The following is a 57671-nucleotide window of genomic DNA, read 5'->3' as shown; positions in this document are numbered from 1 at the left end:
AGCACCGCCCACAGTCCGGCGAATTCGAGGCCGACACTGCGCATCGCACCCCAGCTTATGCCGCCGAGCACCACGCCTAGCAGCGTCTTCAACGCGAGATAAGCGCCGATGCGCCGGTTGATGTCGGTGACGACGTTTTTGATGCGCTCGGCGTTGCTCGAATTCGCGGCCATGTTCGTCAGCTTTTCGCTGAACGTGCGCTGCTCGATGAGCAGAAAGCTGGCGTACAGAACCACGACAAAGATATTGACGATCATCGACGACAGCGAAGCCAGCATGCTTGCGACGAGCGCCTGAACGTTGAACTGGGCAAGTATGTCGCGCCGCAGCGAATCCCAGGTGGGCTCGGTCTCCACATGCAGCAGAATGGCGACTTTCTGAATCAGCGCGAGAACGGATTCCTGATAGCGCGGCGCCAGCGCGATGAGGCCGTCGTAGTTCGCGACGAGCATGTCGACAGCGAGAAATATTCCGGCAGCGATCACGAATACGGACAGCGCATAACGCAACTGCGTCGGCATTCGCGCTCCAACGACAGGAATGCGCTCCAGCAATCGGGTGAAACCGACGATCACATAGACCGCGATGACGCCGAGCACGATAGGAACGAAAACGGTACGCCCAATGTAGAGCACCCAGCCGACAATCAACAGCAGTACGACAACGCATACGGACGCCTGCAATCTGTCGCTCATCTATCCATGCTCCATTGATCTGCGAACTGCTCGCTGTCGAGTATTGCCGCATGAACGAAGCAAGCGGCGGCCAAACCGTCTTTTCCTGTCCGTTGCCCAAGCTGCCGTACTGTTACCTTACACGTGGTGCCGACAGCAGATATGGCTGAAATCGCATCCGCGCTAATGCTCGCATGTATTTGGGGTAGCGCGGCAAGAAATCGCGCGTGTCCAAACCTGCCGCACGATACGCGCACCATAGCGCATCGATGTGTCGATTGGCGGGCAGACGCCCTGCCCCGGCAACGCCATGCAACTTCCCGATCACGCTCTTCCAACGACTCCGCTAATCCTTTACCTTCGCCGCCACTTGAGCAATCCGGTCCCGCACCACACCGATCGCCTGCTTCAGCGCATAAACGTCCTGAAAATAACGATGTGGAATCCGTATCTGGCTCGCATGCGCATCGATGTTCTCGATTTCGTCGCGCCATGTCGCGATCTGGGCGCGAGTCGGCTGCGTGTTTTTCCAGGTTTCATCTTCCAGCGATTTGATTTCCCTATACCAGACCACCAGCCGCTTCTTTATCCGCGCTTCCACCATGCGCGGCAGTGCCTGCAGCAAGCCGATCAACAGCGCCATGAAGGGCAGCAGAATCAGAAAGCGTCGTTCGATGAGGCTCGCCAGCCAGAACGGAAGGTAGCGCTGCAGAAATGGCCGGCCGGATTTGAAGTAGCGCGCGCTTTCGTCCGAAATGGGGAATTCCTCGGTGCGAAGATTGGGGAACGTGCCAAGCGGCGTGAAGTAATCTTCGCCGCCGTGGACCGTTTTGGCCGCGTCCAGCAGCAGATAAACAAGCGCCGGGTGCAAGGTGTCCCTGGAGACGAGCAGCGCCGTGGCAGCCAGCAAAGTGACATCGTTCCGCGGCAGATCGTTGACGATACTCGTCGAGGCGCGCGGATAAATGATCTTCGAGAGCGACGGGAATTTCTGCACCAGGGCCTCGGCCTGCGCGAAACTCATCAGCTTCAGATCGCTGTTCAATAGCTTCTTTTGTATCGCGGCGTCGGGGCGGCCAATAAAAAACGCGGCGTCCAGCTCGCCACTTTCGAGGCGTTGATATGCGTTGGGCGCATCCAGCTCCAGCAGCGTGCTGTTGTCGCGGGTGACACCGCTATAGCCGAGCAACACGAGCGAAACGTTGAACAAGCCGCTACCGGGAACGCCTATGCCGATTTTCTTGCCGCGCAATGGGGCCAGCCGGTTGATGACGGTGTCGCCGCGATAGAACACCCAGATCGGTTCGTATGAGACGGCGGCGATAGTCTGAAGGTTATCGGTTTCCTTGGGGCTGATCGTGCCCGACTGGATGAAGCCCACTTCGTATTCGCTGTCCGGATTCGTCAGCCGCTGATAATTTTGAACCGAGCCGGAAGAACTGCGGATCTCGAGCTTGATACCCGCACGCTTCAGGATCGGCGCGTAGCGTTCCGCAAAGCCCCGATAGATGCCGTTGTCGGCACCGGTCGTGATGACGATCGTGCGCTGAAGCGCGGGCCTGAGCGCCGTCACCAGCGCCCAGCCAAGCACGGCCACCAGCACGATCGCCCAGATGATGAGAAACCGCCGGCGGGCCCGCGTCATCGGGGTTCTCTGAATACGATGAAGCGCTGGGTCGTGTTTGGGCATCGTTAGCCTTCTCTCATCAACCTTGCTCGAGCGGAATGCGGTCCTCGCACGCGTTCGCGTGGCAGCGCCCCGGCCAGCTGACAATCCTCTTGAACCGAGCGATATTTGTCATCTGGTGCGCGGGCTCTTTGCGTTGCTAACAGAGCTGAAAGCAAGCCGGATGGCGCGCCGCTCGAACCCCTTGCCCACATCCCGCATTCGAGTTTGTTGCCGTCGCTCAACTCTTCGGCTTCTCCGGCCTCACGATACCAGATTGTTTTATTGCAACACCGCGTCAGCGGGTGAAGATTGGCTTGCAATGCCGGTTCGCATAGTCACGCAGATCGCACGCGTGAGCGACGTATCAATGGTGATGTACTCCGCAGGTGATGTACGCCGCCACGACGGCCAATGCATCGCCGATGCCGATGATGGCCGATCGCGTTTGCTCGCGATGCGAGCCGTCTGAGGGATGCTGGTTGACTGCCTATTTCATGGCCGCACAGTGCATCAACGGATGCGACACCAACGGTGAACTGTGTTGTCGACTGACTGACTCGTACCGCTCCGCTTCCGGCCAATGACGCTGAGTCGAAGGTCTCTCACCTATCTCAAATAGCAAACTTACTTATACGTCATCCTATAACAAAAATCTCTTTGAGAAAAAGAGGTGAAATCGTCTCACTCCCACAGTCATCCCAATTTATGCCGTTTATCCATAACTTTACAGTTCTATAACAATTCGAATTTCCACTCTCCGGGTAAATACCGCGTGTACGGAAAGGCGTCTCTCCAATAGAATTTATACGTCATCGTATAACTAAACATGGAGACAAGCATGGGCAGCCTTCCGCTAAATGGCGCGTGCGCGCACGACCAGTCTCCGCATTCATCCACACCCGCTCGCATCAAGTTGGACGCGTTTCCCACAAGGCGACCATTGCGCCGACTCGTCCATCGTTGCGCCACGGCGAAGCCCAAGCTGATCAACCGATAGATCTCACGCGACGCTCGACGCGCGAGGTCTGACACGAACGCATTAGAAAGCCCATCCGGTCCAACCGGCACCACAGCAGCCAGAACGACCCGTACGCCCAAGTCGCTGCCCGCCTTCGCGACAGCCTCATATGCCGGACTGATCAAACAGAAAAACAAAACACTGCCCCCCGGGACTGAATCGACCAAGCGTCCAGATAGCTAGTATTTCTTTAAAATAAGGATGGTCCATGCTTTATAGATTTGGCGTTATACCCTGCCTTGTCATCACCCTTGCGGTGTCACTGACTGCCTGCGGTAGTGGTGACAACTCGCCCTCCGCTTCGAACAGCGACAACAACGCCACCTCGTCGGCTGCGCATCCCGCTCCGTTCAAGGTCGGCGTGGCGACGAGCGACGCCGCGCTGCCTCCGGCGCCGCAACTGCCCACCGATGCCCAGGTCTGCAGCACGCTCGAAGCAAGCAACTCGCTGGTGCGTCAGCCGAGCGGCGCACTCGGACCCGAGGCCGATAACGGCACGACGTCGGCCATTCTGAATCCGGACCAGGCGCGCATTCAGGCGGCGCTCGACGCGTGCGGCGCCGCGGTGGACGCCCAGGTCGGCGCAGCCATCTCGGCAGCGGACGCCGCCGCGGCGGCGGCGCAGAAGGCTGCGGCGAAGCCGAACATCAACATTGCCGGCGCGTCGGCCCAGCAATTGGCTGCGCCGCAATACCGCGCGTCGCAGTTCGCCGTGCGTCTGGTCGTGTCGAGCACCGGCGCAGGCAACTCGTTCATCACCGGGCCGCTCACGCTGCCGTCCGGCGTCACACTGTGGATCGACACCGGCGTCACGGTCTACGCGACGCGCGACGTCATGGCCTATGCGCCCAACCCGGCAGGGCCCTATTGCGCCAACACCGCTGTCAGTTCGACCAAGGCAGGGAGTTCCGGCAACTGCCTGCCGCTGATCGGCGGCAGCTACCTCGTCAATTCGGCAGTGGTCGGCGGCGGCAGCATCGACAGCCGGGCGGCGTCGGAAATCGTCAGCTCGAATAGCCTCTATCCGCTGATGCGCGTCGACCTGAGCTGCACGAACACCTACACGGCTTATGCGCAAGGCTTGCAAGCTACGACCGGCACGCCTTGCGACAACGGCGGCAACTTCGTCAACACGTCGGCCTCGTCGCGTCATATGACATGGTGGGATCTCGCCTGGCTCGGCAACATGATCGAGAACGGCACGACCGGCGTCGGCTCGCAGTCGAACTTCCGCATGATGGTCTTCAACTACGCGAAGAACCTGACGCTGTTCGGCATCACGATGAACAACAGCGCCAACTTCCACGTCGTGCCGAGCGGTGTCGATGGACTCACGGTCTGGAACGTCAAGGTGCAGACGCCGTCGCTGTCCGCGTCCGCCAACCCGGCGGGCAACGGCAATCCGAACTATCTGGGCATGGTGCCCACGATCGACACGGCCAAGAACACCGATGCCTTCGATCCGGGTTCGGCGTCCAAGGCCGCTGTTCAGGCGCTGACAATCGGTAGCACGAAGACCTCGACGGCCGGCAAGATCTCGTTCGACGGCTACCTGAAGAATACCGTCTTCGCGTATAACTACATCAGCACCGGCGACGACGACATCGCCATCAAGGGCTCCGCCAATCCGAGCCCGGCCGGCTCGGGCCTGTTCGGCATCGACGGCAATCGCGACGTCGCGACTGACCGCAAATACGGTTTCGTGATTGCTCACAACCATATTTATGCGGGCCACGGCGTCTCGGTCGGCAGCGAAACCAATGCCGGCGTCACGAACATCCAGGTCTACGACAATTCGTTCGACGGCTCGGAACAGGCGCTGCGCATCAAGTCCGACTGGGCGCGCGGCGGCATCGTGACGAACATCAACTACAACGACATCTGCATCCGCGACAGCGGGCAGGCGCTGCTGTTCACGCCGTACTACAGCACCAAGGCGCTGCCGAATCCCACCTCGCCGCTTTATCCGGACTTCCACGACATTACGCTGTCGAATGTGCATATCATCGGCACGACGTCGGCGATCTTCGAGGGCTTCCAGGCGAACACGGGCGGCATCGCGCATGCGGCGCTCCCGCTCGGCATGACGCTCACCAACGTGCTGGCCGATTCGCCGAGCAACGTGGCGGTCACCGCGTCGGATGCGAACCTGACGCTGAACAACGTCAACCTGCCGATCTTCCCGTCGAACGCAAACCGGGTCGTGCTGACCGGTGCCGCCTCGCAATCGCTGAGCACGGCGAAGGCGGTGGATTGCAGCAGCGCGTACGTCGATTTCCCGGGCATCGGGGATTCGTCGCCGTCCGGTCAGACCTGGGCGGGCTCGCAGTAAGCGGTGACGATCGATAGCGTGCCGCGATAAAAGCGCGGCACGCGTGCCACCCGACTCCATCCAGCGGCCCGTCGAGCCTGCTCGAACGGGCCGTCTTTATTTCACGTCATTCGCTCGTCGAATCGGCCGGCACCTCGGTCCCGCTGCCGTCCTCGTCACCGCGCCCCGGCCGTTGGACGGCTCTCACCTTCCCGCTGGCACCGCCTCCGCAGAAGAAGCGATCCGCGCCATCGGACTCGAGGCCCGACACGCTCATGCCGGCCGGCATCTCGACGCTTTCCAGCACCTGTCCCGTGCGAGGATCGATGCGCCTCAACTCGCTGGCGTCGTCTTCCCAGGTGCCATGCCACAGCTCGCCGTCGACCCACGTGACGCCGGTGACGAAGCGGTTGGATTCGATCGTGCGCAGCACCGCGCCGGTTTCGGGATCGACCTGATAAATCTTCCGCTCCGGATATTGACCCACCCACAGCGTCCCTTCCGCCCAGGTGAGCCCCGAGTCGCCACCGCCGCCTGGCGCCGGGATCGTCGCGAGCACTTGACCTGTCTGCGGATCGATCTTGCGGATGTGGCCGCCGGCGATCTGAAACAGGTGCGTGCCGTCGAAGGCCGTGCCCGCATCGGCGGCGACGTCGATCGAGCGCAGCGGCTTGCCACTGGCCGGATCGAACGCTTTCAGGCTGTCGCCGACGCCAATCCATACCTGCTGGCCGTCATACGTCACCCCATGTACTTTATCGACACCCGGAAAGGGTCCATATTCACGAATGATTCTGGCCGCTGAGCGATTCATGTCGCCATCCTAATCATTGAGTAGTGGAGGGGGGAGTAACAAAGCCGTCGCGAATCCCGGCATGGGCGGGGTTATCCAGCGGCGCGCCCGGCCACGCCCGAACGATTGCACCTTGCCCGCGGCCGCCAGCGAATCAAGTGCCCGTTGCACGGTGCGCTGGCTCGCGCCGAGCACCAACGCGAGCGAGGAACTCGACCACGACTCGCCGTCGGCGAGAAACGCGAGCACCTGCGCATGCTCGCCTTCGACGGGCCGCGCCAGCACGGCGACCTCGCCGGCGCGGCGCGGCGTCAGTGCGAAGCCGCGCTTCGTCGCGCTCACGCCGGCCAGCGTGCCGAGCGCCGCGCGAAGCCGCCCGATTTCGACTCGCAGCCGCGCGCGATGCGACTCGTCGGCGCGCTTGGCCCGGAACGCACGCGCGACGAGCACGTCCCTCGGCACGTCGTCGGGCCACGCTTCTCCCAGCGCGCGAGCGAGCGCGAACAGCACCGGACGGCTCGCAAGCGAAACCACCGTGCCCGCGTCGCGCACGACGTGACGGCACGCATCCACGACAAGCGCCTTCGACGCCAGCAACGCCTCGACTTCGTCGAGCAGCAGGAGGCGCTCGCCGCCACGCACAAGCAGACGTGCGGCCGGCGTGCTCAGCACGAGCGACGCGCTTTCGACCTCCGCCGTCAGCGCCGGGATGCCCGCATCGCGCGCGGCGCGTCCCGCTCTCGCGAGCGCGCTGCGCGCGGTCCTGGTGCGCAGGCGACGCAGCGCGACACCCGCGACGACCAGTTCGTGAGCGGCTCTCAAGGCGGGCGGCAACAACGTGGGGGTGAATCCGTCGAGCGCCTGTTCGGCCGCTTCGAGGCGCCCGAACAAAAGCAGGCGCCGGACTTCAAGATAGCGCGCATGCGCGGCGTTCATGCGGTCGCCGTGCGCGTCGAGCGTCGCTCTCGCGGCATCGAGTGTCTTCGTGGGCCAAGCCAGATCGCGCGAGGCGAGCGCGATCTCGGCCTCGGCGACGACACATCTCGCGCGGGCCACCGCGTCGCCGGGACTGAAGGCGCGCGCCGCGCTGCGCACGAGCGCCTTCGCTCGAACGAAATCGCCGAGCTGCGCCATCGCGATGCCGCGAAGCGCGAGCGCCGGCGCGTCGTCGCGCAGCGCGACGCGGTCGAGCGCGCCGAGCGGATCACCCGCTGCGAGCGCACGCGCGGCCGCCGTGATCGGCGAGTCCATCGGGTCACCCAAATCCCGCCACACTTGTCACTCCCCCCTGGTCGAGGCCCGGTACTAATCTAGCACGACCAACAACCCGTACACGACGCCGTACCGGCAACCGGCCGGGCGACGCGGGACGACCTTCGGAGGCAAGCATGATGACGACACAACATCTGACCGGAACACGCGAGCAATGGCTGGCTGCGCGGCGCGAGCTGCTCGCGGCGGAAAAGGAATTCACCCGGCGCAGCGACGAGCTGGCGCGGCAGCGTCAGGCATTGCCGTGGGTTCGCGTCGACAAAACCTACCGCTTCGAAACCGATGAAGGCAGTGCGTCGCTCGCCGAGCTCTTCAGAGGACGCTCGCAACTGCTCGTCTATCACTTCATGTTCGGGCCTGACTATACGGCGGGATGCCCGTCGTGCTCGGCGCTCGCGGATGGCTTCGACGGTTTCGCGGTCCATCTGGCGAATCACGACGTGATGCTGATGGCAGTGTCGCGTGCCCCGCTCGCGAAACTGCAGGCGTACAAGCAGCGGATGGGGTGGACCTTTCCGTGGGCGTCCTCGTCGGGCGGCGACTTCAACTTCGACTTCAACGTGTCCTTCACGGAGGAGCAGCAGCGCACGGGCGACATCGACTACAACTTCGAGCGCGGCGGCCACGCCATGGACGCGACGCCGGCGCCGCAGCCCGTCGTCGAATTCGCGGCGATGTCCGGCACCGATCCGGCCACCTACTCGCGCGACCGGCCAGGCATGAGCGCGTTCGTGATCGAGGACGGCGTGGTCTATCACACCTATTCCACCTATGCGCGAGGCGTGGACGGGCTGTGGGGCATGTATCAGTGGCTGGACCGCGCGCCCAAAGGACGCAACGAGTCAGGCATCTGGTGGCGCCGCCACGACGAGTACAACCGGCGATGAGCAAACTCGCGAATGCCGTTCGCGCAGCGCCGCACCCGGCGTTCGCGCGGCGCGGCGTTTCCCACGCGGTGTTCGTTGGCACCTGCGCGCTGTGCTTCGCGGCGAGCGCGGCGGCGACGATCATCGGCAGCGCGTCGATGGCGGCGATGGGCGGCACGCCGATGCCCGGCGGCTGGACGATGTCGACGCTCTGGACGCGCATGTGCGGACAGACGTGGGCCGAGGTCGCGGCATCGTTCATCGGCATGTGGAGCGTGATGATGGTGGCGATGATGCTGCCGTCGCTCGTGCCCATGTTGTGGCGTTACCGCGAGGCGGTCGGCGGGGCAAGGCAAGCGCGCGCCGGATGGCTGACTGTGCTGGTCGCCGTCGGATACTTCGTCGTGTGGACGGCGTTCGGCTTCGTCGTCTTTGCGCTCGGCGCCGCGTCGGCGGCGCTCGCAATGCGGGTGCCGGCGCTGGCGCGTGCCGTTCCGGGCGCGATCGGCATGGTGGTGCTGATCGCGGGCGCGCTGCAGTTCACCGGGTGGAAGGCGCGTCAGCTCGAATGCTGCCGAAACGCGCCTGGGCGTTGCCGCAAGTTGCCTGCCGATGCCCGCACTGCCTGGCGGCACGGACTGCGCCTCGGTCTTCACTGCGGTTGCTGTTGCGCCGGCTTGACCGCGATCCTGCTCGTGGCCGGCGTGATGGACCTGCGCGCGATGGCTGTCGTGACAACCGCGATTACCGGCGAACGTCTGCTTCCGGGTGGCAAACGCGTCGCGCAAGCTATCGGCACCGTCGTTGTCGGCGCGGGGATGGTGCTGATCGCGCAGGCTGCCGGGCGTGGGTGACGCCTGCGTCGGAGCGGCCGGATTTTCAGCGTGAGGAACCGTGCGTCAGTGATAGCCAAGCAGAAATGCACCTGCCACCAGCAGCGCCACGATCACACCTGCATAGGCCGCATGCACGTAGCGCAGCTGCCGCTTATAGCGCGACGAATAGAACGGAGCGAACTCCTTCATGCGTTGGCCGACAACACTGATCGGGTTGTCGAGAAACTGCTCGTACTTCGCGCGATTGCGCGTAAATATGAGGCGCTGCGATTCCTCGACCTTGCCCAACGTCACCAGCTCGGTTGACCGTGAATTCTTCTTCACGCGATACAGGTAAAGCGGCGCATCGACGAATCGCACCTTCGATTGCGGACTCAGAAGCCGCACATAGAATTCCCAGTCCTCGAAACCGTGGATCATTTCCGACGAATACCCGCCGATACGGGAAAACCCTTCACGCCGGTACATGGTCGTGTTGACGATCATGTTCTGCCAAAGCAGCTTCTCATAGCTGTACTCGGGCAAGCGCCAGATCTTGTTCGACTCCCCGATGCGCTTCGTCTTGCAGTGGACAAGATCGGTATCGGGATGCGCGGCAAAGCATTCGGCGGACAGCTTCAGAAAATCGGGGTGTATCTTGTCGTCGCCGTCAAGGGGGACGAAGAGCGCTCCCGTTGCCTGCGAGAAGCCGAAGTTGCGCGCGGCGGCGACCCCGGCGTTCGCCCTTGTAAACGGCAGGAACCGGCGGTCCCTACTTGCGTACTGTTGAATGATGCCCTCGGACCCGTCAGTGGATCCGTCATTCACGATGATGCATTCCCAGTCGCTGTACGACTGGCGCAACACCGACTCCAGGGTCTCCCCGATGAATTCTTCCTGGTTGAAACACGGAACAACGATGGATATTTTTGTCATGGCCGATTTGTCACTTTCAATTGCCATCGCTTTCGCCCGGCATTCCAAACGCCGGGAATTTTAACGTATCCGGCATGGCTGCCACCGTTCGACGCATTGACGAAAGGGAATCGCGCCGACAGTTGCCCCGAGCAGCGAAGGCCGGAGGCCGCCGCGGTCCGGTCCGACACCGCCCGTCGTCCGTTCACGAAGGGCTTGCCGAACTCACGGACCATGGCGGCTTTCATCGTCCTGTTGATGGGAACCGCCGCACGAGGCCGGGGTACGCGGGCGTCGAAACCGGTTCAGCCTGGCGCGCACCGGCTGTGCCGCTTTCCGCGAGGATGCCGGCGATCGGGTCATCGGCTTGATTCGCAGCCGCTTCCCTTATAAATTCGGAGCTGGGAGTCGAACGAACCGCACCCCAAGCAGCCCTGGAAAACGTTTTGCATTTCGAAGGATCCAATACCGCTCAAGGAGGCCGAACTCATCGACGTGGCGCTCGGAAGCAGAATGACCTGCCCTCAACCTGTTCCATCACGCTTATCCAAGAGAGGTTCCTTCGATGCTGCGACGTGTCCTGGCTTCGAGCCGCTACATCATGATCGTTCCCGTCATCGGGACGTTTCTGGGTTCCGTGGCGTTACTCCTGTATGAGACGATGGTCCTGTTCTGGAGCGGCGTCACCGCGCTGCGGGTCGGCTCGCTGACGGCCAAGTCGGTCAAGATTTTCGCGGTGGGGATAGTCGAGGCAGTCGATGTGTTTCTGATCGCGATCGCGGTCTACATCATCAGCATCGGGCTCTATTCGCTATTCATCGACGACAAGCTGCCGTTGCCGAAGTGGCTGGAAGTCACCAATCTCGAAGACCTGAAAGGGAATCTGGTCAGCGTCGTCATTGCGGTGCTCGCCGTGCTGTTTCTGCGCGAGGCCGTCGCCTGGGACGGTACGCGCGACATCGCCGCTTTTGGTGTTGCACTGGCGATGGTGATTGCCGCGCTCACCTTCTTTCTGATGAAGAACAACGTTCGGCGGAAATGAGCGCCAGGCCGGCGCCGCCGAGGCGGCGCAGCGGATTGACCCCGCTTCAGCGGACGGCCGGCAAGGTTTTCGCCACCAGCAGTTCCTCCGCGTTGTTCGGCGGGCGCAGACCGTCTGTTCTATGCGCGAAGTAGCGCCGGGTGAGATCGGCCGCCGACACGTGCTGCGCTTCTCCAAAGCCTGTTTCGTGGGCCAGCGTCAGCATCTGCGCCGGCGTGAAGAAGCTCACGAACGGCGTGCCGCTTGCGCGCGCGCCCTTCTCCGCCATCTCGAGCCCGGGACGTACCTCGGGGTCCGCCATCTCCAACGGCAGCAGGAACGTCATCGCGAACGTCGATCCCGGCGCGAGCGCTGCGACCTCGCGCAGCGCGGCCGCGTTCGCCTCTTTGCTGAGATACATACTGACGCCCGTGGAGACCACGATGGCCGGCTTGCTTTCATCGAAGCCGGCCGTCACGAGCCGCTCGCGCCAGGCTTCGCCCGCTTCGAAATCGACCGGCACGAAACGCAGCCAGTCCGGCACGCCGAAACCCAGTTCGATCAAACGCTGACGCTTCCATGCCTGCGGACCGCGTTGATCGACCTCGAACACCCGAAGGCCCGACGCGATTTCCGGCCTGCGTTGCGCGAAGCTGTCGAGGCCGGCGCCGAGTATCACATACTGAGTGAGCCCGAGCGCGGCCTGCTCGACGACGAGGTCCTCGATAAAGCGCGCACGCGCCACGATCGAGGCGCGGAAGGCTCGCGTGAACTGCGGGTCCATGTCGCCGCGCTTGCGCCAGTCCTCGTTCGGGGCCAGCAACTGGAGGCCGATTCTGTCTTCGAGCACGTGCGGCGACGCATCGGCCTCGACGTGCAGCGCGCGCCACAAGGCGACGCGTGCCGCCGTGCTGTCTGGTGCTGTGTCCTGCTTGTCGGTCATGACATTCAATCCTGGTTCCGCGTCCTGATCTTTGCACCGTGCCCGCGTGGGGCAAAGCAGTGAGGAGCAAGAATATCACTGACATTCGACAGGCACGCACCCGGGTGCGAACCATTCCACACCCGGGCACGCGACGTCACTACAACGCCTAGCTGCCCTGCAAGCGGATATCACGCGACGAAGCGCCCACATACACCGTGCCGCCCGGCACATACCGCCAGCCATTGCGCGAGGTGTCCCACACGCTCTGCATGCGCGGCGTGACCGTGATGCGCACACGGCGCGTTTCGCCCGGGTTCATGCCGATCTTCTCCCAGCCGACGAGACGCCGTGGCGGCTCGCCGCTGTACGGCACGCCGAGATACACCTGCGGCACTTCGGCGCCCGCCACGCGGCCATCGTTACGCACGGTGAACGACACGTCGAGCGCGCCGTCGGGCCGATGCGCAACGGACAATCCCGAGTAGGCGAAATGCGTGTACGACAGCCCGTACCCGAACTCGAACATCGGCGCGATGTTCTTCGCGTCATACCAACGGTAGCCCATGTTCAGCTGTTCCGAGTAGACCGGGTCCGTCTCGAACGCGCCGTTTTGCCCCCACGTCGGCGTGTCCTGATCGCGCAGCGGGAACGTGACCGGCAGCTTGCCCGAAGGATTGACCTTGCCGAACAGCACGTTCGCGATCGCCTTGCCGCCGCCTTCGCCCGGAAACCAGGCTTCGACGATCGCGGCCACGCGATCCTTCCACGGCATCAGCACCGGGTTGCCGCTTTCCACCACGACGATCGTGCGGGGATTGGCGCGCGCAACCGCATCGACGAGCGCATCCTGGTTCGACGGATTCGCGAGGCTCAGGCTTTGCAGATCGCCGAAGTCTTCACCCGCCGGCTGCGCGACGACCACGATCGCCACATCCGAGCGGCTCGCAAGCGCCGCCGCCTGATCGATCTCCTGTTGCGTGTAGGTGCGGAACGGCGTCTGCTGATCGCTGTTGCCGGCGAAGCTCACTTGCGCCGTCGGCGCAAGCGAGCGGATCGCTGCGACGATCGGTGTATCCAGCTTGAGCCACGGGTTGGTCCACCAGCTACACCCGCTCGACGTGCCGAACGTCAGGCCGCCGCAACCGGCGAACGAGCCCGTGACCGGATCACGCGTGTTGCCCGAGCCGCCACCGGTCAGCACCGCTGCGTCGGCATGACCGCCGATCACCGCAATGCGGCTGAGCGAGCCCGCGGAGAGCGGCAACTGGTTGTTGTCGTTCTTCAGCAGCACCATCGACTGTTCGGCGGCCGCCTGGACGAAAACGTTTGCGCGAGCGAAGTCGATAGAGTGGCTCTTCGCCGGATCGTCCATCACGCCGGTGCGAATCATCACGTACAGCTTGCGCTTCACCATGTCATCGAGACGCGCGGTCGACACCGAGCCGTTCGCGATCGCCTGCTTCACCGCCGTCGGCGTCAGGTAGACGGTCGAGCCGACGTCCTCTTCCTCGTCGAGGCCCGCGTTGATCGCATTCGCCGTGCTGTGCGCCGCGCCCCAGTCCGACTGCACCTGGCCTTCGAAGTGCCAGTCGTTCTTGAGCACGTCGTTGAGCAGATGCGAGTTCTCGCACGCATAGTCGCCGTTCAGACGGTTGTAGCTGCACATCACGCTGCCCGGCTGGGCGCGCCTCGCGGCGATTTCGAACGGCAACAGATAGAGTTCGCGCAGCGTGCGCTCGTCGATCTGACTATTGCCGCCGCCGCGGCCGTGCTCCTGCTCGTTGCCCGCGTAGTGCTTGATCGTCGCGATGACCTTCTGGCTTTGCGTGCCGTCAGTGCGTTCGGCGAGCATCTCGCCGGCGAGCACCGGGTCTTCGCCGAGATATTCGAACAGCCGGCCGCCGCGCGGTTCGCGCGCGAGGTTGGTGCCGCCGCCGAGCCCCATGCCGAAGCCTTGCGCGCGCAGTTCGATCGCGATCTGTTTGCCGAACTCGGAAGACAGACGGCGATCCCAGCTTGCCGCGAGCGCGATCGTCGCGGGAAAGGTGGTGCTGGCCTGCGTCGTGCTGCCGGAGCCCGTGGCGGAGTCGACCATGTTCAGATCAGGAATGCCGAGGCGCGGCACGCCCTGAATGTAGCCCGCGCCGCCTCCCGGCACAGCGGACATGGCGTACTGCGAGTGAATAAACTGCAGCTTTTCGTCGAGCGTCATTTTGCCGACGAGGGAATCGGCGCGGCGATGCGCAACCGCCGATTCGAACGCGTTCAGAACCGCCGAGGTGGGGCTGAAATCGAGTGGAAAATCGGGCACGCCGGCGCGCGCAGCGACGCACACGGTCGCCGCTAACGCGACGACCGGCCATAGTCTTTTTTGCATGTCTGTCTCTCCGAGATCCAGCTTGGATGGGGCGATGCGAAAGTAGAGCGCGTCGAATGGGTTCAATGCGGACGCGAGCGCCGGCAACGCAGGGTGGCTGCGAGGACGTGTACCTGCCAGCAGAAGAATCGGGCCAGCCGGATTGGCTGTTAGCGATGCTCCGTGTGAGGTAATGTAAGAATGTAGTCTGACTACAGCATCGGTATTTATACCAATAAAGTGCGCTTTTATGCTGAATAGCTTCTGCTAATTAAACGCGATAGGCCATTCGGATTGTTTAATGCATGAATTGCACTGCATTCAGCAGATGGCCTGCTGAAATGCCGTTGCGCGCTCAACGATTGAACGCGGATTGCAGAGTCTTTTTGACGAATTTCCGCTCCATTTTTTATCGAATTTGTGCGGATGCAATATGCACCTGAATAAGCTATTTGTAATATATGGCGATGCGCCATTGGCAAGTTGAAGCGAAGCTTTTCGTCATCGTCATTGCTCGCCATTTCACCACTAGAACCGGTAGCCGACGCCGGCCAGAATCACGTCCGTATCGCGGCTGTAGCGCGTCATCACGCGATTCCAGGTGACGCGTGCCGACCAGTGCCGCGCGATGCGATACGAAGCCGACATCGACACGAGTCCCGACAGGATCCCATCGCCCGTGTCTCTGTTGCCGTTCGAATCGCCGTGGTGAATTGCTGCGTAAGCACCCACGCCGATGCCGAGCGAAAAATGGTCGTTGAGAAACGCGCGCGTGAGCCAGAGTTGGGCCGTCGCGCCATCGCGTCGCGCGGACAGCCCGCTGCCTTCGTGCAGATAGCCAAGCGTCGCGTCGAGGTAGTTCGTCAGGCCGCGCCGGTATTCGATCGCCTGCGCCGCCGCGGTCTGCGAATCGAGGCTGTTCAGAATCGTCGCGCCGGCCATCAACGTGATTTCGTTGTTCGTGACTTTGTGCGAACGCGGCAGCGCGAAGTCGCGTGGGCCCGGGGTGTCGGGTGAGTCGAGTTGATAACCGACGCCGAGCATAATCGCGGTGGTCGACGAGCCGTGGGTCACCTGTACGTGATTGAGTTGCAGATTCGCTGTCCAGCGGTGCGACGAATACCAGGTGGCGCGCGCGCTGTAGACGACGCCCCAGCCGTGCGTATTCGAATAGCCCGCGCCCTGCTCGGCGGCCTCGGTATCGAAGTAACGATACGGACCGACGCCCAGCGCCAGGACGATGCGCTGCTCCATCAGCGGAAGTCTGCCCCATACCTGGGCAACGGGGCCGTCGCGGTGATGACCGGGAACGTGTCCTTCGTTGAGCCAGGTGATGCTGCCGGCGAAGTAACGGCCGAACCCCTCCGTGTAGTCGATCGCCCACGCATACGTGTGATCGTGTTCGCCGGTCAACGGGCCGGCGTACAGCGTAAACTCCTGGGCCACTGCCCGGCTGGCGCTCACGCAAAACGTCACAGCCGCAATCAGAAGAGCACAGGTAGTCTTCATCGTCGCCTTGCTGTCCAGTGGTATCGAAAAACGCGCCGCCTGACGACCGGCGATTCTGGTCGTATCTGTTTGACATGATTGCATGAATTTGCGCAAAACCACGGCCAGAAAAATCACCGCGCGCTGCGCTCGACGCAGCCTGCGAAGCCGTTCATGGCCTGAACTTCACTCAATGCGAAGTCGACACCCTCGTGGTACCTTGCCGGCACCAGGCACAGCTGAATTTATTCCAATACGTCGGATGTGAGTCGCTCATTTAGAATTGGTGATTGCAGGGTATTGAGTAGCTGGCAAATATCCGTCATGAGGAGCTTGCGGCGTGATCAGATGCGCCATTTAATCCAATTTGCATAATCGGCGGATTTTTTTACCATCCTTTACAGCGCTTCGCGCATGTATGACTCATCGTCGTCAAATTCTGAATTCACTCATTTGCCGTGACATTGGCGGCGGCGTCGTTCAGAATCCACATTCACACGACAGTCATAGCCGTGGCGTAATGCCTGATTTGCGCAGTACAAATACATGTCCGGTTGTTTCAGCCGGCGCATGTGAACGGGGAGCGATCGTTGGGAGAAGAGCCGCTCTGGAAATTGCTGATAGATTCCTGGCTCCACACAGATGAGTACTACCGGAATAGCGCCTTGGGGCATGCGCAAGCTGGCGGCAGTGCGCCCGTTTCTGACTCAGGCATTCATCCCTGCCGCGCGCAATCTGCAATACATGCGCCGCAGGATGCGTCCCTTTGCGCTGATTGCGATCATCGGCTTCCCGCTCTATTTCTACGTCTGGCATACGCTCTTTCCGCAGCCCTACGAAAACCTGCCGCTGCGGCTCGTGGGCTCGGCGCTGTTTATTCCCATACTGTTTTCGGAGCGCTGGCCGGCGCCGGTCAAGAAATTCTTGCCGTACTACTGGTACGCGACGATCTTCTATTCGCTGCCGTTCTTCTTTACGTTCATGCTGTTGAAAAACAACGGCTCCAATGTATGGATAGAAAGCGCGTTGATTGCCGCATTTGTCATGGTGCTGCTGCTGGACTGGTTGATGCTGCTGCTCAATTTCGTGGTCGGCATCGGGGTCGCGTATCTCGCCTACTGGCTGACGACTGACCCCGTCGTCCTTCATACGACCTACCCCGCGCATCTGGCGATTTTCTCGTTCGCGGTCGCGATCGGCGTGGTGGCGAACTACGACATGGACAGGATCAGGATCGAACAGGAGCGCGCGATGCTCGCCACCGCGAGCAGCATCGCCCACGAGCTGCGCACGCCGCTGCTCGCGATTCGCGCTGGCGCGTCGGGGCTTGGCCGTTATCTTCCGTCGCTGCTCGAGACCTATTCGATCGCGCAACGGAGCGAACTGCCGGTTCCGAAAATCCGCCTCGTGCATCTTCAGTCGATGGACGGCGTGCTCTCGCGCATCGAGCAGGAGGCCATCCATTCGAATGCGATCATCGACATGCTGCTCGCGAACGCGCGCTTCACGGGCGGCTACGCGCATGGCGCAACCGGTTGCTCGATCGCGCAGTCGGTCAGAAGCGCGCTGGAGCGCTATCCGTTTCGGGAAGGCGAACGGGACCGCGTGCTCACCGACCTTGCCACGGACTTCACGTTCCACGGCTCGGACATGCTGATGGTCCACGTGCTGTTCAATCTGCTGAAAAACGCATTGCGCGGCATGGCCAGTGTGGACAGTGCACTGATCTCGATCCGGCTCGTGTCCGGGCCGCGGAACAACCAGTTGCTGTTCCGTGACACCGGCGCCGGCATCGCACCCGATGTGCTGCCGCACATCTTTACCCGCTTCTATACATCGTCGGCAGGGATCGACGACGCCTCGATCGGTACCGGCATCGGTCTCGCTTTCTGCCGCGACGTGATGCGCGGGGTGGGCGGCGCCATTGACTGCAAGTCTGTCGAAGGGATGTTTACCGAATTCGCCTTGACCTTTCCCCGGCCATAACGATGCACACGATCAAACCATTCTATTTTCCGACGACCGTCACGTTCGTCGACGACAGCCCGACCTTCCTGTCGAATCTGTGCCTTCAGCTCGACCCGCAACTGGCTTTCCGTCTCTTCAGCTCTCCCGGGGAAGCGCTCGATTTCGTGAACAGCCGCCCGCGCCCGGGGCCGTCGGACGAACCGATTTTCGCGCCGTTTCGTGACCGCACCGACGAAGACGTCGCTCACCAGGTGATCGCGCTGAGTGTCAATACGGTCCGCAAGCAGGTGCACAACGCGCAGCGATTTCTGGCGACGTCGGTCGTGGTCGTCGACTACGACATGCCCGGCATGAACGGTCTGGAGTTTTGCCGCCGCATGACCGATCCCGCCGTGCGCAAGATCATGCTGACCGGCAAAGCCGACGAACACATCGCAGTGCAGAGCTTCAACGAAGGCATCATTCACCGCTTCATCAGCAAGCAGGATGCGGCGGCGGTGCCGGCGCTCAATCGCGCGGTGCGCGACCTGCAGAACGCCTATTTCGACGACGTGTGCCAGTCGATCCTCGATACGCTGGCCGTGTCGGAATATGCGTTCCTGCGGGACGAAGCGCTGGCCGCGCGAGTGGCCGAGATCTCCAACGCGCTCGGCGTCGTCGAACACTATCTCTCGTACTGCCCGGGCGGGCTGCTGATGCTCGACAGCGCGGGCAAGTCGTATCTGCTGATCGTCCATACGGACGAGACGCTGCGGGGCCTGCGTGAAATTGCCGTCGAACAGGACGCGCCTGCGGAGTTTCTCAAGGAACTCGACAGTCGGCGCAGCCTGCCTTACTTCTGGCAAACCGAGGGACATTACCCCACGGACTGCACGGCATGGGCACGCTACATGCACCCGGCGACGCAGCTCAGCGGCCGGCAGAATTACGTGTACTCGGTCATTCCTAACCCGCCGGGGCTGGACCTGAGCCAGGTGCTCAGCTACGACCATTACCTCGACCGGCTCGACCGCGAAAAGTAAAAGACATGGAGCCCGGCAAACCGGGCTCCATGCCGCGCGCCTATCAGGCTGTCACAGCGGTGTTTTCGTCCATGGTCTCGCGCTTGCGCCGGCGCGACGACAGCTCATCCCCAAGGCGCCGCGAGGACGCCCACTTGTCGAGTTCGACCTCGCTGCGGATGTCGCGGCACACACTCGCGATCTTCTCGACCTGCATATCGCTCAGCCCCGCGTGAATCGACAGGCGGATCAGCGCGCGATTGCGCGCCGTCGCAGGCGCACAGAACACCGAGCCGAAAATGCCACGCGACTCCAACGCGTCACGCAACACGACCGTGCGCTGTTCCGTGCCCGCTTCGAGGGCGATGATCTGACTTTGGCTGCCGTTCAGGTTGTAGCCGAGTTCGGTCAAACGCTGCCTCAGCCATGCGGCGCTCGCAGCGAGGCGTGCGCGCCGCCGGTCCGCGGCTTCGATCACCGACAACGTCGCGTCGAGCCCGCTGATTTCATGCGGCAACAGCGTGGAACTGAAGATGGCGGGATTCGATTCGAACTTGAAGTACTCCTGGAAATCGACCGGACAGGTGATGAAGCCGGCTCTGCCCGCGAACGCCTTCGCCAGACTCGCGGTGCGAAACGCCACCCGAGACTCCAGCCCGAGTTCGGCCACGAGTCCCGCGCCGCGCGGACCGTGCGTGCCGAGCGAATGCGATTCGTCGACGACGAACACACACGCGTACCGCTCGCAGACGTCCGCGATCTCGACGAGCCGGCAGACGCCGCCGGTCGTGCTGTACACCGAGTCGACCAGCACGACGCCCTGTCCATAACGCCCGATCTGCTGCTCCAGATGCGCAACGTCGTTATGCCGGAACGCGACCGGCACCGCACCCGCGCTGCGAATGCCTTCCCACAATGACATGTGCGCCATCATGTCGATGTAGACCGGCGTTTGCGCCGACGCGATCGACTGAAGCAGCCCGGTATTGGCCGCATAGCCCGATTGACACAACACGCCCGCCTCCGCGCGCATGAACGTTGCGAGCCGGCTTTCGAATCGAAGCTGGGGGCAATCGCCGTGCAGGAAAATACCCGACATCAGCAGGCCATTGCCGTTCTCACGCAGCGTAGCGGCCATGCTGTCGATGATGTCCGGATGCCGGGCAATCGCGAGATAGTCGTTGCTCGACAGATGCAATGCGTCGGGCCCGGCGATACGGCCGCGCATGATATGTCCGCCGCCCCAGGTTTCCTGCACCCGCTCGCGGTAATACCGCTCGACGCGCGAAGTGACGAAGGCCGGCAACACCGGTCGGTTATGCCGCTGTGTCGTGCGATCAAGAACACTTTTCATTTTTTGGCTCCATAGGATTAGCTGCCGTAGCGGACAGCGGGTCCATAGTGAGCCCGTCATTTATGACGTGTGCGGAAAGTCAGGCAAGTTATGCGTTATGGGTTGATCACGCTAGAAATTGAGCGTTCGCTTCCTGCTCTTTGGCGGGAAGGCAGGATCCAGATGGTCGGGTTCACCGGAAAGAACTCTCGTCAGGCATGTGCGGCAGAGGCCCTGATCAGAAGACGTGATGCTCTCCATGCCATTCGCCGCCAATGCCTGGACGACAGTGCGATCGGCGGGAGCTTTGATCGTCACGCCGATGCTGGGATGCGATGCTGATGCGGGCCTTTGCGCCACCGTGCATCGCGGTGCGCAAAGGCCGTGTTGCCTGGCGCTACTGTTTCACCGTCCCCGTTCGCGCCGGCGACGACGCACTATTCGGCGACAGCGCATTCGCACGCTTATCCATCAGCGTTCCGGGCGGGTTGGTGGGGGCGCCTTGCGCGGCCGGTGCATCGATCGCCTGTCCCGCCTGCCCAGGCTGGGTTTCCTTCGTTTGCGCGCCGCTGTTTGCCGGCGCTTTCCCGGCTTGTTGCGCGTAGGCTGCGCCGCTCATGCAAAGCACCAGCGCGGCGCAAGCAACTTTCAAGGTATCCATGGCTGTCTCCCGGTTTCACGGCACTTGCCGTTTTCCCATCAGTGAGCATCTTGCGTGCCGCAAGGAAATGAAGGCTGATAAAAAGCATACGAATGGCGAGAGGTTCCGGTCGGTTCAGAATCGAAGCCGACGATGACGCGATAGACACCCACCTGAACCAAAACTCACGCACCTAACGTTTCCCCCAGGCCCCTTCCCCGCGACCAGCGGATAGAATTTGTCTCACTGTGATCACACATCACAGCAATGCAATCAACGGAGTCGAGCTTGGCAACCCGTCCCACTTCCCCATCCGTGCTCCCGCTCGAAGTAGTCGCGCACGAAACGATGGCAGGCAAGGTCTATCAGCAACTGCGCGAGGCGATCATGAGCGGCCGGTTCGCGCCGGGTCTGCCGTTGAGTCTGCGTTCCGTCGCCGAAGCCGTGGGGTCCTCCACGATGCCGGTGCGCGCCGCGCTCACCCGGCTCCAGACGGAAGGCGCGCTCGTCGACGGGCCGGGCCGGGCGCTCATGGTTCCGCCGATCACCCTCGAACTCGTCGAGGAGTTGCGCGACGTGCGCATCGCGCTGGAGGGCTGCGTGGCGCAGCGCGCCGCCACCCGCATGTCCGACGCTCATCTCAAGGCCGTTCAGGATATTTACGAGGTCATGAACGGGCACGCGGAAGCCGGCGAAGTCGCGGACTATCTGCGCAGCAACTTTGCCTTCCACAGCGGAATCTACCGGCACGGCGCGAGCGAAATCACGCTCGCCACCATCCAGAGCTTGTGGATTCGCATTGGACCGTTCCTCAACGTCGTCGCGCCGGACATCCCGCACATGCGGCGCTCGATGGAAGCGCATCGGCAGATCGTCGACGCGCTTTGCCGCCGCGATGGCGAAGCCGCTCGGGCGGGCATTGCGCGCGATATCGGCGACGCGGCGCAGAGTCTGATCGATCGCTTGCAGATGCGCGAAGACGTCGGCGGGAAGCAGGCGAACCGTTAACCAACACGCATGAATCCAGAGGGACTCATGCGCAATTGATTCGATTAGTACAACTATTTCTATCCATTCCTGAGTGCTGACACGCGTCAGCACGTCAGTCTGTCAACGGAGCGAGAAGACATGAGTATTGTGAAAATGCTGCAACCGCCGCCGGGTTTGCGCGTACTGGTCACGGGCGGCGGTGGTGGGATCGGCCTCACGATCGCGCGGGCCTTCACCGAAGTCGGCGCAAAAGTGCACGTCTGCGACGCGAGCGAACGCGTGCTCGAAGCGATGCGCGCCGACAGGAACAACGAAAGCATCTCGGCCACGCTCGCCGATGTCGCCGATGAAAGCGCGGTTGCCCGTGTGTTCGAGGACGTCCAGTCCCGGCTCGGCGGTCTCGACGTGCTGATCAACAATGCAGGCATCGCCGGACCGACCGGCGGCATCGATGAAATCGACGCCGCGCAATGGGAACAGACGGTCGCGATCAACCTGAACGCGCAGTTCTATTTCGCGCGACGTGCAGTACCGCTGCTGCGCGAATCGCCTCACGGTGGCTCGATCATCGCCATGTCGTCAGTAGCCGGGCGATTGGGCTATGCGTATCGCGCGCCCTATTCCGCGACGAAGTGGGCCGTGATCGGCATGACCAAAAGCCTCGCGATCGAACTCGGGCCCGCCGGCATTCGCGTGAACGCCATTCAGCCCGGCATCGTGCGCGGCCCCCGCATGGAAGGGGTGATTGCCGCGCGGGCGCAGCAACTCGGTCTGAGCTATGCGGAGATGGAAGCGAAGTACCTCGAAAAGATCTCGCTGCGCCGCATGACCACTCAGGAGGAAATCGCGGCGACCGCGCTATTCCTGTGCGCGCCGGGCGGCAGTGGCATTTCCGGCCAGGCGATCTCCGTGTGCGGCAACGTCGAAGTGCTCTGACGCTTCGCTCTTTTCTTCCTCAGCGTGGACTCCGATTCTCATGGCCTCAACCCGTAAAGTCATCATTACCTGCGCGCCGACGGGCGCGATCCATACACCGTCGATGTCGCCCTACCTCCCGGTCACACCGCAGCAGATAGCCGACGCCGCGCTGGCGGCAGCAGCAGAAGGCGCGGCAATCCTCCATCTGCATGCCCGTGATCCCGCCGATGGACGGCCCACGCAGGACCCGGCGGTGTTTTCCGAATTCCTGCCGCAGATCAAGGCGCAGACCGACTCCGTCATCAACCTCACCAGCGGCGGCAGCCCGCATATGACGGTGGCGGAGCGCCTGCGCCCCGCGCATCACTTCCAGCCCGAGATCGCCTCGCTCAACATGGGCTCGATGAATTTCGGCCTGTATCCTATGCTCGAACGCTTCAAGGAACTGAAGCACGACTGGGAACGGCAGCATCTCGAAGCGAGCCGCGACCTCGTCTTCAAGAATACGTTCGCGGACATCGAGTACATCCTGACGTCATGCGGCGCCAATGGAACACGCTTCGAGTTCGAGTGCTACGACATCTCGCATCTGTACAACCTCGCCCACTTCGTCGAGCGCAATCTCGCCAAGCCGCCGTTCTTCATTCAAAGCGTGTTCGGCTTGCTCGGCGGCATCGGTGCTCATCCGGAGGACCTGATGCACATGCGGCGCACCGCCGACCGTCTGTTCGGCAACGACTATGTCTGGTCGATCCTCGGAGCCGGGCGCAACCAGATTCCGCTCGCAACCATGGGTCTGACGCAGGGTTCGAACGTCCGTGTCGGCCTCGAGGATTCGCTCTGGATTGGACCAGGCAAACTCGCGGAATCGAGCGCCGCGCAGGTTCGGCAGATCAGAAAAGTGATCGAAGGACTGTCTCTCGACATCGCCACGCCGGCCGAAGCGCGCGCGATGCTAGGTCTCAAGGGCAAGGACAACGTGCGTTTCTAATCACTGCCCACGCAAGCCTTCCGGCACGGAATCGGAAGGAGATGGCAGGGGCAGTCGAAGGGCATCTGGCCGCGCGTGCCACGCCCTTCGTCTCCACGCATACACGCGCGAAGCGGGTCGCTGTCCGTTGCCGGGGCGCAGTTGCTGCGCCGAACCGGGCACCGTGATCTCCGACGTTCCACCTACCCAGATCTGGGGATTCACATGTCAACGCATCGATCAACGAAGCCGCAAGCCGGTCAGCTTGCGCAATCCGCACTTACACGGCTCCTGATCCGCAAGCTGATGCCGTTACTCGTCGTTGTCTACGTCATCAGCTTTCTCGATCGAACGAATATCGCGTTGGCCCGACACACCATGAGCATCGACCTCGGGCTGTCCGCGGCCGCTTATGGACTCGGCGCGGGACTGTTCTTTCTCACCTACGCATTGCTGGAAATACCGAGCAACCTGGTGATGAACAAGGTGGGCGCGCGGCTATGGATCACGCGCATCATGGTGACGTGGGGGGTGTGATCGATCGGCATGGCCTTCGTGCGCGGCGAGACGTCGTTCTACGTGATGCGGCTGTTGCTGGGCGCCGCTGAAGCAGGGCTCTTCCCCGGTGTCATGCTCTACCTGACGTATTGGTTCACCCGCGAAGAACGGGCGCTTGCAACAGGCTATTTCCTGATCGGCGTATGCGTCGCGAACATTGTCGGCGGGCCGCTCGGCGGTGCGCTTCTTGAACTCGACGGCATGCTCGGTTTGCGCGGCTGGCAGTGGCTTTTCGTGATCGAAGGGTTGCCGGCGGTGCTGCTCGCGGTCGTGGTCTGGAAGATGCTGCCCGACAAGCCACTGCAAGCATCGTGGCTGTCGCCGGCGCAAGCCGCGGAAATCGAGGCGCGCCTCGCCGCCGAACGCGATGCGCAGGCAGGAGACGGACGTGCCAGCCATTCCCTGCGCCATGCACTGGGCGATCCGCAAGTCTGGCTCGCCATCCTCGTGTACTTCTGCCACCAACTCACCATCTACACGACCATCTTCTTTCTGCCGGGCGTGATCGGCGCGTCGGGACATTTCTCGCCGCTGGTGGTGGGGACGTTGTCGGCGACACCGTGGATCGCCGCCGCCATCGGCGCGGCGGCGCTGCCGCGCTTCGCCAGCACGTCGGCACGCAGCCGGCTCTTGCTGGTCGGCGGGCTGGTTGTGATGGCGCTCGGGCTGTTGATCGCCGCGCACTCGCGGCCGGCGATCGGCCTGCTTGGAATGTGCCTCGCCGCGTTCATGTTCTTCGTGGTGCAGTCGATCATTTTCACGTTCCCGTCCTCGCGGCTCAGCGGCGCCGCCTTGGCCGGCGGTCTCGCGCTGGTCAATTCGTGTGGTCTGCTAGGGGGATTCGTCGGGCCGACGGTCATGGGCCTGATCGAACAGTCGACGGGCAGCGCGACCAACGGTCTCATCGTTCTGGCGGTTGCGCTGATTATCGCCGCGGTGTGCAGTCTTCGCTTGCGGCATGGTGACGAAGACCGTCGCGCGCGTGCTGTGTATTGCCGGGATGCGGAAAAAGCGGTGTGAGGCCGATCATGATCCGGTTGCATCGAAGCGTCTTTCGACGAAGATCGCTGGCGGCGGCCTCAGTGGCGAGCACACAACGGATTGCCCGCGTCAGCAGACACGATTGAGTTATCGGGTTTATACTAAGCCCGTCTCCTCCATGTCTCCTCTGATATGGATTCAGCCCGCCTCCGCGCGGGCTTTTTCTTATCCGACACAGCAAGCACAACGATGACAGGAAGAATCGCCGACGGTGAGGCGCGCGAACGTCTCATTATCTGGATTCGCCGCCGCATGAGCGAGTTCGGCATCACGTTCGAGGCGCTCGCCGAATCCATCCAGCACGATCTCGACAATCCGCCGATCTACCGTGACGCCAAGGGCAACGACTGGAACGGACTCGGCGACATGCCGGACTGGCTCCGGGCGGCAAAAAATGCAGGCGTCGACCCGGCTTTCTTCAGGATCGAGTCGAAGCCTGAGCCCACGCTGAAACATTCCAGCGCGCAGTATGTGCAAGCTGATCTCTTCGAGTAACGGCGCCGTACCGATCAATCGCCCGAGCGGGGGTCGTTGAGGATAGAGCTCGTGTCGCCCAATTGACGAGCTACTTGCCTGCGCGATGCGCGAGCGCAATCGCATCCAGCCCCGCCAGCACGAAGCGCACAAAGTCATCGACAAGCGCTTTCTTGTCTTTGGCGACTGCGGGCAGCAAGGCCGTCTGCATCTGCTTCGGCGCAATCATCATCGCGATGCACGGCAGCACCGTGAACATCAACGCCCGTTGCACGGCAGGCTCTTTGGGGTTCAATTGAAGCACCTCGCCGATGAGTCCCAGCAAAAGCGCAGCCTTGGGCCGCACCGCTTTCTCGATGAGCGCAGGAATCGCCGGCGACGGCGAGAGCACCTCGCGCAGCATCAGCATGAATCCCCACGGCGCCGCCGCGTTGACCGACAGGCCGACGAAGTGCGAGATAACCGCGCGAAGCTTGTCCTTCGGATCGCTAACGCCCTCGGTTAGCGCCTTCAACTCGTCGAGCCCGACAACCTGCCGGTGCGCTTCCACCAGCGCCGCCTCGTAAAGCGCCTCGCGGCTGCCGAAGTGGTAATGCACCGATGCCATCGGCGTACCTGCGCGTTCGCAGATCTCCTTGCTCGTGGCATCCGCGAAGCCGCGCGCGGCAAATACCTGTCCGGCTGTGTCGAGCAGATGTTGGCGCGTGGCCGCGCCGTCGGGACGCGTAGCCCGCTGTTTGCGCGTCGAGCCGGTTTTTGTCGAGGATGTGGGCATGAAGAATCGGTGATTCGGGAAATAGTTTGAATTCAAATTCAAATTCACATATCATCGATTCTACTTCATCGGAAGCGGCCTTGCGTCGGGTTTGACCCGCATGCGGGCCTGCTTCGGCAGCGAACAGCGCGCACCGCGCCGCCGCTTTGGGTAGCCACGAGTCAGCCAGACGAACGCCGTATCGCGCTATCAATGATATGGATTACTTACTGAACACGCGTGTCCGACCAGGCGCGTTTTTGCGGATGAACCCATGCTTACCTCGCTAACGAACCTTGTGCTGCCGGTTCCCGGGCGCTTCGTGACGATGTTCGCCATGCTCCTGGGCGTCACGCTCACAGCCTGCTCCCATTCCGACAACAGCGCATACCAGGGCTATGTCGAGGGCGAATTCGTCTATCTCGGCTCGTCGCAGGCAGGAAGACTGACGCAATTATCAGCGGCACGCGGGCAATATGTGAAAGCGGATACGCAGCTGTTCACTCTCGAAGCGATCGACGAAACCGCCGCGCTTCGACAGGCCGAACAGCAACTCACGGCGACGCGCGCGCAACTGGCGGACATCGAGACTGGCAAACGCGTGCCGGAGGTCAACGTCAATCGCGCGCAGCTTGCCCAGGCAGTCGCCAATGCGCGCAAGGCATCCTTGCAACTCACGCGCGACAAGGCGCAGTTCGCGGCAGGCGGCATTGCCAAAGCGCAGCTCGACGATTCGCAAGCCGCCGCCGACGCCACAGCCGCACAGGTGCGCGAGCTGACGAATCAGGTCGAAGTGGCGCGCCTGCCCGGGCGTTCGCAACAGATCGCGGCGCTCCAGGCGCAGGTGGCAGCCGCCGAAGCAGTCGTCGCGCAGGCGCAATGGAAGCTGGACCAGAAGCGCGTCAGCGCCCCTGCGGAGGGGCTGATTTACGACACGATTTATCGAACGGGAGAATGGGTGCCGGCGGGAAGTCCCGTCGTGCAGATGCTGCCGCCGCAAAACATCAAGGTGCGCTTCTTCGTGCCGGAGAGCCTCGTCGGTCGACTGGCGAACGGCCGCAACGTGGCGATCCATTGCGACGGTTGCGCAGCCGACGTGTCCGCGAAAATCACCTACATCTCGAACGAGGCGGAATACACGCCGCCCGTCATCTACAGCAACGAAACCCGCGAGAAGCTCGTGTTCATGGTCGAAGCGCATCCGTCCGTCGCGGACGCGAACAGGCTGCATCCGGGCCAGCCGGTGACGGTGGTGCTGCAATGAACGGCGAGACCCCCGAGCACGTCATCGACGTTCAGCATCTGAACAAACGTTTCGGCGACAAGCACGTCGTCAACGACGTGTCGTTGCAGGTCGCACGAGGCGAAATCTTCGGCTTTCTCGGCCCCAACGGCAGCGGCAAAACCACGTCGATCCGATTGATGTGCGGACTGCTGACGCCGGATTCCGGCACCGGCACCTGCCTCGGTTACGACATCCTGCGCGAGAGCCAAGCCATCAAGCGTAACGTCGGGTACATGACGCAGCGCTTTTCGTATTGGGAAGATCTGACCATCCGCGAAAATCTCGACTTCGTCGCACGGGTCTATCAGATGAAGAACCGCCGTCAGGCGGTCGACCGCTCGCTCGAATCGCTCGGACTGCAAAGCCGTGCCAATCAATTGACAGGTTCATTGTCCGGCGGCTGGAAGCAGCGGCTCGCGCTCGCCGCGTGCATGCTGCACGAACCGAAGCTGCTATTGCTCGACGAACCGACCGCCGGCGTCGATCCCACCGCGCGGCGCGATTTCTGGGAAGAACTGCACCGGCTGGCCGCGCGCGGCATTTCGGTGCTGGTCAGCACGCACTACATGGATGAAGCCGAACGCTGTCACAAGCTTGCGTACATCGCCTACGGCAAGTTGCTCGCGCAAGGCACATCGAACGAAGTCATCGAGTCACAGCATCTATCGACGTGGAGCATTCACGGTGAACACCTGAGCGCTCTGTCCGAACAGCTTCGCACGACGCCCGGCGTCGACCAGACCGTTGTCTTCGGCTCCGCGCTGCATGTCAGCGGCAGCGACCATGCCGCACTCGAACAGGCGGTCAGGCAAGCGACAGCGGGCACCACACTGCGTATCGAGCCGATCGGCACGGGACTCGAAGACGTCTTCATCTACCTGATGAGTCACGCGAAAGACAATTTCGGAGCGCCATCATGAGCAGACGAACCGTGTTTTCGTTGAGCCGCTGGTGGAGCATCGTGCTCAAGGAGTTTTTGCAACTTCGGCGCGATCGGATCACGTTCGCGATGATCATCGGTTTGCCGATCATTCAGCTCTCGCTATTCGGCTTCGCCATCAATACGAATCCACGGCATCTACCCACCGCCGTCGTTATTCACGATCAAAGCGAGTTCTCCCGCAGCTTCGTTGCTGCAATGACCAACTCGGCGTATTTCAACGTGATCGAAACCCTGCCGGATGAAGAAGCCGGGCGGCGCGCGCTCGCGCAAGGCCGCGTGCAATTCGTTCTCAACGTCCCGGTCGATTTCTCCACGAAATTGCTGCGCGGCGAGCATCCGTCGTTGCTGATCGAAGCCGACGCAACCGATCCGACCGCGACCAGCACCGCCGTCGCCGCGCTGCCGGGTCTGATCCAACCCGTCGCCGACAAGGACATCACCGGCCCGCTCGCGCACCTGAACGGCGGACCGGGCGCATTCGGCGTGCAGGTTCATAACCTGTACAACCCCGAGGGCATTACGCAGTACAACGTGGTCCCCGGCTTGATGGGCGTGATCCTGACGATGACGCTCGTCATGATGACGGGCCTCGCGATCACACGCGAACGCGAACGCGGCACGATGGAAAACCTGCTCGCGACACCAGTCCTTCCGATCGAAGTGATGACCGGCAAGATCGTGCCTTACATTGCAATCGGGCTGATTCAAGCGTCGATCATTCTTGCGGCGACGCGCTTCGTCTTCAACGTGCCGTTCGTCGGCAGCCCGGTGGCGATCTATCTTGCCGCGTTGCTCTTCATCGCGGCCAACCTCACCGTCGGCATCACGCTGTCCTCGCTCGCACAGAACCAGTTGCAAGCGATGCAACTGACTTTCTTCTATTTCCTGCCGAACATCCTGTTGTCGGGGTTCATGTTCCCGTTTGCCGGCATGCCGCGCTGGGCGCAGTTCATTGGCAATCTGCTGCCGCTGACCTACTTCAACCGCCTGATCCGCGGCATTCTGCTCAAAGGCAATGGCTGGGCGGACCTATGGCCGTCGGTGTGGCCGATGGTGCTCTTTACGGCAATCGTCATGGCGATTGCGCTGCGCTTCTACCGGCGCACGCTCGATTAGAAGGACAAGGCGATGAAATCACTCGTTATGATGGGCGTGCTCATGCTATGCGGCTGCGCAGTCGGCCCGGACTTTCAGAGCCCGCCCGCGCCCGACACGCAAGCCTATACGCGCGATGGCCTGCCGCAACGCGCCGCATCGGCCGACAGCACGGCCGCATTTACGCAGACCTTGCGCATCGGCGACAGTGCGATGCCGATGTGGTGGCGGCAGTTTCATTCGGATGCGCTGGACCGTCTGGTTGACGAGGCGTTGCGCCAAAGCCCAACGCTGGCGCAGGCTCGTGCAAAGCTGATCGAAGCCCGCGAAAACTACAACGCGCAGGCGGGTTCGACCCAATTTCCCAGCGTAGACGCGACAATTTCCGCTTCGCGCCAGAAGGTCGACCCTGCCGCGTTCGGCGTGCCCAATGTGAATAGTCCCGGGCCGTTCTCGCTGTTCAACGCTTCGGTGAGTGTGTCGTATGTGTTCGATGTGTTCGGCGCCAATCGTCGGGCGCTCGAGGCGAGCCTCGCCCAAGTCGATTACGAGTCGTTCGAACTCGACGCGGCGCGGCTATCCATTGCGGGCAATGTCGTGTCGGCGGCGATCCGGCGCGCGTCGTTGCAGCAGCAGATCGAATTGACACAAGATCTCGAACACGCGCAGGCCCGGCAACTCACGATCATCGAGGCACGCTTTGCCGCCGGCGGCGTGGCCCAACTCGACGTGCACAGCCAGCGCACCCTGCTCGCGCAGACGCGCGCATCGTTGCCGCCGCTCACCACGCAGCTTGCGCAAACCGATCATCAACTCGCGATTCTGCTGGGCGCCACACCGTCGAAAACGGATTTCAGCGACATCACGCTCGATGCGCTTCATCTGCCCAACGACCTGCCCGTCACGCTGCCTTCGACACTCGCACGCGAGCGGCCCGACATTCGCGCGTCCGAAGCGTTGTTGCATCAGGCCAGTGCGAATGTCGGCGTCGCGACGGCCAACCTTTATCCGCAGTTTTCGTTATCGGCGGGATTCGGCTCGCAGCGCACGAACATCGGCGACGTCATCAATGGTTTGAACATCTGGAACATCGGGCTCAATCTGACGCAGCCTCTTTTCCGTGGCGGCGAATTGCATGCGAAGAAGCGCGCAGCACAGGCCGCCTACGAGGCCGCCCTGGCCGGCTATCAGCAAACTGTCTTGCAAGCGCTGCAACAGGTCGCCGATTCGTTGACAGCACTGCGCGACGACGCGCACGAATTGCAGGCCCGCGACGACGCCTGGCAACACGCACAGGCGAGCGTCTCGATTGCGAGCCGGCAATATGCAGCGGGGGGCATTAGCCAGACGGCGTTGCTCGACGCGCAACGCCAGGCCTTGCAGACTGCGATCGACCGGACGCGGGCGCAGGCCGATCAATTCGCCGATTCGGCGGCGCTATTTCAGGCGCTTGGCAGCGGCGTGCCGATAACGACGCAGGTGAGTGAGCAATGAGCCGGCCTGCGCATCTTAGTGGCCTGAGATCGACACGTCCGGTCCAGATCTACGAAAACTGACAAAAGCGCAGCCGGTTACCAGACGGGTCGGTGACTTGTATCTGCCGTCCCCAACCGACTTCCTCGATCCCAGGCCTTGCATACGAATACTGCTTGCCTTGCAGTTCCCGATGCAACGACTCGATGTCATCGACCGGCAGGAATATGGCTGATCCCGGCGTACTGTCGCCGTGATGCTCGCTCAGATGCACGATGACAGAGTCACGCCTGATCTGCGCATACAGCGGCAAATCGTCGGCAAACCGATGCTCCCAGTCGAGTTCGAAGCCAAGGTAGGTCAGATAGAACGCGTATGTCCTCTCGATGGAGAACATGCGCAAGATCGGTATGGCGTTCAGAAGCGTCATTGGCTTGCTCCGCAGTCGTCGAGTCGAAACCGCACTTCAACGGGTTACCCGCTTCCTGTCAACCATTTGGCCCTGGTGTCGAGCGCCGCATGGCGCGGCATGCTATCTCCTGACCACCGTCTTCACGCGCACCTCGCTCTTTCTGCATTCGGCACAAAGACCGAACACCACCAGTTGCCGTTCCGACACGTCGAACTCGAAGTTGTCCGCCACCGCCTTCTGCCGTGCCTCGATCTCGGCATCGAAAAACTCGTGAATGCAGCCGCAGGCCGTACACACCAGGTGATCGTGCTGCTTGCCGTCGTTCCGTTCGTAAACCAGACGGCCGTCGCCGAATGCAACGCTCGACAGCAATTTCGCGTCGACCAGCAAACCGAGCGCCCGGTACAGGGTGCCCAGACTCAAATTGCGCATGTCCTCGTTCAACCGCTTGTAAAGCTGCTCCGCGCTGAAGTGTTCGTGGGCATGCTGCTGAAAGAACTCCAGCACCAGCACACGTGGGAACGTGGGCCGCAAGCCGGCCTGTTCCAGAATTCGCTGAATGTTCATGGATGTAATGGCAGCGCAAGACGGGCAACCCGGAAGCGCCTGGGTCGTCTGTCAATGCGAGGAAGTGGTTGGTAAGTCTGTCGTCCCGCGTGGCAGGGCGATCTGCAAGTTGCCAAACTATGTGAGCCGCTTCCTTAAGACAACCTTAAGTGGGGGGTCGAATCACAACGAATCAGCGCATTGCACCCGGCAACGCAATGACGACCAACGACCTCTCGCCAGCCTTTCGACGCCACTAGCGGATGCGCAGCCGTTCGAGCCAGACAATGGACATTGCAGCGCGGGGGGCATGAAGAGGCTACCGATGACCGAGTATTTTGTGTCTTACTGCGACCCTGAAACCAAAACCGTCAAGACCGGATTTGTCGACGCCCGTATTTTCAAAGGCGTGAGGATGAATCTGGCGGCCGAACACGAAGTCGGAGAAAGTACCCCGATAGACGACGAGTTCGCACGGCGTTTGGGAGCCCCGCGCTGCCGTGGTTTGCAACGCAGTATCCAGAGGTTCGCGTCTCGCTTCAGATCACCGATGGGAAAGGGAACAGCGTCAATCTCTGAGGCCTTGTCTGACTACACAGTGTCTACTTGACGAGCCCACTCTACTGGCTGGTCCGCGAGATGCTCGCGTGGCCTCGACGGCGTCAAGGGATGTGACTGCGGATGGTACGGGTGGTGCGGTGAATTGGTATGAACGCGTACATACCCCGCACACGGCATGATGGAGCGAGAGATGGCCTGCATCGAGGCCGTTATGCAGAATCAATCGCGAGTTGCACCACCGCACGTAACTCCACACTTGGCGCGGCGGCACAATCATCTCCGGGATCATGCTTCTTCAAACAACCCGGCACTCATCCACCTAAAGCCTAATGATGCGGAAACTCCGAACGCGGTGTCGGCGTCGCCTTCACCTTCGTGTATTGGAACACGGGCAGCGCCTTGATCGCCGCCTTCGTGGCGCCGGCCAGCACTAGCTTGCCATCCGTATAGTCCAGCTGTTCGACCGGAATGGCGACGTCATGATGCGATACGCCGAGGAACTGATTCGCCGCGACGATAGCAAACGAAACGGACCGGTCGGGTGCGACGATAATGTCGTGGATAACGCCGACTTTTTCGCCATTCTCGTTGTACACCGCCTTGTTGAGCACCGACTTCTTGACGCTCCACCCAAGGATAAGATCCGTCGACTCCGTGACGCTGACACCGAGAGGCTGCGTGCCCGCAACTTGCGCGTACGAATACGAAGAGATCATGCCCAACGAGGCGGACATCATCGCTAATGCGGCGATCTTTGATTTCATGAAGTCCTCATAAAATATTGTTCGTCTAATCGATGGCGGAAGTAAAGCGTCTTTATTAAAGTCCACAAAAATCGAAAAGTAAAGAATCAAACTCCTTGAACAGCATGAGATGTCATCTGTAGTTGACGCACGTGATGGAATAGTCGAATTCAGCCATCGCCGATGAAAACGAAGAAGATCGTCTTTCTAATAAGGAATGCGGTGCGATTCCGAACAATATCTCCCTCGGCGTGTGCACGCCGGCGCCAATATGGTGAACAGATGCACGCTTTGGCGCTCTGCGAGAGAACCCAGCACAAAAAGTGGAAGACGTTTTCGTCCCGCACCGCCGTCAAACAGGCACTCTCGCATGCGTGCCGCGCAACCACTCTTCGAGCAGAGGCGGTGCCATCGGCCGTCCCAGCAGATAGCCTTGCAGCACCGGACACCCGTGGTCGACCAGGAACTGCCGCTGCGTTTCGGTCTCCACACCTTCGGCGACGACCTTGATATTCAGGCTCTCGCCGATGCGCAATACAGTCGATGTCAACGCTCGCGCCGAGTCGCTGTGATCGAGATCGCGCACGAAGCTTCTGTCGAGTTTCAGTTCATCGAGCGGCAAGCGGTGAAGATAGCCGAGGCTCGAATAACCGGTGCCGAAATCATCCAGCGACAGTTGCACGCCCAGCCGGTGAAGCTCGTCGATCATCAACAACACACCGGGCTCGTCGCTCAGCATCACGCTTTCGGTCATCTCGAGCGTCAGATCGCGCGGCTGCAATCCGTGCGCGAGCAAGGTCTGCGCAACGCGGTCGGCGAGCGTGCAATCGCGGAAGTCGCTGGCTGACAGATTGATCGACACACGCGGGATACTCACGCCTTGTGCACGCCAGGCAGCCAGTTGGCGGCACGCCCGCTCCATCACCCATTTGCCCAGCTCGCCGATCAATCCGCACTCCTCCGCCAGCACGACGAAGCGCACCGGCGGCACAGTGCCCAGTGTCGCGTGATTCCAGCGCAGCAGCGCCTCTACGCCGCTGAGCGTGTGTCCGTTCGCGGCATCGAATTGCGGCTGATACCACAGGTCGAGCAGATCGTGCTTCAGCGCAATGCGCAGGTCCGCCTCCAGCATGGCCTGCTCCTGAATGTTGCGGCTCATCTCTTCGCGGAAAAAACTGAAGCCGCCGCGGCCTTGCGCCTTGGCCTGGTACATCGCGATGTCTGCCTGACGCAGCAGCGTCAGCACGTCCCGGCCGTCTGCGGGATACATCGCGATACCGATGGTGGCGCTCGTATGGATCGACGCGCCGGCGACGATAATCGGCGGCGCAGCCGCGGCGAGCAGGCGCTTGACGATGCTCGTCGCCTGTTGCGCGCCACAATGCGGCAGTACCGCGACGAATTCATCGCCAGCGAGACGACCAAGCAGATCGCCGTCCCGCAGCACGGCTTTGAAGCGGCGGCCGGTCTCGCAGAGCACCTGGTCACCCGTTGCATGGCCGCGGGTGTCATTCACCCGTTTGAACCGGTCGAGGTCGATGAACAACAAGGCCAGATCGCTCCCGGCGCGGCGTGCATCGTTGACGAGTTGTTTTGCCTGAACCTCGAACATATTGCGATTCGGCAAGCCGGTCAGCGTGTCGTGAAACGCCAGCTGATGGATGCGCATGCGTGCTTTTTCGCGCTCGAGCAGCAGTGCGCAAAGACTCAGCCCCATGTCCACGAGGCTCTGATGGAATGCCACCGGGCCGTGATTGTCGCGGTAGTAGAACGCGAATGTGCCGAGCACCGAACCGTCGGCGCCCTTGACCGGATACGACCAGCACGCCGCGAGTCCTAGCGGCTGCACCAGATGACGATAACCGGTCCACAACGGATCGCTGGCGATATCCGTCACCACGACCGGCGTGCCTCGCCAGGCGGCGGTGCCGCACGAGCCGGCGCAGGGGCCGATCGGCTCACCGTCTATCGCGCGGATTGCCGCAGCGGGCAAGCGCGGCGCGGCCAATGTGAAGAGCCGCCCCTGATCGTCCACGCGCAGAAACGTCGCTATGATTTCGGGCGCGATGCGCTCCACTTCGCGGCATAAGATTCCGGCGACCTCGGTCGCGGGCAATTCGCGCGCCATGGCATCGAGCACCTTTTGCTGGAGCTCCTCGCGCATTCTCGTCAGCGTGATATCGGTCAGCATCGCGAGCATGTTGACCGGCACGCCCGCGCTGTCCCTGACGACGGTGATGCCCGCGCTGATCCACAGCGGTGTGCCGCCCTTCGTGTACACGAGCAGGTCCTCGCGCAGCGACTCACTCGCCATCGGCGGCTGGCGCGCCATGGACTGCAAGCGTGCGACTGTCTCCAGGTTCGTGTGCAGACCGGTGAAGGGTTCGAAAAGGCGCTTGCTTTGGACTTCGGCAAGCTCATACCCCAGCATTCTCGTGAGGGCGCCGTTGATAAACGAAATCGTGCCGTCGAGGCCGGCCACGATAATCGCGTGATCGCTGCCGTTCAGCACCATCGAAAGTTGCTGCCATTCTTCGCGCTGCCGTTGCTGATCCGTCACGTCCTTGATGAAAGCCGCGCGAAATGTGCGCCCATCAACTTTGAACGCATGCACCGACATCACGCCGCGCCGCGTTGCGCCATCGTTACGCTCGATCTGCAGGTCTGATGTGATGCCGTCGATGTCGCCGGCCTGCGCAGCGTGGTCGGTCGATTGAAACCCTCGCGGCAGCAGCGCCACGGCATCGCGGCCGAGAACCGCCGCGGCGGTCAGACCCCACAGCGCTTCGGCCGCCGGATTGAAGAATCCAATCGTGCCGTTCTCGTCCACCAGCACGATCGCGTCCGGCATCTGTGCCAGCGCCTGCACGAGAATTCTGGCTGTCTGAGCTTGCGCCATCGTCTTCGTCCTTTGCCGTTCCTATTGTTCCCCAGCAGGCACCGCTCTCGCCCGAATCCGCGTGTCGGCTTTGCGCCTCGCAGCCGGTCGACGGGGCGCCCCCGCGCCGCCGTTCAACGAGAGTAATGCAGCCGCGAAGAGAACGCCATAACGCATGCTGATAACCGGCAAAAGCGTTTACCCGAACCCTTCGAAGAAAATCGCGACGGCGTGCCCATTTTCTGCGTTCGCATAAGTGTGAAAACGAAAGTTCACGGACTCAACGATGACGGCTGAACCGGCTGCCAACGCTCTGGCCCCAACATTTGTATTCCGTGGCAGTAGGGGAAGGCATCGACAACTTGACGAACGAACCTGAGACCCTGTCGTGTCATTTCACACTTGGCTTCTTTTCGCCACGGCCTATCTTGTCACGACGATTTCACCTGATCCCAACATTCTTCTCGTCGTTCGCAACACGGTTCGGTATGGCAGCGGTGGTATAGCGTCGACCATCGCTGGAAATCTGGCGGCTCAACTTGTGGTTGTCCTGTTGGTCGCGTTGGGGGTTGAGACGATTTGAGTAGCATTGCCCGCGTTGTTTGTCGGCATGAAGGTGGTTGGTTCTGCTTATCTTATCTATCTTGGCGTCAGGCAATTGCAGGGATCTACTCGCTCGGCGTGAAAAAGATCCACCATAAACTTGGCGCAAGCAAATGGGTCACCGTGAGAAACATCGAACTCGTCACGCAGGTCGCCCAGTTGAGACTCGCGTTCGCCACATTGAAGCCGGGCTTCGCAAGTTGCTCGGAGCTTTAGAAGACCCATTCGCAGAACACACTCACCAGCGTTACGGCGATGAGGCCGATCGCCGCGCCCGGGGTCGGCTCAAGCATGAACCCGACGATCACGCCGGCAAAAATGGCGAAGTACTACCGCGCATGTTAAGCAAGGCCTTCGGGAGCGGAAATGACCGCAATCACGACCACGATCACGACCACAAGAGGTGCAATGCCTTTCCAGAAAGCAGTCATGGATGCTCCCCTTGGCAACAACGTCCGATGTGCTATTGTTTATAAGACCTTTTGGGTGGTTTCGCCAGCGTGGCGCGAGTGCCGCGCAAGGACAGTGCGAGAAGATGGTTTGCCTGAGCATTGAAGGACGCCAACTCGAGGCCCCGGCCAATTGCTCGATCCTGCAGGCGTTCATCCATGCAGGCGAGACACTGGTCGAGGGTGTCGGCTGCATGGGCCAAGGGGTATGCGGCTCGTGCCGTGTCATGGTCCGGCGCAGCGGCGAGCAGGAGGTGAAAACCGAGCTTGCTTGCGAGACCCTGATCGAAGACGGTATGCAGGTCGCATTCCTCGATTACTTCACCACGTCCGCACGTCATGTCTATCGCATCGAAGACATCAGCGACAGTTGGCAGACGTTGCGCGCGATCTCCGAGATATTCCCCGAGGCGTCTCATTGCCGCCACTGCAACGGCTGCGATCGCGCATGTCCGAAGGGACTGGATGTCCAGCTCGGCGTGAGTCTCGCCGTGGACGGCCAGCTCACCGCGTCGGGTGCGGTGTTCGACGAATGCGTCATGTGTAACCTCTGCACGCTCGCCTGCCCTGAACATATCAGGCCGAATCATCTCGGCCTGTTCGTGCGAAGAACGGTTGCAGCGCTGACGCTGCGGCCGGCCAATCTCATGCGGCGTCTGCATCAGATCGAAAGCGGTGAGATGAAGATCGATTTCGATGCGCCGGGCGCGCAGCCGCCGCGCTGAGGGAATCGAAAGAACATGTCCATTGGCATTCCTTACGACGCAGCACGCAAGCGCTACCATCCCGGTGCAATGCCCTCGCTACGCAGCGACGCCATGTCCGTCGATGAACTGCTCAAAGGCTATCACCCTGACCACGGCAGCGACGCACACGTTGCACTGAGCGTCGGCGTGAATCGCGGCGCGCCCTGTCAGCGGGATCTCGCGCGCTATCTTCAAGCCAATGCGCTGATCGACGACGTCGACATCGCCGGCGCCCAACTCGTGACCACCGACGTGCTCGTGGTCGGCGGCGGAGGCGGCGGATGCGCTGCGGCGCTCACCGCGGCCAGGCAAGGCGCGCGCGTGATGCTCGCGACCAAGCTGCGGCTCGGCGACAGCAACACCGTGATGGCCGAAGGCGGAATCCAGGCCGCGATCGGAGAGGACGACAGCCCCCAACTCCATTTCGAAGACACGCTGCGCGCCGGACACTTCTGCGGCGAGCCTGAACTCGTGGCGCAGATGGTGATGGACGGCCCTGATGTGATTCGCTGGCTGATCCAGCTCGGCATGATGTTCGACCAGGAGGAAGGGCAGCCCATCGGCGGCAACCTTCTGCGCAAAAAGCCTGGGGGCGCATCGGCCGCGCGCATTCTCTCCTATCGCGACTACACCGGCCTGGAGATGATGCGTGTGCTGCGCGAGGCGGTGGATCTCGATCCGGACATCGATGTATGGAACCGCTGCCCCGTAGTCGAATTCCTGTCCGACGAACGGGGGCGCTGCGCGGGGGCCGTGATCTACAACCTGGAATGGCGCACCTTCACGCTGGTGCGCGCGCATGCTGTGATCCTCGCGACCGGCGGCGCCGGACGGCTGCACCTCCATGCTTTCCCGACGTCCAACCACTACGGCGCGACCGCCGACGGCCTCGTGCTCGCCTATCGAATCGGCGCGTCCTTGCGCGAACTCGACTCGTTCCAGTACCACCCCACCGGCATCGCCTATCCGCCTCACCTGGTGGGCGGACTCATCTCGGAAGCGGCGCGCTCCGCCGGCGCCAGGCTGATCAACGGCGAGGGTGAGCGCTTCGTGGACGAACTCAAGCCACGGGACATCGTGGCATCGGCGATCCTGCGCGAATGTGCGCAGGGACGCGGAATCGAACGTGACGGCCGGATCGGCGTCTTCCTCGACACACCGACGCTCGAACGGGAGAACCCCGGCATTCTGGAGAAACGCCTCGTGACGCTGCGCCATCTCGCGCACAAATGTGGTCACGATGCGGCGCAGGAGCCCTTCCTCGTCTACCCGACCCTCCACTATCAGAACGGCGGCGTCGCGATCGATAAGGACGGCACCACCAGCGTGCCCGGCCTGTATTGCGTCGGCGAGGTCACGGGCGGCATTCATGGACGCAACCGGCTGATGGGCAACGCGCTGCTCGATATCCTGAGCATGGGACGCCGTGCCGGAGCCTCGGCGGCGCAAACGCGGGGACGCGTCGTGGCGAGCCGCGCGGGCATCGGCCATGTTCACGCCTGGCAGCGGGAACTGACCTTGGCCGGTCTGCCTTTGCACGTGAAGGCACCGCAGCTTTTCCCGGACTACGCTCATTTCGATCTGCGAGTCGATGCCGGCCTGCGCGCGAGCGCGCAGGCGGACCTGCCGAGCGGCATCCGCTGATGCGATCCACGGAGCGCGACGATGCAAGCACTGAATCAGGTTCTGCTGAGAGACGATATCCGGGTCGGCGCGGACCTCGATGCCTGGCTTGCGCGCGGCGGCGGGGAAGGACTCGCCAGGGCGCTGCACGAGCCGGAAGCCATCATCGCCGAAATCGCCGAGGCGGATTTGCGCGGCATGGGGGGCGCCGGCTTCGCGACCCATCGCAAATGGACACCGGTCGCCGCCGCCCGTGAAGGCGACAAGTACATCATCTGCAATGGCAACGAAGACGAGCCTGGCACGTTCAAGGACCGCTTCCTTCTCGAACACACGCCGCATCAGGTGATCGAGGGCGCGCTGATCGCCGCGGCGGCTACCCGTGCGAACCACGTGGTTCTCTACGTCAATCCGCATCAGCCGCTCTCTCTCGCGGCGACGTGTCAGGCGGTGCAGCAGTGGCAACAGCACGCCTTGTTCGTTGCGCTCGAGCAGCGGGTCGGCGGCCCCGTGACACTTCGCGTCTTGCCCAGTTCCGGCTTGTATATCGGCGGTGAGGAAACCGCCGTGATCGCAAGCGTGGAAGGCGGATTTCCGTTTCCACGTCGCAAACCGCCTTTCCCCGCCGAGGCGGGCGTGCATGGCGTGCCGACCATCGTCAACAACACGGAGACACTCGCGCACGTACCGGGGATTCTGCGCCATGGCGCACAGTGGTACCGCGATCTCGGCATAGGGAACGCAGCCGGAACCAAGCTGTACTCGCTCTCGGGCGATGTCCTGCATCCCGGCCTGTACGAATTGCCCATGGGGACGAGCCTCGCGTCGCTCGTCTTTCAGCATGGCGGCGGCATGTTGCAGGGCAAGGAATTCAAGGCGGTCTTTACGGGCGGCCCCTCCAATACCTTGCTGACGAAGCGCGACCTCGACGTGGCGTTGGACTTCGACTCGGTGCGGCAACGCCATTCGCGTCTCGGAACCGGTGCGATGATCGTCGTATCGGAAGGCAGCAGCATCGTGCGCAAGGTCGCCGAATACGTGAGCTTCTTTGCCCAGGGTTCCTGCGGGCAGTGCCCGCCCTGCAAAGGCGGGACGTTCCAGCTGATGCGGCTTCTCAACCGGCTCGATACCGGTCGCGCCGTGCGCGCCGATCTCGAGGCGTTGGAGAATTTATGCCGGATCCTGCCGGGAAGCGGACGTTGCGGTTTGATCGACGGCGCGGTGACGGTGGTGGAAAGTTCCGTCAACCAGTTCCGGGAAGAGTATGAGGCGCTTCTGATGGCGTAGACCGAAATCAGACTTGACGTCGTGCTGCCGTCTTAAACAAAAGCAGCATTCCAAAGTGATGCCGCCGTTCGCGGAACGCGAGGCCAAAGCAAGGTCAGCAGGGTGATTGGGTCCGCACGAAAAAACAATTGATAACAGTTGCCTGACAGATCCGGCCATCCGACCTAATCTGATAGCGGGAGGTCCAAACGAATCCCGGGATAGGACGATTACCGAGTCCCCCTTACCGCACGCGCACCACGCCGTCATTACGGCACTTCACTACCCGGCCGCCACTCACCTGGCTGACCGTTCGTCCCTCAACGATCAATTCACCGCCTGACAAATCGAACAGGGGAGTTGCCATGACGACATGGATTGCACGACTGCTGAGTGCCAGCCTCGTCGTCGGCTTGTTGGGGGGCTGTCACAAGAAAGCGGATGAGCAACCTCAGGCGCAGGTTCAGGCTCCGGCAGCCTCGGCGGCAGCCCAACCCGCTGCCCCGGCCTCGGCAGCGGCGCCCGCACCGCCACTGGCCGCCTCGGCCGCTCCAGCTCCAGCGTCCGAAGCCCAGCCTCAGGCTCGGCAATACCCGCCCGAGGAACTCGAAGCACTCGTCGCACCGATCGCACTCTATCCCGATTCACTGCTGTCTCAGGTCCTCATGGCGTCGACGTATCCGCTCGAAATCGTGCATGCCGCACGTTGGGTCAAGGAGCACCCGGACCTCAAGGGCGACGCTGCGGTGAAAGCGGCCCAGGACCAGCCGTGGGACGTCAGCGTCAAGTCGCTGGTTGCATTTCCTCAAGTGCTGGTGCCGATGAACGAGAAGCTCGACTGGACCCAGAAGCTCGGGGATGCGTTCCTCGTCCAGGAAAAGGATGTGCTCGCCGCCGTGCAGCGATTGAGGGTCCGCGCGCAACAAGCCGGGAACCTGACGACGAACCCGCAACAGAAGGTGATTGTCGAACCGCCCGCGGCCGGCAACCAGGGCGGGCAAGCGGCTCAAAACGCACAACCCGCTCAAGGCGGGCAAGCGGCTGCGGCGCCGCAGAATATCGTGCGCATCGAACCCGCCGACCCGCAGGTGATCTACGTGCCCTCCTACAATCCGACGACCGTGTATGGCGGCTGGAGCGCTCCGGCCTACCCGCCGACCTACTGGCCGCCGCCTCCGGCGTACTACCCTGGCGCCGCCCTCGCTAGCGGACTCGCATGGGGGGTGGGGATCGCCGCTGCGGGGGCGATCTTCGGCAATGCCAACTGGAACAATGGCGACGTCAACGTCAACGTGAACCGGGCGACGAACATCGACCGCAACTTCGACCGCACGAAGGTAGAGAGCGGCAAGTGGCAGCATGACGCGCAGCACCGGCAAGGCGTCGCCTACCGCGACACTGCGACACGCGAGAAGTACTCGCGCGGCGTACAGGGCGCCGACGCACGCAGCGACTATCGCGGCCGCACCGGCGCCGCGGCCGAGCGCACCAGCGTGGCCGATCGAAGCGCGACGGGCAACCAGGGAGCCGCCAACCGCACGGAACGCGCGAATAACGCGAATGCTGCGAACCGGGCCGGTGGTGCGAATGCCGCCGGCTCAGGCAACCGGGCCGGCACGGCGGAGCGCGGCGGCGCAGCCGGTAATCGCGCTCAAACGGCAGACCGTAACGCCACAGCCGGCAATCGCGCTCAAACGGCAGACCGTAACGCAGCAGCCGGCAATCGCGCTCAGGCTTCAAATCGAAGCGCGGCAACGAGTGAGCGCACCCAAACGTCCGCTCGTGCCAGTGCAACGACCGCTCAGGCCGCGCCCAGGGGCGGCGGCTACTCAGGCGGGGGCCGCGACTCGGCATTCCAGGGCGTCGGCGGAGGCGCGGCCGCGCAGCGCGACGCCAGTCGCGGGCGAGCGAGCGTGCAGTCCTCAGGCTTTAGCGGTGGTGCGGGTGGAGGTGGAGGTGGAGGTGGAGGCGGAGGCGCACGCGGCGGCGGCGGCGGCGGTGGTGGTGGCGGCCGGGGCGGCGGCGGGCGGCGTTAAGGAGAACAACCATGAAGAAGGGACTACCGGGTATCAGGTTCGCGCTCGCTGGGTTCGCAAGCTCGATGACCCTCTTGCTGGCCCTCGGCCTCGCATCGACGCCGGTGATGAGCGCGCAGAAGTTCTTCCAGACGCCTGAAGCGGCGATGAACGCGTTCGGAACGGCAGTGACCAACAACGACCAGGAAGAACTGAAGGCATTACTCGGTGACGATTTCCGCCGTGTGATTCCGCCGATGGGGGCAGAGATCCGAGACAAGTTCCTGAGCGCGTGGCAGACATCCCATTCGATTCAGGCGACCGACAGCGACCATGCCCTGATCGCAGTGGGTCACGACGGCTGGACTCTCCCCATTCCGCTTGTCAAAACGTCGCAGGGCTGGCAACTCGACATGCGCGCGGGCGCTGATGAAATGCGTGTTCGCCGCATCGGACGGAACGAGCTCGCCGTGATCCAGACGATGCTCGCCATCTACGATGCCCAGCGGGACTACGCATCGACCTATCACGACGGCAACAAGGTCTACGTCTACGCCGACAGGTTCGACAGCCGGCCGGGCAAGCACGACGGACTCTACTGGCCGACCGCTCCCGACGCGGCACCGAGCCCCCTTGGGGCCGCCTTCATGGCCGCTGGCACCCGCAATACGACGGAGGCCGGCTACTACGGCTATCACTACAAGCTGCTCCGCGCACAGGGTAAGCACGCGCCGGGCGGTGCGTACGATTACATGGTGAATGGCCGGCTGTTCGGCGGTTTCGCCATCATTGCCTGGCCAGCCCGTTACGGGGAGACAGGCATCAAGAGTTTCATGGTGAGCCACAACGGCAAGGTATACGAACGGGACCTGGGCCGGGACGGCCCGAAAAAGGCTGCGGCAATGACGTCATTCGATCCGGGACCAGGGTGGGAGACAGTGCCTCCGTGAGTGCACGCATTGCCGCTGGAGACGCGGCAACCGGCAGGCTCTTTTTCAGAAGCCCCCTCCCTATAAGGGCGGGTTGCCGATGGCTGAGCGTTCAAAGGAACAGCTGCATCGGGCAGTCCTTTTTCTTCAACGCGCTTGTGGTCGAAAACAGGCTGCAATGTCTGTAGCCGTTTCACGGGAGGTCATACCATGTCTAAAGCGGCCCGTCGCTTCAGCGGCCTGGTAGTCGCCATGCTTCTAACTGCTTCGACTGGCGCGTCCTGGGCAACGGAGCAGGCACAGCAACGCCGCGCCGGGCGTGATGTTCGCCAGAATACCCGCCAGGGCTCGCGACACACGAAACAGGATTGCGGCGCCGCCAATCAGCAAAGCAACTCGCAATGCCGGCAGGACAAGCGGCACACCAAGCAGGGAGGACGGCAGACAGCCCGGGATATCAAGTATTGATGGCCGGGCTGATCTATCCATCATGACGATTCATCCCGTCGTTTGATGTTTCCTCAGATACCCGAGACTCCCTACCCACGACGACTTTTTCAATAGAGTCGCCGCGCCCGGCCTTTGGAGCCAGCGCAGGACGTAGCGATGCTGCCGCTCGGCCGGTCCAGCGAAATTCAGTTCCGACAGGGCCAATGACGGCCCCCACAGGTATGCGTAGAATTCAGAAAGCGCAGAAATCCCGCCCACGCCCGATTCAAAACCATCGATCCCCGCTCCGGCGCCCACGCCGCACGCTCTTCGCTACATGACCGACCTCTTCAGCTCCACCCCACGTGCGCCGCTAGCCGAACAGCTTCGCCCCGAGTCCCTCGACGAAGTCGTGGGTCAGTCCCATCTGCTGGGTGCAGGCAAGCCGCTGCGGCTCGCGCTCGATTCGAACCGGCTGCATTCGTTCATTCTCTGGGGCCCACCGGGTGTCGGCAAAACGACGATCGCGCGGCTTGCCGCGAAGGCGTTCGATCATGAGTTCATCGCCGAATCGGCGGTCGCCGCCGGCGTCAAGGAGCTCAGGGAGGCCGCCGCGCACGCGCAGCAGGTGCTCGACCACCATGGCCGCTCGACGGTTCTGTTCCTCGATGAAATTCATCGCCTCAACAAGAGCCAGCAGGACGCGCTGCTTCCCCATGTGGAAGTGGGCCGCCTCACGCTGATCGGTGCGACGACGGAGAACCCGAGCTTCGAGGTCAACAGCGCGCTGCTGTCGCGCGCACAGGTGTATGTGCTCAAGCCGTTATCCGATCGCGAGTTGTGGGAGCTGTTTGCGCGCGCCCGTCCCCGTTTGGGCGAACTGGCGTTCGAGGACTCCGCTGTCGAAGCGATCATCGGATTCGCCGACGGCGACGGTCGGAAATTCCTGAACCTGCTGGAGCAATTGGTCAACGCGGCCACGGCGGCACGCATCAAACGTATCGACAGCGACTTCGTCGGGACGGCGTCCGCCATCACCACGCGACGTTTCGACAAAGGCGGCGAAGCGTTTTATGACCAGATTTCGGCGCTGATCAAATCGGCCCGCGGCTCCGATCCGGATGCCGCGCTGTACTGGATGGCGCGCATGATCGATGGCGGTGTCGACGTGCGCTATCTGGCCCGCCGCATCATCGTGCTGGCGAGCGAAGAAGTCGGCAACGCGGACCCGCGAGCATTGGAAGTTGCCGTGAACGCCGCTCAAGCGTATGAACGCCTCGGCTCGCCCGAGGGCGAACTTGCGCTGGCGCAAGCCCTCGTCTACGTCGCGGTGGCGCCGAAGTCGAATGCGGTCAGCGTCGCGTGGCATCAGGCGTTGAGTTTCGTGCGTGCCGACCGCACGCGTGCGGTTCCGCTGCATTTGCGCAACGCGCCGACGCAACTGATGAAGGACCTCGGCTACAAGAAGGACTACCGCTACGCTCATGACGAACCGGATGCGTACGCAGCGGGAGAAAAGTACTTTCCGGAGGACATGCCCGAGCAGCGGTGGTATCAGCCGGTACCACGGGGCCTCGAAAGCAGGATTGGCGAGAAGCTCGTTCGGTTGCGCGAACTCGATGAGCAGGCGCGCGATCTGGAGAAGGGCTAGTGCGGGTGAATGAAACCCGGCGTGAGTGCGGCAGAACGCCGGGGAAAATCCCAGAACCTTTAGCAGCGTGATGCCGGATCTGGAGTTTGGGCATACCGCATTCAAACTGAATGCGCGAAAGTGTCGCCAACAATGACAAGCCGGCCGGCTATGTCGGCTTGCGCACCCGCGACGCTTTCGCCGCACTCGTTTGCCCGTTTGAAAGCGCATTGCGCATATAACGATGCGTGCAAGGGCGCTTCCGATGCAAAAGCATCTGCAGGCAATGCGCAATGAGTCAGCGCTGGAAAACGGTGATTAACTCATGAGCGGATCGGGATTGAACAAAGCGCGCTCACCGCATGAGAGTAGAGATTAAATAACGCGCTTATTGTCCCGACGTATGCGCCCGCAGAAACGCCACATAACCATTCTGCGTCTTGAGGATCTTCTCGGCGCACTCGTCATAATCCGAACCCTTCGCGCCGTCCGCTCCGTACATGCCGCGGCACTGTGCAAAGAGCGTAAGCGTCGCACCCGCGCCTTTCACATCGCGGCTCGCTGAAAATGCGGCGTCGCCCGAGCCGGAGGGTACGTCGGTTTCGATCGCGACCGCGTCCGCGCGTCTCACATGCGTGTCGGAATGCTGCTCGATGTAGCGTTTGGTCAGCGCCCACGCCGTGTCGCAGTTCTCCGCATCACAATTGACCGTCGCATTGCGCTGGGCAGCAGCCAGACTGGTTTCGTTATAGAGAAATTGCTCGGCTTGCTTCGCCTGCTTTTCAGGCGACGAGCAACCGGCGAGTACAAGCGCAACAAGCACAGAAGCAGCGATCTTTTTCACGAGTCAAACCTCTTAAGCCACGTTCGAGCGCGATTATAGCTGTGCGCCGGAAGTGGTCGCCGGTTCGCTTGCACGCTTTGCGCGAACGTTAGCGAACGCTCAGCGCAGGAAGAACGGCCACCCATCGCACGCATTGGACATCACGCACGAACCACGCTCACGCCGGCGGCCTCCAGCGGCGCGGTCAATCCCGCATCGGTCGAGCGCTCGACCACCACGGTCTGTGCAAGCGTCACGTCGCCGATGGCATAAGCCGACGCCGCGTTGAGCTTTTCCCTGGTCGCAAGAACGATAGTCTCCGCAGAACGCGCGGCAAGCGCACGTTTCACGTAGGCCTCTTCGAGATCGCCGGTGCTGAGTCCCGCTGTGGGATGAACACCGGTCACGCCCATGAAGTAGAGGTCGGCGTGGATATGTGACATCGCCTCGATGGCGGCTGCGCCAACCGTCACGATCGAATGTTTGTAGAGCCTGCCGCCGATCACGATCACTTCGATCGACGGGTGTTCGGCCAGCGCGACGGCAATCGTGGGGCTGTGCGTCACGACCGTCGCCGACAGCGAGGACGGGATGTGCCTGACGAGTTCGGCGCAGGTCGTCCCGCCGTCGATGATCACGATCTGTCCGGGCTCGATCATCGCTGCCGCGGCCATGCCGATCGCGCGTTTGCCCGACGACTCCAGCGTGCGCCGCTTCGAAAAAGAAGCGACAGCCGACGATGCGGGCAGCGCGCCGCCGTGAACCCGCTGCAGCGAGCCCTCGGCGGCGAGTTCGCGCAAGTCGCGCCGGATGGTGTCCTCCGACACGCCGAACTGCACGGCGAGCGGCGCCGCGAGCACCTGCCCGTCCCGGGCAAGCCATTCGAGGATGGTTTTCTTACGTTGGCTGGTCAACATAGCTTTGCACGTTTTTTCTTGATATTACACGAAAATGCACGATATCATCAATGCCACTAATCCGCCGAGGAGGAGCCGGCCATGGCTGCCACGCAAGACCGTGTACGCATCATCGATACGACCGTGCTGTCCGACGACTGGTACGTGCTGAAGAAAACAACGTTCGAATTCCTGCGGCGCGACGGCACGTGGCAGCGGCAAACGCGCGAAACGTACGACCGGGGCAACGGCGCGACGCTGCTGCTGTTCAACCGTGCGAGAAAAACCGTGGTGCTGACCCGGCAATTCCGCTTGCCCGCGTTCGTCAACGGTCACGACGGGATGATGCTGGAAGCCGCGGCGGGTCTGCTCGAAAAGGCGTCGCCGGAAGAACGCATTCGTGCCGAGGTGGAGGAAGAAACCGGCTACCGCGTGCAAGACGTGCAGAAAGTCTTCGAGGCTTATATGAGCCCCGGCTCGGTGACGGAGAAGCTGCACTTTTTCATCGCCGAATACGATGCCGGGAAGCGGGTCGGCAACGGCGGCGGAGTGCAAACCGAAGGTGAAGACATCGAGGTCGTCGAGCTGGCGCTGGAAGAAGCTTTGGCAGGCATGCGCCGTGGCGACATCGTCGATGCCAAGACCATCATGCTGCTGCAATTCCTTGCGCTGCGCGAACTGGCGGAGCAGCGTCCACAGTGACGCCGCGGCTCGTCCTCGTTGCCGACCCTTGTTGCACTTAGACCGACTTCACTTCCCCGCCATCCATCCTCAACGTCGAGCCCGTCATCCAGTGAGCGGCGGGCGAGACGACGAACGCCATCAACCCGGCGATCTCCTCCGGTGTGCCATAGCGCGCAATGCCCGCTTCGGCAGGAAACTTCTCCGTTGCTTCTTCGACGGTCATGTCGTGCAGCGGCGCCCAATGCTCCAGATAGGAGCGGCGCCGGCCGGTCATCACCGGTCCCGGCAGGACGCTGTTGACCTGCACGCCATCGGTAATGCCACGCTCCGAGAAAGCTTTCGCGAGCGCGACGATCGCCGCGTTGATCGTGCCCACTGCCGCATACGGCGCCTTGGGAAACAGCGCCGAGTTGCCCGACATCAACACTACCGATCCACCCGTCTTCTTCAACGACGCCCATGCCGCCATCGTCAGACGCCGCGCGCCGTGCAGCTTCAGTGCGAAGCCGCGCTCCCATTGCTCGTCGGTCATGTCGAATACGTCGAGCTGCGGCACGGCGCCCGCGATGTTGAGCAACGCGTCGATCTTCCCGAACGCGGCGAGCGTTCGATCGACCACTTGCTGTGCAGCCTCGGGGGCGGAGAGATCGAGATCGACGACGAGCGCTTCGGCGCCGGCCCGCCTGACCTCGATCGCGACCTGATCGAGGTTCTCCCGATTGCGCGCGACGATCACGACCGACGAGAAGTCCCGCGCCAGCCTGATGGCGGTCGAGCGACCGATTCCCTGGCTTGCGCCCGTGACAATTGCGACTCTGCTAGCCATTTCCACTCTCCTGAATTCAAGAACACACGAATGGCGGTCAAACAACGACGACCATCTTTCCACCGGCCTCGTTGGCTTCCATCACGCGATGCGCTTCGTGAATCTCGTCGAAACCGAATACGCGCGACGGCTTTGCATCGAGGCGACCGGCGGCCACGTCTTCGGCAATCTTTGCAGCGGCACGTCGGCAAGCGCAAAGCCTGGCGTGCCAAACACGAAGCTGCCGAAGAACGTCAGATAGACGCCGCTCGCCATTTGCAGCAGCGGATTGAAATCCACAATCGGATCGAGTCCGCCGAGCCAGCCCGCGAGGCAAGCCCGACCGCCTCGCCGCAGCATCGCGAGCGAGTCGAGCACGGTGCTATTGCCGACGAGATCGAGCACGGCGTCGATCGGCGTCGCCCCGGCGATCCGCTTCGACAGATCAGCCCCTTCCCTCTCGACACGCGATGCGCCCATCGCTTCGAGCATCGCGGCACGCGCCGGGTTGCGGGTCGTCGCGATCACGTTTGCGCCCGCGTTCACCGCGAGTTTCAGTGCCGCCTGTCCGAACGACGACGTCGCACCTCGGATGACCAACGTCTGCCCCTGCGCAATCTCCAGATTGCGGAACAGACACGTCCACGCGGTGGCATACGTTTCAGGAATCGCGGCGAGCTCCGCCCACGACAGATCAGCCTCGATCAGCGCGACGTTGGAGGCCGGCGCCCGCGTGTATTGCGCGTAGCTGCCGTTGATGGTTCGGCCGAGACCGCCCATCAGCGCGGCGACTTTGGCGCCAACCGGAAACTCGCCGCCGGGACACGACTTCACCACCCCCACACATTCGATGCCGCTGACCTTCGCGGCTTCCGCCCATTCTCCGCGCCGCATATGCATCTCGGCGTGATTGATCCCGAAGCCCTTGATTTCGATGACCACGTGGCCCGCCAATGGCTCCGGTTCCGGCAACTCCGTATAGACGAGGCTATCAAGACCGCCGAACTTCTCGAGCACGATTGCCCGCATGACTGCTCTCCTGACAATGGGGTGATCCGGCTATCTGCGCTGAGCCTGTGCGTACACCGTTCAGCGAGTGAGGAAATCCGAAATGGCCGCGGCGATCTCGCTCGCGTGCGTCTCCAGGGCGAAATGGCCGGTATCGAAGAAGCGCACGTCCGCGTCGGGCAAGTCACGCTTGAATGCCTCTGCTCCAGCGGGCAGGAAGAACGGATCGTGCTTTCCCCACACCGCGAGAAACGGTGGCTGATGCGTGCGGAAATACTGCTGGAACGACGGATACAGCGCGACGTTGCTTCGGTAGTCGCCGAACAGATCGAGCTGGACTTCGTCCGCACCCGGCCGGCTCAGATAGAACTCGTCGAGCGAATAACCGTCCGGCGATACGGCCGCCGCGTCAGGAACGCCGTGCGTGTATTGCCAGACCGTCGTTTCGTGCGTGAGCATGCCGCGCAGCGCTTCGCGATTGGCGCGAGACGGCTCCTGCCAGTACGCGCGGATCGGATTCCAGCCGTCGCTCAAACCCTCTTCATAAGCGTTGCCGTTCTGCGATATCAACGCCGCAATCCGCTCGGGATGCTTGAGCGCCAGACGAAAGCCAGTCGGTGCGCCGTAGTCGAACACGTACAACGCAAAGCGATCGAAGCCGACTACTTCAGTGAAGCGATCGATCACGTTCGCCATGTTGTCGAACGTATAGGCGAAGCGATCCCGTGACGGCATGTCCGACTGTCCGAAGCCAGGCAGATCGGGCGCGACGATATGAAAACGCTCGGCGAGCTTCGGAATCAGATCGCGAAACATATGGCTCGAACTCGGAAAGCCGTGCAGAAGCAGCAGCTTCGGCGCACCGGGACGGCCGGCTTCACGATAGAACACCTTGAAGCCGTCGACGTCGGCATGGCGATAAGAAATAGACGACATGGTTTTTCTCCACAAATGAACGGGAATGAGCGGCTAACTCGACTGCGTGACTCGATCGCCAGCGCTTTCAACGCGCCGACACGGCCCGTGAGGCTTCGACGATGAGGTTGGTCACGGCGTCGGGCGCCGTGATAATCGGCGAGTGGTCGACCTCGCACGAACGCACTTCGGCGCTCATGCGGCGTGCCATGAAATGTTGGGTGTCAGGGCTGATCATCCGGTCCTGTTCCGCGACAAGGAACCAGCTCGGCCGGTCTCTCCAAAGCGGGCGCTCGACCTTTTTGCCGATGCACGCCGCCGCGATCGGACGCTGAACCGCGGCGAGCAGCGCCAGTTCCTGCGGCGCCGCGTGCTGCGCGAACGCGGAGGCGAACGCGTCTTCCGGCAGCCATATCAGGCCATGCGCGTCAGGCGCCAGACTCGGCGCTTGCGGATGCGCCGCGCCGCGATAGAACACGTCGGCCACCGTTTCCCCTTCATCGGGCGCAAGCGCGGCCACGTAGACCAATGCCGCGACGTTTGCCGCGCGGGTCGATCCGATCACCGCTCCCGCATACGCATGGCCCGCCAGCACGACAGGACCATCGATCCGTTCGAGTGTGCGATCGAGCGCGGCCACGTCGTCGTTCAGCGACGTCAGTGGCAACGGCGCCGCGACCGCGTTCACGCCCTGCTCTCTCAAACCATGGATCACCTTGCTCCAGCTCGATCCATCCGCCCATGCGCCGTGCACCGGCACTACGTTCAGCTTGCCCGAAGACATGTTTCACTCCTCTGAAGAAAAGTCGACGCTACCCATCTTCGATGTCGCTTCAACCGCGACGATATGTAACCGTCTTAATGCGGTTATTTAGGTTACTCATTCGACAAGTAACTTGTCAACAGCATTTTTACTGGTTACACTTTCTTCATCCTGTTTTGCTTGCGTGACGAGATGGACTACCACCCGATTCCCCCGATATTTGTGGCCGACGCGCCCGGCCTCGATTTCCTGAACTCGGTTGCAACGCCGGTGGACGAGGAAGTCGACTGGATCAGCGACGGCGCCGGTCTGCTGGCCTGGCTGGAACAGGCCGGGCTGGTGCCGCCGGCCGCACTTGCGGCAATCCGCGCGCAGGCCACCTCCGCCGAGCTCGATGCCGTGGCGGCCCAGGCGCGTTCGCTGCGCGAGTGGTTCAGGGGCTTTGTCCAGAAGAGGAAGGGACGCTCGCTGAGCGCGAAAGACCTGCGTGAGCTCGGGCCGCTGAATCAGCTGCTCGAACGGGACGAGCAATACGGCGAAATCGTGGCGAGCACCGTAGACGGCGCGACGAGCTTTGAATTCCGCGCGAATCGCCGCTGGAAATCGGCGGAGTCGTTGCTGATGCCGCTCGCGGAATTGCTCGCCAGGCTGGTGTGCGAGGAAGACTTCACGTACGTGAAAGCGTGTGAAGGTCCGCGCTGCACGTTGCTCTTCGCCGATCACACCCGGGGCCACGCGCGCCGCTGGTGCAGCATGGCGATCTGCGGCAACCGCGCGAAGGTCGCCGCCCACCGGGCGCGGCTCAGGGAACAGAAGAACGGCTGACGACGCGGGCACGGCACCCAAGCGGATCGCCTGAGCGCGATTGCTGCAAACGCGAGCGGAGCTTGGCGCAGTCAGCGTGTGGCTGGGTCCGCCACTGACGCTGCAGGAGCGCAGGCCGCTAACCCGTATTCGCCTTTACATGACCAGGCTCGACCGGCGTCTTGCTCATTCAGGGAGGGTGCTATGCGCGAAGCAAAGGTAACCCCGGAACGGTTGACTGCGTTCTCAGACGCCGTGTTCGCCGTGATCGTGACCGTCATGGTGCTGGAACTCAAGGCGCCCGAGGAACCGGCGTTTTCGGACCTGTGGCCCTTATGGCCGATGGCCGTCAGCTATGCGGTGAGCTACGTATTCATCGTCATTATCTGGATCAACCATCATCACCTGATGAGGTTCGCCGGCGCGCCGACGCTGGGGTTCATCTGGATCAACTTCACCCATCTCTTCCTGGTCTCGCTGCTGCCCTTCGCCACCGCGTGGGTCGCGCGCACGCAACTCGCGTCGGCTCCCGTGGCGTTTTATGCGGGACTGTTCGTCTGCATCGACATTGCGTACAACATCTTCGAACACCGCATCCTGTCCGGTGCGGATACGGGCCAGCGGCCCGCGCGCGCACGTCGCGCGGCGCGGTCCCGGTCATTGGTCGTGCTCGCGGGCTTCGCGGTCGCCATGCTGGTTGCCATCGTCGCGCCGCGCATCGGCTTTGGGCTGATATGCGGGTCATTGATGCTTCACTTGCGGCCCGATGTTTCGGGTCGCCGCTCGTGAGCGGTTTCACAAATCGATGACCACGTCGCCAACCGGTTGTGAGCAGCAAACGAGAAGGTTACCGCTGGCAGGCTTGTCGAGCGGCTCAGGTCCATAGGTCACCTCCCCCGATATCAGACCGCACTCGCAGTTGTGACAGACACCTGTGCGGCACGACCAGCGCACCGGGACATCGCATGCTTCGGCCAGTTCGAGAACGCTTTGATAGACCGACGCATCCCAATGCACCGCGATGCCGCTGCGTGCGAACGATATCAACGGACCCGTGTTGGCGTCTTGTTCCGGCAGATGCGGCGCGCGCGCCGCATCCCCGACGATGCCCGGATTCAGCGATTCGCTGCCGTTGAAGAGTTCGACGTGAATCCGTTGCGGCGCGACGCCGAAGTTGGCGAGCGCTTCTTTCATGTCGGCCATGAAGCGGGACGGTCCGCAGATGTAGACGTCCGCATCCCGCGAGACACCGACCTCGTCGAGAACGGCCCGCGAAAGATGACCGGCCGTGTCGAAATCCTCGCCCAGGCGATCCTGTGCCGCTGGCGCGCTATAGCAGACATGGCTGCGCCCATGAGCGAGCGCGAGCACGAGCTCGCGGGCTTCGCCGGCGAACGGATGATGCTGCCGGTCGTGCGCCGCGTGAAGCCACAAGACCTGCCGCATCGAGCGCGCTGACGACAGCGCGTGCAGCATCGCCAGCACCGGCGTCGCTCCGATCCCCGCGCTGACGAACACGACGGGGCCGTCTCCCGGCTGCAGAACAAAGCTTCCGCGCGGCGCGCTGACGTCGAGCACGTCGCCCACCCGAACATGCTGCCGCAAGTAGCTGCCGGCCACGCCGTGCGGCTCCGTCTTCACGCTGATCCGATACTGCTGCGTCGAGAGGTCGCCCGACAGCGAATAGCTGCGAAAAAGTGGCGGGCCACCTGCTGCCGGTCGAAGGCGCAACACGACGTACTGGCCAGGCAGCGCCGCGCGCAGCGGCCGGCCATCGACGCTCCTGAACGTCAGCGACATGACGTCGGCGGACTCCTGCCCGATCGCCGCGACGGTGAGCGCGTTGAATCCCGCTTCGACCGGATGCGAAGCGGCTGCGGGCGCAAGCCCGGCATTGCCGACCGTCGTGCCTGTCGCGTGGCTTTGCAGTAGCGCCTCAAACGACCACCGCCATCCCGGCGACAGCGCCTCGATCCGCAACGCGCGTTCGAGCCGGTCGCGCGGATGATCGGGTGAATAAAGGAGCGCGTTGGCTTCGGCGACCGTCATTCGCTCGCGCGCCTCGCCCACTTTCACGATCTCGTCGCCGGCGCCCACTTCGCCCTCCCGCAGCACGCGCAGGTAGAAGCCCGGCCGCCCGCTGGATGTCAGCAGAGCCGGCATCCGGGGTTCGTTCATCCGGATGCCCACGCGATAGCACGTCACCCGAGGCTGCGTCACCTCGAACAGTGCGCCGCCGATCTGATAACGGTCGCCGATACACACGACGGCATCGGGCATACCTTCGATCGTGAAGTTCTCGCCGAACTGTCCGTACGCGAGATCCGTCCGTTGCAGCTGCTCCTGCCAATAGCGGCTCGATTCGATCTGATAGACGAAGACGGCGCGTTGCTCACCGCCGTGTCCCGCGAGGTCGCCCTGTCCGTCTCCTGCGAGGTTCAACCGGCCGGCCCAACAGCGCCCCTGCACCGGGTTCTTCCAGATGCCCGTGTGCACGGTGCGGCCCTTCCAGGCGATATTGCGCGGAAGTCCGACGTTGACCGATAGCAGTCGAGCCATATTCATTCTCCACAGTCGCAAGAGCGCGTTCGTGAATGTTCGCTCACAGCCGTTTGCGTGCCGCAAGCACTTCGTCGACGGTCAGTTCGCGGTCGGGGCCGTGTGGAATCACTGTCTGCCCCGGTTCGAGATGGAGCCGGTTCGTTCAACCGGTACTAGCGAAGTTCCGGCGAATTGGAACGCTCAGCGATGGCGCACGCGATGACCATGGTGATGCCATTTGTCGGGTATGTAAACGCTTTGCTGGCCGAGGGCGCGGTTGGCACGATGCTCCGTCTTCGCGGCGCAATCTGAACTCATGCACCCGGTGCTCCCGTAGGAGCGGATTGGCAGGCCCGTCAACAACCAGCGCCGTTGCATATCGGGCCGCGATTGGCGTGGCCGACAAGCTGTATGATGGCGGGCTCGCGCCGGAGCGAAAGCCCGCGCGGGCGGCCCGCGCAGCAGATCGCGCACAGCCCGCCGCGGTTCCACGGTGCCAACCTATCCATTCACGACGACCCAGAGGACGACTCGCCATGACGGCCGCAACGCAATTCGATCAGGTTTCCATTATCAAACGAGCCAACGTCTATTTCGACGGCAAGTGTGTTTCGCACACCGTGCTCTTCGCCGACGGCTCGCGAAAGACGCTTGGCGTGATCCTGCCCGGCGCGCTCAACTTCGGCACCGACGCGCCGGAACTCATGGAAGTGCAAGCCGGCCGGTGCCGCATCCACCTCGAAGGCAGCGACGAGTGGAAAACGTATGGCGCAGGTGAATCGTTCTCGGTGCCCGGTAAGAGCCGCTTCGATATCGACGTGGTCGAAACGCTCGATTACGTTTGCAGCTATCTGTAAAGACCGATGGACGCGCGGCGTCCGTTGCCGCGCGCGATTTTGCGCGCGGGTGGCGGTATTGAAGCCGTGCGTTAGTGGCCAGGATGGACGGGGCGGCGTTGGGGTTCACCTGGACAACTCGTACGTCTGAACAACGGTCGTTCACACCCCATCGGCGGATGACGGTGCAGGGCATTCACAAAAGAGCATTCGCCCGTTACAATGGCGCCCCCTTGCCCAGGTGGCGAAATTGGTAGACGCACTATCTTGAGGGGGTAGCGCCGAAAGGCGTGCGGGTTCAAATCCCGCCCTGGGCACCAGAGAATGTTCCGGCAAGATCCGGGAAAGACCGAAGACCCCCGCCCGACATGGGTTTCGGGGGTTTTTTGTTGCGGCTGCAGTTCCATCTGACACGTGGACAGCCTGTGGTAGGTCGTGGCATTTCTGGTGGTGTTTGACGAGCATTGACGGTGTTTCCTTCATCATCCCGCGAGAGGCTTGTCACGCGGGGCGCTTCTTGGGTCGTTACATCGCCTCCGTACCTAAACGCGATTGATCACCTGCGTGGACATCGTATGGCTCTGGTATGGCTGGGACACGACATAGGAGCGTTGAGGAAAATACGTTCCGCATCGATAGGCGCGGAAAGAGCTTCTGACTCAACTCACAATGAATCCGTAAGTCGTGAAGTTGCAGATAGCATGTGTAGCAAAACCGAGCTCAGTGGCCGAGCCCAAGCGATGGTCGAACGATATGCCGTGGACCTGCTTTCAATGACCTCGGAGATCTCGCGAGTTCTGCGGGTCGGCGGGCGCGCTACCTTCGTGGTGGGCAATTCTTGCCTGAAGGGCGCGTGTATCCAGAACTCTGCAGGCGTAATGCGTGCGGCGGAAATCGCAGGCATGGCCGCATGCAGCGTAGTGGAGCGTGAACTTCCGCAGCGAAGTCGGTACTTGCCGATCACTGATGCTGGGTCGCTTTCGAAGCGGATGCGCACAGAGACCGTCATTACCTTTACGCGGTGATTCACGCGTGGTGCCCATACATACGAGTCACCGCCAAGATTCGTCGGACTGCAGGCGTGACGTGTTGTGGCTCGTCTCTGGAGCCTGTCAGAATTTTAGTGTGCCGAGGTCATGAGACGATAACGGAAACAACGTCCTATGACCGAAGCAACCGTGAACAAGAAGAGCAAGAACC

The 57671-nt window shown here is 62.4% G+C and carries 48 protein-coding genes, 1 tRNA gene and 3 pseudogenes (1 of these 52 running past the window's edge); 28 read left to right on the top strand and 24 right to left on the bottom strand.

The window, feature by feature from the left end:
• Both ACZ9H4_RS30055 and ACZ9H4_RS30050 read right to left on the bottom strand, forming a co-directional pair.
• A protein-coding gene (locus ACZ9H4_RS30055; protein ID WP_408141036.1) for an AI-2E family transporter crosses the window boundary here: on the bottom strand, positions 1-695 show its 5' portion. 379 nt of this gene lie to the left of the window's left edge; only the first 695 of its 1074 coding nucleotides appear in the window; its start codon is at positions 693-695; its stop codon lies beyond the left edge, outside the window.
• Between the two features lie 325 nt (positions 696-1020).
• Positions 1021-2319, bottom strand: coding sequence for a TAXI family TRAP transporter solute-binding subunit (locus ACZ9H4_RS30050; protein ID WP_408152343.1), 1299 nt, complete (start codon positions 2317-2319; stop codon positions 1021-1023).
• A 1250-nt stretch (positions 2320-3569) separates the two neighbouring features.
• On the opposite strand from ACZ9H4_RS30050, the gene ACZ9H4_RS30045 reads away from it, so the two are divergent.
• Entirely contained in the window at positions 3570-5693 is a 2124-nt protein-coding gene (locus ACZ9H4_RS30045) for a glycoside hydrolase family 28 protein (protein ID WP_408141032.1), read from the top strand.
• A gap of 106 nt (positions 5694-5799) precedes the next feature.
• Here ACZ9H4_RS30045 and ACZ9H4_RS30040 read toward each other — a convergent pair whose 3' ends face one another.
• Together ACZ9H4_RS30040 and ACZ9H4_RS30035 are read right to left on the bottom strand one after the other, a co-directional pair.
• Positions 5800-6486, bottom strand: coding sequence for a Vgb family protein (locus ACZ9H4_RS30040; protein ID WP_408141030.1), 687 nt, complete (start codon positions 6484-6486; stop codon positions 5800-5802).
• Between the two features lie 9 nt (positions 6487-6495).
• Entirely contained in the window at positions 6496-7716 is a 1221-nt protein-coding gene (locus ACZ9H4_RS30035; RefSeq protein ID WP_476122357.1) for a helix-turn-helix domain-containing protein, read from the bottom strand.
• 140 nt (positions 7717-7856) lie between these two features.
• Here ACZ9H4_RS30035 and ACZ9H4_RS30030 point away from each other — a divergent pair, with 140 nt between their 5' ends.
• Complete coding sequence (locus ACZ9H4_RS30030; RefSeq protein ID WP_408141263.1) at positions 7857-8624, top strand: DUF899 domain-containing protein; 768 nt, start codon at positions 7857-7859, stop codon at positions 8622-8624.
• Positions 8621-9457 (top strand): DUF2182 domain-containing protein, encoded by an 837-nt coding sequence (locus tag ACZ9H4_RS30025; RefSeq protein WP_476122356.1) that lies wholly within the window; start codon positions 8621-8623, stop codon positions 9455-9457. Before ACZ9H4_RS30030 ends, ACZ9H4_RS30025 begins: the two co-directional genes overlap by 4 nt.
• Positions 9458-9502: 45 nt before the next feature.
• On the opposite strand, the gene ACZ9H4_RS30020 is transcribed toward ACZ9H4_RS30025, so the two are convergent.
• The gene (locus ACZ9H4_RS30020; protein WP_476122355.1) at positions 9503-10402 is read right to left on the bottom strand and encodes a glycosyltransferase family 2 protein; all 900 of its coding nucleotides are present in this window, start codon (positions 10400-10402) and stop codon (positions 9503-9505) included.
• Positions 10403-10898: 496 nt separating this feature from the next.
• Here ACZ9H4_RS30020 and ACZ9H4_RS30015 point away from each other — a divergent pair, with 496 nt between their 5' ends.
• Positions 10899-11375 carry a YqhA family protein gene (locus ACZ9H4_RS30015; protein WP_408141023.1) on the top strand — a complete coding sequence of 159 codons (477 nt, stop codon included), beginning with the start codon at positions 10899-10901 and terminating at the stop codon, positions 11373-11375.
• A 46-nt stretch (positions 11376-11421) separates the two neighbouring features.
• On the opposite strand, the gene ACZ9H4_RS30010 is transcribed toward ACZ9H4_RS30015, so the two are convergent.
• The 3 genes from ACZ9H4_RS30010 to ACZ9H4_RS30000 form a co-directional block, all read right to left on the bottom strand.
• The gene (locus ACZ9H4_RS30010; RefSeq protein ID WP_476122354.1) at positions 11422-12297 is read right to left on the bottom strand and encodes a class I SAM-dependent methyltransferase; all 876 of its coding nucleotides are present in this window, start codon (positions 12295-12297) and stop codon (positions 11422-11424) included.
• Between the two features lie 148 nt (positions 12298-12445).
• Positions 12446-14656, bottom strand: a complete 2211-nt coding sequence (locus tag ACZ9H4_RS30005) for a beta-glucosidase (protein ID WP_408141020.1) — start codon at positions 14654-14656, stop codon at positions 12446-12448.
• 507 nt (positions 14657-15163) lie between these two features.
• Positions 15164-16144: a hypothetical protein gene (locus tag ACZ9H4_RS30000; RefSeq protein WP_476122353.1), complete on the bottom strand. Its 981-nt coding sequence runs from the start codon at positions 16142-16144 to the stop codon at positions 15164-15166.
• A 621-nt stretch (positions 16145-16765) separates the two neighbouring features.
• On the opposite strand from ACZ9H4_RS30000, the gene ACZ9H4_RS29995 reads away from it, so the two are divergent.
• The gene (locus tag ACZ9H4_RS29995) at positions 16766-18109 is read left to right on the top strand and encodes a sensor histidine kinase (protein ID WP_476122352.1); all 1344 of its coding nucleotides are present in this window, start codon (positions 16766-16768) and stop codon (positions 18107-18109) included.
• Between the two features lie 2 nt (positions 18110-18111).
• Positions 18112-19113: a response regulator gene (locus ACZ9H4_RS29990; RefSeq protein WP_408141015.1), complete on the top strand. Its 1002-nt coding sequence runs from the start codon at positions 18112-18114 to the stop codon at positions 19111-19113.
• A gap of 43 nt (positions 19114-19156) precedes the next feature.
• On the opposite strand, the gene cqsA is transcribed toward ACZ9H4_RS29990, so the two are convergent.
• The 3 genes from cqsA to ACZ9H4_RS29975 all read right to left on the bottom strand — a co-directional run bounded on the left by cqsA (position 19157) and on the right by ACZ9H4_RS29975 (position 21086).
• Positions 19157-20446: an alpha-hydroxyketone-type quorum-sensing autoinducer synthase gene (gene cqsA, locus ACZ9H4_RS29985; protein WP_476122351.1), complete on the bottom strand. Its 1290-nt coding sequence runs from the start codon at positions 20444-20446 to the stop codon at positions 19157-19159.
• 111 nt (positions 20447-20557) lie between these two features.
• Positions 20558-20686, bottom strand: a complete 129-nt coding sequence (locus ACZ9H4_RS29980; RefSeq protein ID WP_476122380.1) for a hypothetical protein — start codon at positions 20684-20686, stop codon at positions 20558-20560.
• Between the two features lie 136 nt (positions 20687-20822).
• Positions 20823-21086, bottom strand: a complete 264-nt coding sequence (locus tag ACZ9H4_RS29975) for a hypothetical protein (RefSeq protein WP_408152156.1) — start codon at positions 21084-21086, stop codon at positions 20823-20825.
• Between the two features lie 327 nt (positions 21087-21413).
• Here ACZ9H4_RS29975 and ACZ9H4_RS29970 point away from each other — a divergent pair, with 327 nt between their 5' ends.
• The 5 genes and pseudogenes from ACZ9H4_RS29970 to ACZ9H4_RS29950 all read left to right on the top strand — a co-directional run bounded on the left by ACZ9H4_RS29970 (position 21414) and on the right by ACZ9H4_RS29950 (position 26037).
• Complete coding sequence (locus ACZ9H4_RS29970) at positions 21414-22073, top strand: GntR family transcriptional regulator (protein WP_476122379.1); 660 nt, start codon at positions 21414-21416, stop codon at positions 22071-22073.
• Between the two features lie 120 nt (positions 22074-22193).
• Complete coding sequence (locus tag ACZ9H4_RS29965) at positions 22194-22991, top strand: SDR family oxidoreductase (protein WP_408141009.1); 798 nt, start codon at positions 22194-22196, stop codon at positions 22989-22991.
• 40 nt (positions 22992-23031) lie between these two features.
• Complete coding sequence (gene kce, locus ACZ9H4_RS29960) at positions 23032-23964, top strand: 3,5-dioxohexanoate:acetyl-CoA acetone transferase (protein ID WP_476122350.1); 933 nt, start codon at positions 23032-23034, stop codon at positions 23962-23964.
• A gap of 204 nt (positions 23965-24168) precedes the next feature.
• Positions 24169-25521 (top strand): annotated as a pseudogene (locus tag ACZ9H4_RS29955) (MFS transporter).
• Positions 25522-25674: 153 nt separating this feature from the next.
• Positions 25675-26037, top strand: coding sequence for a hypothetical protein (locus ACZ9H4_RS29950; RefSeq protein WP_408323302.1), 363 nt, complete (start codon positions 25675-25677; stop codon positions 26035-26037).
• A gap of 70 nt (positions 26038-26107) precedes the next feature.
• Here the strand turns inward: ACZ9H4_RS29950 and ACZ9H4_RS29945 are convergent, their stop codons facing one another.
• Positions 26108-26791, bottom strand: a complete 684-nt coding sequence (locus tag ACZ9H4_RS29945; protein ID WP_408141001.1) for a TetR/AcrR family transcriptional regulator — start codon at positions 26789-26791, stop codon at positions 26108-26110.
• 307 nt (positions 26792-27098) lie between these two features.
• Between ACZ9H4_RS29945 and ACZ9H4_RS29940 the strand changes: the two genes are divergently transcribed.
• From ACZ9H4_RS29940 to ACZ9H4_RS29925, 4 genes are read left to right on the top strand one after another with little or no spacing between them, the layout of a single operon-like run.
• Positions 27099-28034 (top strand): HlyD family secretion protein, encoded by a 936-nt coding sequence (locus ACZ9H4_RS29940; protein ID WP_476122378.1) that lies wholly within the window; start codon positions 27099-27101, stop codon positions 28032-28034.
• A complete protein-coding gene (locus ACZ9H4_RS29935) occupies positions 28031-28975 on the top strand; it encodes an ABC transporter ATP-binding protein (protein ID WP_408140999.1) in 945 nt (314 codons plus the stop codon). Before ACZ9H4_RS29940 ends, ACZ9H4_RS29935 begins: the two co-directional genes overlap by 4 nt.
• Positions 28972-30114 (top strand): ABC transporter permease, encoded by a 1143-nt coding sequence (locus ACZ9H4_RS29930; protein ID WP_408152152.1) that lies wholly within the window; start codon positions 28972-28974, stop codon positions 30112-30114. The genes ACZ9H4_RS29935 and ACZ9H4_RS29930 overlap by 4 nt, the downstream gene beginning before the upstream one ends.
• 12 nt (positions 30115-30126) lie before the next feature.
• Positions 30127-31587 (top strand): efflux transporter outer membrane subunit, encoded by a 1461-nt coding sequence (locus ACZ9H4_RS29925; RefSeq protein WP_408140995.1) that lies wholly within the window; start codon positions 30127-30129, stop codon positions 31585-31587.
• 49 nt (positions 31588-31636) lie between these two features.
• On the opposite strand, the gene ACZ9H4_RS29920 is transcribed toward ACZ9H4_RS29925, so the two are convergent.
• The 4 genes from ACZ9H4_RS29920 to ACZ9H4_RS29905 form a co-directional block, all read right to left on the bottom strand.
• A complete protein-coding gene (locus tag ACZ9H4_RS29920) occupies positions 31637-31996 on the bottom strand; it encodes a glyoxalase superfamily protein (RefSeq protein ID WP_408140993.1) in 360 nt (119 codons plus the stop codon).
• Between the two features lie 102 nt (positions 31997-32098).
• Positions 32099-32545 carry a Fur family transcriptional regulator gene (locus ACZ9H4_RS29915; RefSeq protein WP_408140991.1) on the bottom strand — a complete coding sequence of 149 codons (447 nt, stop codon included), beginning with the start codon at positions 32543-32545 and terminating at the stop codon, positions 32099-32101.
• Between the two features lie 866 nt (positions 32546-33411).
• Positions 33412-33849: a PRC-barrel domain-containing protein gene (locus ACZ9H4_RS29910; protein WP_408140988.1), complete on the bottom strand. Its 438-nt coding sequence runs from the start codon at positions 33847-33849 to the stop codon at positions 33412-33414.
• A gap of 331 nt (positions 33850-34180) precedes the next feature.
• The gene (locus ACZ9H4_RS29905; protein ID WP_476122345.1) at positions 34181-36727 is read right to left on the bottom strand and encodes a sensor domain-containing protein; all 2547 of its coding nucleotides are present in this window, start codon (positions 36725-36727) and stop codon (positions 34181-34183) included.
• A gap of 367 nt (positions 36728-37094) precedes the next feature.
• Here ACZ9H4_RS29905 and ACZ9H4_RS29900 point away from each other — a divergent pair.
• The 8 genes and pseudogenes from ACZ9H4_RS29900 to ACZ9H4_RS29865 form a co-directional block, all read left to right on the top strand.
• Positions 37095-37388 (top strand): annotated as a pseudogene (locus ACZ9H4_RS29900) (LysE family translocator); the annotation flags it as partial.
• Positions 37389-37844: 456 nt separating this feature from the next.
• Positions 37845-38483, top strand: a complete 639-nt coding sequence (locus ACZ9H4_RS29895) for a 2Fe-2S iron-sulfur cluster-binding protein (protein WP_408152150.1) — start codon at positions 37845-37847, stop codon at positions 38481-38483.
• 15 nt (positions 38484-38498) lie between these two features.
• Complete coding sequence (locus ACZ9H4_RS29890) at positions 38499-40148, top strand: FAD-binding protein (RefSeq protein ID WP_408152149.1); 1650 nt, start codon at positions 38499-38501, stop codon at positions 40146-40148.
• Between the two features lie 21 nt (positions 40149-40169).
• Complete coding sequence (locus tag ACZ9H4_RS29885; protein WP_476122343.1) at positions 40170-41414, top strand: NADH-ubiquinone oxidoreductase-F iron-sulfur binding region domain-containing protein; 1245 nt, start codon at positions 40170-40172, stop codon at positions 41412-41414.
• Positions 41415-41758: 344 nt separating this feature from the next.
• Positions 41759-43429 (top strand): DUF3300 domain-containing protein, encoded by a 1671-nt coding sequence (locus tag ACZ9H4_RS29880; protein WP_476122341.1) that lies wholly within the window; start codon positions 41759-41761, stop codon positions 43427-43429.
• Positions 43430-43440: 11 nt separating this feature from the next.
• Positions 43441-44358 (top strand): DUF2950 domain-containing protein, encoded by a 918-nt coding sequence (locus ACZ9H4_RS29875; protein ID WP_476122339.1) that lies wholly within the window; start codon positions 43441-43443, stop codon positions 44356-44358.
• Positions 44359-44547: 189 nt separating this feature from the next.
• Positions 44548-44805 carry a hypothetical protein gene (locus ACZ9H4_RS29870; protein WP_476122337.1) on the top strand — a complete coding sequence of 86 codons (258 nt, stop codon included), beginning with the start codon at positions 44548-44550 and terminating at the stop codon, positions 44803-44805.
• 298 nt (positions 44806-45103) lie between these two features.
• Positions 45104-46417: a replication-associated recombination protein A gene (locus ACZ9H4_RS29865; protein WP_408140972.1), complete on the top strand. Its 1314-nt coding sequence runs from the start codon at positions 45104-45106 to the stop codon at positions 46415-46417.
• Between the two features lie 367 nt (positions 46418-46784).
• Here the strand turns inward: ACZ9H4_RS29865 and ACZ9H4_RS29860 are convergent, their stop codons facing one another.
• Complete coding sequence (locus ACZ9H4_RS29860) at positions 46785-47240, bottom strand: hypothetical protein (protein ID WP_476122335.1); 456 nt, start codon at positions 47238-47240, stop codon at positions 46785-46787.
• Between the two features lie 140 nt (positions 47241-47380).
• Complete coding sequence (locus tag ACZ9H4_RS29855; RefSeq protein WP_476122333.1) at positions 47381-48136, bottom strand: DeoR/GlpR family DNA-binding transcription regulator; 756 nt, start codon at positions 48134-48136, stop codon at positions 47381-47383.
• An 81-nt stretch (positions 48137-48217) separates the two neighbouring features.
• On the opposite strand from ACZ9H4_RS29855, the gene ACZ9H4_RS29850 reads away from it, so the two are divergent.
• Positions 48218-48817: an NUDIX domain-containing protein gene (locus ACZ9H4_RS29850; protein ID WP_408140967.1), complete on the top strand. Its 600-nt coding sequence runs from the start codon at positions 48218-48220 to the stop codon at positions 48815-48817.
• 37 nt (positions 48818-48854) lie between these two features.
• Here ACZ9H4_RS29850 and ACZ9H4_RS29845 read toward each other — a convergent pair whose 3' ends face one another.
• The 5 genes and pseudogenes from ACZ9H4_RS29845 to ACZ9H4_RS29825 form a co-directional block, all read right to left on the bottom strand.
• The gene (locus ACZ9H4_RS29845) at positions 48855-49625 is read right to left on the bottom strand and encodes an SDR family oxidoreductase (protein WP_476122331.1); all 771 of its coding nucleotides are present in this window, start codon (positions 49623-49625) and stop codon (positions 48855-48857) included.
• Positions 49626-49662: 37 nt separating this feature from the next.
• Positions 49663-49782 (bottom strand): zinc-binding dehydrogenase, encoded by a 120-nt coding sequence (locus tag ACZ9H4_RS29840; RefSeq protein WP_476122329.1) that lies wholly within the window; start codon positions 49780-49782, stop codon positions 49663-49665.
• Positions 49783-49904: 122 nt separating this feature from the next.
• Positions 49905-50498 (bottom strand): annotated as a pseudogene (locus ACZ9H4_RS29835) (zinc-binding dehydrogenase); the annotation flags it as partial.
• A gap of 195 nt (positions 50499-50693) precedes the next feature.
• Positions 50694-51548, bottom strand: coding sequence for an alpha/beta fold hydrolase (locus tag ACZ9H4_RS29830; protein ID WP_476122327.1), 855 nt, complete (start codon positions 51546-51548; stop codon positions 50694-50696).
• 67 nt (positions 51549-51615) lie between these two features.
• A complete protein-coding gene (locus tag ACZ9H4_RS29825) occupies positions 51616-52311 on the bottom strand; it encodes an alpha/beta hydrolase (protein WP_476122325.1) in 696 nt (231 codons plus the stop codon).
• A gap of 171 nt (positions 52312-52482) precedes the next feature.
• Here ACZ9H4_RS29825 and ACZ9H4_RS29820 point away from each other — a divergent pair, with 171 nt between their 5' ends.
• Positions 52483-53115: a CGNR zinc finger domain-containing protein gene (locus ACZ9H4_RS29820; RefSeq protein ID WP_476122323.1), complete on the top strand. Its 633-nt coding sequence runs from the start codon at positions 52483-52485 to the stop codon at positions 53113-53115.
• A gap of 183 nt (positions 53116-53298) precedes the next feature.
• Positions 53299-53883, top strand: a complete 585-nt coding sequence (locus ACZ9H4_RS29815; protein WP_476122321.1) for a TMEM175 family protein — start codon at positions 53299-53301, stop codon at positions 53881-53883.
• A gap of 6 nt (positions 53884-53889) precedes the next feature.
• On the opposite strand, the gene ACZ9H4_RS29810 is transcribed toward ACZ9H4_RS29815, so the two are convergent.
• On the bottom strand, positions 53890-55653 hold the full coding sequence (locus ACZ9H4_RS29810; RefSeq protein ID WP_476122319.1) for an MOSC domain-containing protein: 1764 nt from the start codon (positions 55651-55653) through the stop codon (positions 53890-53892).
• Between the two features lie 518 nt (positions 55654-56171).
• On the opposite strand from ACZ9H4_RS29810, the gene ppnP reads away from it, so the two are divergent.
• Together ppnP and ACZ9H4_RS29800 are read left to right on the top strand one after the other, a co-directional pair.
• On the top strand, positions 56172-56492 hold the full coding sequence (ppnP, locus tag ACZ9H4_RS29805; protein WP_476122377.1) for a pyrimidine/purine nucleoside phosphorylase: 321 nt from the start codon (positions 56172-56174) through the stop codon (positions 56490-56492).
• A gap of 214 nt (positions 56493-56706) precedes the next feature.
• Positions 56707-56791, top strand: a tRNA-Leu gene (locus tag ACZ9H4_RS29800).
• Positions 56792-57671: the final 880 nt, after the last annotated feature.

This window comes from Paraburkholderia sp. TE9906, from assembly GCF_056279605.1.
The sequence above is the reverse complement of the archived record's forward strand: the minus strand, read 5'-3'. Positions and strand labels throughout refer to the sequence as shown.

What these genes read in the sequence shown, in the direction of transcription:
- ACZ9H4_RS30050 (WP_408152343.1), bottom strand. Translation starts at nt 2,319, where the DNA reads ATGACGCGGGCCCGCCGGCGGTTTCTCATCATCTGGGCGATCGTGCTG.
- ACZ9H4_RS29940 (WP_476122378.1), top strand. Translation starts at nt 27,099, where the DNA reads ATGTTCGCCATGCTCCTGGGCGTCACGCTCACAGCCTGCTCCCATTCC.
- ACZ9H4_RS30000 (WP_476122353.1), bottom strand. Translation starts at nt 16,144, where the DNA reads ATGAAGACTACCTGTGCTCTTCTGATTGCGGCTGTGACGTTTTGCGTG.
- ACZ9H4_RS30010 (WP_476122354.1), bottom strand. Translation starts at nt 12,297, where the DNA reads ATGACCGACAAGCAGGACACAGCACCAGACAGCACGGCGGCACGCGTC.
- ACZ9H4_RS29890 (WP_408152149.1), top strand. Translation starts at nt 38,499, where the DNA reads ATGTCCATTGGCATTCCTTACGACGCAGCACGCAAGCGCTACCATCCC.
- ACZ9H4_RS29930 (WP_408152152.1), top strand. Translation starts at nt 28,972, where the DNA reads ATGAGCAGACGAACCGTGTTTTCGTTGAGCCGCTGGTGGAGCATCGTG.
- ACZ9H4_RS29825 (WP_476122325.1), bottom strand. Translation starts at nt 52,311, where the DNA reads ATGTCTTCGGGCAAGCTGAACGTAGTGCCGGTGCACGGCGCATGGGCG.
- ACZ9H4_RS29905 (WP_476122345.1), bottom strand. Translation starts at nt 36,727, where the DNA reads ATGGCGCAAGCTCAGACAGCCAGAATTCTCGTGCAGGCGCTGGCACAG.
- ACZ9H4_RS29995 (WP_476122352.1), top strand. Translation starts at nt 16,766, where the DNA reads ATGAGTACTACCGGAATAGCGCCTTGGGGCATGCGCAAGCTGGCGGCA.
- ACZ9H4_RS30025 (WP_476122356.1), top strand. Translation starts at nt 8,621, where the DNA reads ATGAGCAAACTCGCGAATGCCGTTCGCGCAGCGCCGCACCCGGCGTTC.
- ACZ9H4_RS29950 (WP_408323302.1), top strand. Translation starts at nt 25,675, where the DNA reads ATGGATTCAGCCCGCCTCCGCGCGGGCTTTTTCTTATCCGACACAGCA.
- ACZ9H4_RS29885 (WP_476122343.1), top strand. Translation starts at nt 40,170, where the DNA reads ATGCAAGCACTGAATCAGGTTCTGCTGAGAGACGATATCCGGGTCGGC.
- ACZ9H4_RS29875 (WP_476122339.1), top strand. Translation starts at nt 43,441, where the DNA reads ATGAAGAAGGGACTACCGGGTATCAGGTTCGCGCTCGCTGGGTTCGCA.
- cqsA (WP_476122351.1), bottom strand. Translation starts at nt 20,446, where the DNA reads ATGAAAAGTGTTCTTGATCGCACGACACAGCGGCATAACCGACCGGTG.
- ACZ9H4_RS29855 (WP_476122333.1), bottom strand. Translation starts at nt 48,136, where the DNA reads ATGTTGACCAGCCAACGTAAGAAAACCATCCTCGAATGGCTTGCCCGG.
- ACZ9H4_RS29920 (WP_408140993.1), bottom strand. Translation starts at nt 31,996, where the DNA reads ATGACGCTTCTGAACGCCATACCGATCTTGCGCATGTTCTCCATCGAG.
- ACZ9H4_RS29945 (WP_408141001.1), bottom strand. Translation starts at nt 26,791, where the DNA reads ATGCCCACATCCTCGACAAAAACCGGCTCGACGCGCAAACAGCGGGCT.
- ppnP (WP_476122377.1), top strand. Translation starts at nt 56,172, where the DNA reads ATGACGGCCGCAACGCAATTCGATCAGGTTTCCATTATCAAACGAGCC.
- ACZ9H4_RS30005 (WP_408141020.1), bottom strand. Translation starts at nt 14,656, where the DNA reads ATGCAAAAAAGACTATGGCCGGTCGTCGCGTTAGCGGCGACCGTGTGC.
- ACZ9H4_RS29925 (WP_408140995.1), top strand. Translation starts at nt 30,127, where the DNA reads ATGAAATCACTCGTTATGATGGGCGTGCTCATGCTATGCGGCTGCGCA.
- kce (WP_476122350.1), top strand. Translation starts at nt 23,032, where the DNA reads ATGGCCTCAACCCGTAAAGTCATCATTACCTGCGCGCCGACGGGCGCG.
- ACZ9H4_RS29970 (WP_476122379.1), top strand. Translation starts at nt 21,414, where the DNA reads ATGGCAGGCAAGGTCTATCAGCAACTGCGCGAGGCGATCATGAGCGGC.
- ACZ9H4_RS29815 (WP_476122321.1), top strand. Translation starts at nt 53,299, where the DNA reads ATGCGCGAAGCAAAGGTAACCCCGGAACGGTTGACTGCGTTCTCAGAC.
- ACZ9H4_RS30045 (WP_408141032.1), top strand. Translation starts at nt 3,570, where the DNA reads ATGCTTTATAGATTTGGCGTTATACCCTGCCTTGTCATCACCCTTGCG.
- ACZ9H4_RS30040 (WP_408141030.1), bottom strand. Translation starts at nt 6,486, where the DNA reads ATGAATCGCTCAGCGGCCAGAATCATTCGTGAATATGGACCCTTTCCG.
- ACZ9H4_RS29870 (WP_476122337.1), top strand. Translation starts at nt 44,548, where the DNA reads ATGTCTAAAGCGGCCCGTCGCTTCAGCGGCCTGGTAGTCGCCATGCTT.
- ACZ9H4_RS29935 (WP_408140999.1), top strand. Translation starts at nt 28,031, where the DNA reads ATGAACGGCGAGACCCCCGAGCACGTCATCGACGTTCAGCATCTGAAC.
- ACZ9H4_RS29910 (WP_408140988.1), bottom strand. Translation starts at nt 33,849, where the DNA reads ATGAAATCAAAGATCGCCGCATTAGCGATGATGTCCGCCTCGTTGGGC.
- ACZ9H4_RS30015 (WP_408141023.1), top strand. Translation starts at nt 10,899, where the DNA reads ATGCTGCGACGTGTCCTGGCTTCGAGCCGCTACATCATGATCGTTCCC.
- ACZ9H4_RS29830 (WP_476122327.1), bottom strand. Translation starts at nt 51,548, where the DNA reads ATGTCGTCTATTTCTTATCGCCATGCCGACGTCGACGGCTTCAAGGTG.
- ACZ9H4_RS29820 (WP_476122323.1), top strand. Translation starts at nt 52,483, where the DNA reads ATGGACTACCACCCGATTCCCCCGATATTTGTGGCCGACGCGCCCGGC.
- ACZ9H4_RS29915 (WP_408140991.1), bottom strand. Translation starts at nt 32,545, where the DNA reads ATGAACATTCAGCGAATTCTGGAACAGGCCGGCTTGCGGCCCACGTTC.
- ACZ9H4_RS29965 (WP_408141009.1), top strand. Translation starts at nt 22,194, where the DNA reads ATGAGTATTGTGAAAATGCTGCAACCGCCGCCGGGTTTGCGCGTACTG.
- ACZ9H4_RS30035 (WP_476122357.1), bottom strand. Translation starts at nt 7,716, where the DNA reads ATGGACTCGCCGATCACGGCGGCCGCGCGTGCGCTCGCAGCGGGTGAT.
- ACZ9H4_RS29865 (WP_408140972.1), top strand. Translation starts at nt 45,104, where the DNA reads ATGACCGACCTCTTCAGCTCCACCCCACGTGCGCCGCTAGCCGAACAG.
- ACZ9H4_RS29895 (WP_408152150.1), top strand. Translation starts at nt 37,845, where the DNA reads ATGGTTTGCCTGAGCATTGAAGGACGCCAACTCGAGGCCCCGGCCAAT.
- ACZ9H4_RS29880 (WP_476122341.1), top strand. Translation starts at nt 41,759, where the DNA reads ATGACGACATGGATTGCACGACTGCTGAGTGCCAGCCTCGTCGTCGGC.
- ACZ9H4_RS30030 (WP_408141263.1), top strand. Translation starts at nt 7,857, where the DNA reads ATGACGACACAACATCTGACCGGAACACGCGAGCAATGGCTGGCTGCG.
- ACZ9H4_RS29845 (WP_476122331.1), bottom strand. Translation starts at nt 49,625, where the DNA reads ATGGCTAGCAGAGTCGCAATTGTCACGGGCGCAAGCCAGGGAATCGGT.
- ACZ9H4_RS29850 (WP_408140967.1), top strand. Translation starts at nt 48,218, where the DNA reads ATGGCTGCCACGCAAGACCGTGTACGCATCATCGATACGACCGTGCTG.
- ACZ9H4_RS29810 (WP_476122319.1), bottom strand. Translation starts at nt 55,653, where the DNA reads ATGGCTCGACTGCTATCGGTCAACGTCGGACTTCCGCGCAATATCGCC.
- ACZ9H4_RS29975 (WP_408152156.1), bottom strand. Translation starts at nt 21,086, where the DNA reads ATGGATACCTTGAAAGTTGCTTGCGCCGCGCTGGTGCTTTGCATGAGC.
- ACZ9H4_RS29980 (WP_476122380.1), bottom strand. Translation starts at nt 20,686, where the DNA reads ATGGAGAGCATCACGTCTTCTGATCAGGGCCTCTGCCGCACATGCCTG.
- ACZ9H4_RS29990 (WP_408141015.1), top strand. Translation starts at nt 18,112, where the DNA reads ATGCACACGATCAAACCATTCTATTTTCCGACGACCGTCACGTTCGTC.